Source organism: Arthrobacter sp. CAU 1506, from assembly GCF_005047635.1.
GTDB lineage: Bacteria > Actinomycetota > Actinomycetes > Actinomycetales > Micrococcaceae > Crystallibacter.
Genome location: NZ_SUKC01000002.1, coordinates 171789 through 229001 on the forward strand (window position 1 = coordinate 171789; position 57213 = coordinate 229001).

Sequence of the window (57213 nt, forward strand, 5' to 3'; positions counted from 1 at the left end):
TCGTCCACGTCGGCGGCATGCGGATCCGGTTGCTGCGCGAAGTCGACCTGAACGTGGACGCCCTCGTGGACACCTCCCGCATCAACACCGGCGTGGACCTTGAGGAGTCCGACCAGCTCGACGGCACACTTGCCGAGGCCTTGTCCGAACTGCGCCTGCTCAAGGACGAGTGGGAAGTCGAGGAGATGAAGAAGGCCGTGGCGGCCACGGTCAACGGCTTCCACGAAGTGGTCAAGGTGCTGCCGCGTGCGCTGACGCACGAGCGCGGCGAACGCGTGGTCGAAGGCGCCTTTTTCGCCCGGGCACGCGAAGAGGGCAATGACCTGGGCTATGACACCATCGCCGCCAGCGGCAACAACGCGACCATCCTGCACTGGATCCGCAACAACGGACAGGTGAAGGCCGGAGACCTGTTGCTGCTGGACGCCGGTGTGGAGGCCGACTCGCTCTATACCGCCGACGTGACCCGGACGCTGCCGGTCAACGGCACGTTCACGGACGTCCAGCGCAAGGTCTACCAGGCGGTCCTCGACGCCGCCGACGCCGGTTTCGCCGCCGCGCAGCCGGGCGTCAAGTTCCGTGACATCCACACGGCCGCCGTGACCGTACTCGCCGAGCGGCTGGATGAGTGGGGCCTGCTGCCGGTTCCGCTGGACGAGGCCCTCTCCCCCGAGGGTCAGCACCACCGGCGGTGGATGCCGCACGGCACCAGCCACCATCTGGGCCTTGATGTCCATGACTGCGCCCAGGCGAAGCGCGACTTGTACTTGGACGGTGTGCTCACTCCCGGCATGGTGTTCACGATCGAGCCGGGCCTGTACTTCAAGGACGAGGATCTGGCGGTACCGGCCGAATACCGCGGCATCGGCGTGCGGATCGAGGACGACATCCTGATGACCGCCGACGGTCCGGTCAGCCTGTCAGCGGCGCTGCCGCGCAAGCCGGAGGACGTAGAGTCCTGGATGGCCGGCATCTACGGCACGTCCGGCGAGTAAACGGGTCGGCCGGCAACGGCCGAACCCGGACAATACGACAAGTGGTCCGCCGTTCACGGCGGACCCCTTGTGGTTAAGGTGCTGGTGTGGCTGGCGGCCAGATGCTGTCGCGGCCGGCGCGCTAGGTGCTCCGGCCAGGTGCCGGGACGGCTAGCTGTTGGAACGGCCCTCGCCGGCGGACGGATCGTCGTTTCGTTCCGGATGTTCGGGGCTGCCGGCTCCGGGCTGGCGGCTGCTGCCCTCCGGCTGGGTCGGGCTCGCCGGCTGGGCCGGGCCCGGCTGCTGCGCGGGGGGCGCATCCGCCTGCGGTTCGGGCGTCACACGGATTCCGTACTGCGGGCGGCCGTCCGGCAAATCCGGGTAGCGTCCGCGCACCGGCTGTCCGGCGGCGGGCTGCCCTTCCGGCTGGGCCGGGCCGGGCTGCTGCGGTGCCGGGGCGTTGCCGCCCTGGCGGTACGGATCCTCTCCCCACTGCGCGGGCCGCTCCGGTGCCTGCGGCTGCTGGCCGAAGGGCGGCTGCTGGCCATAACCGGCCGGCGGCTGCTGGCCAAAGGGTGCCGGTGCCTGGTTGACCGGCTGCCCGGGGCGGGCGGTGCCGGCCATCGGCAACTGCGCGGCAAGCCTGCGGGCCTCCTGCGCCACCTCGTTAGCCACCACCACGTCATAGCTGGTGGCGATTACCTGGTTGGTGGACGTGAAGTCCCGCTTGCCGCGCTGCAGCGCGTAGGAAATGATGCCGAACAGCATCCAGAAGGCTGCGCCCATGGCCATCGACGAAATCAGCAGCACATACGTTTCGCCGCCGCCGAACAGCATCAGCAGCAGCCCCACGAACAGGCCGAACCAGGCGCCGGTGGCCGCTCCGGAGAGGGCCACCCGGGGGTAGCTGAGCCTGCCGGTGACGCGCTCGACGGTCTTGAGGTCGTTGCCGACGATGGTCACGTGCTGGACGGGAAACTCCTGGTCCGCCAGGTAGTCCACCACTTTCTGGGCATCCAGATATGACCGGTAGTTACCGATCAGCTCGCCCTGTGGAAGAGCACGGTTCAGGTCCCGGGAATCTGTGCGGCCAAGCATCGACATACCCTCATTGTCGCTGATATACGCGGCAGATGGTCCAGGTATCGCTTCAGGTGAACGGCGGGCGCCGGATTTTGGCCTGGTTGCCGGTGCCAAGCCCGCCAACCCGCCGCCCGGATCCCACACCGATAGATGGCCGGATCCCGGATTTCGCGGCCCAGCACGTAGCCTAAAGGGGTGAGCACAAAAACCAACCGCGTCTTCGTCGCCCGGCTGCTGGGCCTGGATGTCTTCGACCCGCTCGGGGACCGCCTGGGCCGGCTGCGCGACGCCGTTGTGCTGGACTACGGCCCGGCCAAGCCGCCGCTGGTCGTCGGTCTGGTGGTGGAGGTCCCCGGCAAGAAACGGGTGTTCGTCCCGATGACCCGTGTCACCTCGATCAACGCCGGGCAGATCATCTGCACCGGGCTGGTCAACCTGCGCCGGTTCGAGCAGCGCGGCGCCGAGACCCTGGTAGTGGCCGAGATGTTCGACCGGCGGGTCACGCTCGCCGACGGCAGCGGCGATGCCACCATCCTGGACATCGGCATGGAGCAGTCCCGCGACGGCGACTGGTATGTATCCCAGCTCTTTGTCCGGCGCGGGTACTCGAGTTCGCCGCTGCGCAGCCTGCGGCGCAACGAAACACTGATTGTGGACTGGCAGGAGGCCTTCCAAGGCGCCCGCCACGAACCGCAGGCCGCCGCCACCTTCGTGGCCAGCCATGAGGACCTCAAGCCCGCCGACTTCGCCGAGGCACTGCATGAAATGACGCACAAGCGCCGGCTGGAAGTCGCCAGCGAGCTTCAGGACGACCGCTTGGCGGACGTGCTGCAGGAACTGCCGGATGACGACCAGGTGCAGATCCTGACCTCGCTGGACGCGGAGCGCGCCGCCGTCGTGCTCGAAGAAATGGACCCGGACGATGCCGCGGACCTGCTGGCAGAGCTGCCCGAGGAGCAGAAGGAAGAGCTGCTCCAGCTGATGGAACCGGAGGAAGCCAAGGACGTCCGGCGGCTGCTGGAGTACGAGGAAAACACGGCTGGTTCCATGATGACGCCGGTGCCGGTCATCCTGCCGCCGGAGGCCACGGTGGCCGAGGCGCTGGCCCACGTGCGCCGCGAAGAGCTCACGCCGGCGCTGGCGTCGGCGATATTTGTCTGCCGGCCGCCGCTGGAAACACCCACCGGAAAGTATCTGGGCGTGGTCCACATCCAGCAGTTGCTGCGCTTCCCGCCGCCGGAGGCGCTGGGAAACATTGTGGACTCGGATCTGGAACCCGTGCTGGACCAGACCGACGTCAGCGACGTGGCGCGGACCCTGGCCACCTACAACCTGAACGCGTTGGCAGTGGTCAACCGGGCCGGCCGGCTGGTGGGTGCCGTGACCGTTGACGATGTGCTGGACCATCTGCTGCCCGACGACTGGCGGGCACAGGACGACTCCCCCGTGATTGGAGGCGGACGCGTTGGCTGAGAAGACAGACCGCAAACTCAAAGTCGCCGGGCTGGACACCCCGCGCGAAACACGCAGCCGCCTGCTGGCCCGGATACGGCCCAACCCGGACGCCTTCGGCCATGCCACGGAGAACTTTGCCCGCTTCATGGGCACCCCGCAGTTCCTGATGTGGATGTCCGTATTCTGCGTGGTCTGGCTGGCCTGGAACACCTTCGGTCCGGAGACGCTGCGGTTCGACAGCGCGGCGCTGGGCTTCACCGCACTGACCTTGATGCTCTCGCTGCAGGCCTCCTATGCCGCTCCCCTGCTGCTGCTGGCACAGAACCGCCAGGACGACCGCGACAAAGTCTCGCTGCAGCAGGACCGCCAGCGCGCCGAACGCAATCTGGCCGACACCGAGTACCTGACCCGGGAGCTGGCCGCGTTGCGCATCGCCATCCGCGAAGTGGCCACCCGGGACTTTGTCCGCAGCGAACTGCGTTCCGTGCTGGAGGAACTCCTGGACGACGAGTCCGGGGAGGAACGCCGCCGCGGCCGGCGCAGGCCCTCCGACGCGACCGCCGCACTGCCCAAGCTGCCGCAGGCCCAGAACGGCGGCCAGGAGTACTGATTCATGGTTGATCTACACAAGTCCGAACTGCCGGATCCGGCAGCAGTGACGCGCGCACTGGCCACGGTGATTGATCCGGAGCTCCGCCGGCCGATCGTGGAACTGGGCATGCTCAAGGACGTCCGGATTGACGACGCCGGACGGGTCACCGTGGGCGTACTGCTCACCATTGCGGGCTGCCCGCTGCGCGGGACCATCACCGCCGACGTCGAAGCGGCGCTGGCACCGGTTCCCGGAGTATCCGGTGTACAGGTGGAGCTGGACGTGATGACGCCGCAACAGCGCAGCGAGCTGAAGGAACAACTGCGTGGCTCCGACCGGAGCAACCCGTTCGCCGACCCCTCCTCGCTCACCCGCATCTACGCCGTGGCCAGCGGGAAGGGCGGAGTGGGCAAGTCCAGCGTGACCGTCAACCTCGCCTGCGCGATGGCGGCGCAAGGACTGCGGGTGGGCATCATCGACGCCGATGTCTACGGGTTCTCGGTCCCCGGGCTGCTGGGCATCACGCAGGCCCCGACCCAGGTGGACGAAATGATCCTGCCGCCGGTGGCATACGGGGTCAAGGTCATTTCCATCGGCATGTTCGTTGCGGACAACAAGCCGGTGGCCTGGCGCGGCCCGATGCTGCACCGGGCGCTGGAGCAGTTCCTGACCGACGTCTACTTCGGCGACCTGGACGCGCTGTTCCTGGACCTGCCGCCGGGCACCGGGGATGTGGCCATCTCGGTGGCGCAGCTGCTGCCGTCGTCGCAAATCCTGGTGGTGACCACCCCGCAGACCGCCGCCGCCGAAGTGGCTGAGCGGGCGGGCGCCATCGCCGCGCAGACCGGGCAGCAAGTGGCGGGAGTGATCGAAAACATGTCCTGGCTTGCCCTGCCGGACGGATCGAAGATGGAGGTCTTCGGCTCCGGCGGCGGCACGACCGTGGCCGAGCGGCTCTCCACGGTGCTGGAAACGCCGGTTCCGCTGCTGGGAAGCATCCCGCTGGAACCATCGCTGCGGGCCGGCGGCGATGCAGGCCGCCCGATCGTCCTCAACTCAGGTAGCGAACCCGGAGCTGGAGTAGCCGCCGAGGAACTCCGCAGGATCGCCACGGAATTGGCAGCGCGTCCGCGCGGCCTGTCCGGACGCCCGCTCGGCGTCACACCCCGCTGACAGCCTTCCGTCCGACGCGCTGCGCCGACCGGCGGACCGGTTACGCGCTGGCACGCTCGACGGCGAATGCCGGGCTGTCCGGATCATGTCGCCTCGGAGTCGAACGGGGCGGGTTCGCCGTCCGCCAGCTGGACCGCTGGCTTGGCGGCCGGACGCCCCGGCGCCCGTGAGCCGGTGGACACTGCCGTGCCGGCCGCCGCTGCTGCCGCCGCGGCCACGGCAGGTGCCGCCGGCGCGGGACGCGGCGCATCGTCGTCGTCGTCCAATAGGGCTTCCTTGATGATCCGGCGAGGATCGTATTGCCGCGGATCCAGCTTCCGCCAGTCCATGTCCACAATGTCGTCGCCGACTTCTTCACGGAGCTGTTCCTTGGCGCCGGCGGCCATCGTTTTCAGCTGCTTGACGAACTTGGCCAATTGGGCGGCATATTCGGGCAACCGCTCAGGACCGAGGATCACCACGGCAAGGATTGCCAGGATGATCAGTTCTGAGCCGTTGATTCCAAACACGATTGAAGATTACCCGTTCGTTGTGCCGGTGGGCCACTTTGCCGCTGCATTCCGGCGTTCTGCGTGGTCCTGTGACGTTCCGTCTGTCCCGGCGCGAATCAACCGGATGCCGGCGGGCTGACCATCATCCCCAGACCGCGGATAATGCGGCTCAGCGGGTCATCCGAGGGCGCCGGAGCAGGCAGCTCCAGACGGGAGTTCTCCGTCAGGACCACCTGGCTGACGGTTTCCGGCATCTGCGCCAGCGGCAGGTCGGACCGCAACGTATAGGTCACGTCCTCGGAATCGAGGACTACCGTCCACACCTCGCCGCTCCGCATCCAGACGGCACGGCCCAGTCCGGTGACTTCCTGGAATCCATCCATGGTCACGGGATGACCCGTGGTGGCATTCAGCGGCGGCGCGGCTTCGCCAGTGTCCGTTGCCTCCCGGCCGGCGTCCGCACGCCGCTGTTCGGTGATGACAACCCGGTGGCTGCCGTCGCTCAGGTGGAGCCTGACGGCGGGCTGGCCAGCCACCAGCAACTGTTCTGCGCTCTGCAGGTGGTAGCCCAGTCCCAGCAACAGCGGGCAGGTCCAGCCATTGCGGCGCAGGGCTTCCAACCCCGAACTGTCCACGGCGACCGGCCGCACGACGGCCGCATTCGCGGATACCGGCGCCCAGGCTGTCCCGGCCGCCGGGGACGCGGTCTGCGCCTCGCCGCCCAGGACGTACGCGGCGGACAGCACCAGGACGGCGCAACCAGCCATCACGCCGCCGATAACAGCCACGACGCGCGCGGACGGTTTGCCCGCGGGAGCCGGGGTGGCGGCCGGGGCTGCGGCTGCGGCCGGCAAGAAACCGGCATGCTGGCCCGCGGCGTGGGATCGACCGGCGCGTGCGGAATCGGACCAACCCGGCTGCCCGGCATGGGACCGGCCAACCGGCGCGCCGAAGCGGTCGATCCGCGGCGCGTCTCCGGCGGGCCTGGTTCCGGTGGTTCCCCTGCCGGTGGGCCTGGCCTTCGATGTTGGGGATTCCGGCCGGCTACAGCGCAGGATGCGGGCGGTCAGGTCCTCGCCGGGGGGCGGCACGTCCAGCGAACGGAGGCGCTCCTGGATTTGGCGGTACTCGTCGACGCTGCGGCGGCAGCGCTTGCAGCGTTTTAAGTGGCGTTCGAGCGCAGGACGGCGATCATCGGAAAGTTCGCCATCCAGATACTCCGCCAGCTCTTTGTCCGGGTGGAGCATTGCAGCGATCAGTGCGCTCCGATGATCCGGGGCAATTTCAGGCGGGGGCGCTTGCCGCCGGGATCCCGGTGTGCGAGCTTTTCACGGAGCATTGTCCTGCCGCGGTGGATGCGCGAGCGAACAGTCCCCAGTTTGACGTCGAGTGCCGCAGAGACTTCCTCGTAGGACAATCCCTCGAGATCGCAGAGCACGACGGCGGCGCGGAAGTCCGGCGGCAACTCCTCCAACGCGGTTTGGACATCGATGTCCAGGTTGTTGAATTCGAAGCTGCGCTCGGGGCCGGGATCCTTGCCGGGCAGCCGGGCTTCGGCTTCGTCGCTGAGTCCGTCGAAGCGGATCCGGCTCTTGCGCCGGGCCTGGTCCAGGAAGAGGTTGGTGGTGATCCGGTGCAGCCAGCCGTCCAGCGTGCCGGGCTTGAAGTTCTCCAGCGACCGGAAGACCCGAACAAAAACTTCCTGGGTGAGGTCCTCGGCGTCGTACCGGTTTCCGGTGAGCCGGAACGCCAAGCGGTAGACCTTGGCGGAGTGGTTACGGACCACTTCTTCCCAGGTCGGGGCAACCCACTGATCGTTTCCGGCGGCTACGTCCGGAGCCGCGTCCGGCGCGGCGCCCTGAAGCTTCGTCATAGTAGTGCCCCTTCCACGGCCCGCCACACATGCCGCCCACCGTCTCTGGTGGCCGGGAATGCGGCGCGCATGCTGCCGGTCTGGCTAACGGCGTCCCGGGTAACCATCTTGGCCCAGAAAACTGGGAGAATTCTGTAAAGAAGCTGCGCGAACCCCGCCAAGCCGAGCGGCGTTGCGCTTCTTTTGCCGTCCGTGGCTTTGGCTTGCGCCGGATGCGCGGAATTCCGGCTATTTCTGGCAGTAGGCTTGGCACTGCGGCCCCTTGGCCGTTCCCCTCACGAACTTGAAGAGAAAGCGATGATCCATGAGCGCCGACAAGCAGACGAGTTGGTCCTACACGGAGGGGCTTCCCGCCGAGGATGACGTCTTGCTGCGGGCCCGTGAACGTTCGTATGAGCTCGGTGTGGCAGCCGTCGGACCCGGCGTCGGCGCGGCCTTGACCGTCCTCGCCGCCGGCACCAAAGCGCAGACCGTGGTGGAAATCGGTTCCGGCGCCGGTGTCTCCGGGGTCTGCTTGCTGCGCGGACTTCCTCCGGCCGCGGTGCTGACCACCATCGACGCAGACGTCGACCACCTGCGGGCCGCCCGCCAGGCCTTCGCCGATGCCGGGATCCCCGGCAACCGCACCCGGACCATCTCCGGCCGTGCTGCCGACGTGCTGCCGCGGCTGACCGACCATGCCTACGACCTGGTCTTCGTCGACGCGGACAAGCCCTCCTACCCGCTGTACGTGGAGCAGGCCGTCCGGCTGCTCAAACGTGGCGGCATGCTGATTGTCAATGACGCGCTGGACCGTGACCGGGTCTCGGATCCGGCTATCCGGGAAGAGTCCACCACCACGCTGCGCAAGGTCGGCAAAACGATCCGGGAGAACGACCAGCTGATGTCCACCATCCTGCCGACCGGCGACGGGCTGCTGCTGGCCGTCAAACGCTGACGGGCGGGGGCCCGGGGCTGCCCGGCTGCGGTTCCGGCCGGGGCGCCGGTCTGGCCCCGGTAGCGGCCGACCTGACCCCGGTCGGCGCCGGCCTAGCCCCGGTAGGCGCCGGGCTCCGCCCCGGTAGGAGCCGGCCTAGCCCCGGTAGGAGCGCAAGAAGGACAGCAGCAGCCGGGCACCATACCCGGTGGCGCCCTTCGTGACTTCGCCCTGATCGGAGTCGGCACGGGCCGGACCGGCGATGTCCAGATGGATCCATGGCGTCCCGCCCACGAACTCGCGCAGGAACAGCGCCGCCGTGATCGATCCGCCGCCGACCTTCGACTTCTGCGACGCAATGTGGGAGATGTCGGCGATGCCGGACTCCAGCGCGAAGCCGTATTCGTCCGCCACCTCGTCCAGCGGCATGTGCCAGACCCGCTCCCCGCTGGCCTCGCCGGCGGCTTCGAACGAACGCAGCAGCTGCGGCTGGGTGCCGTAGAGCGCTGCATGCTGTTTGCCCAGCCCCATGGAGGCGGCGCCGGTGAGGGTGGCTACATCCACCAGGACGTCGGGCTGCAACCGCGCCGCGGCGTAGGCGAGCCCGTCGGCCAGCACCATGCGGCCTTCGGCGTCCGTGTTGCCGATCTCCACGGTGGTGCCATCGTAGACAGTGACCACGTCGCCCGGCCGGTAGGAGCCGGCGCCGATCGAGTTCTCGGCCAAGGCGAGCAGTCCGGTGACCCGGTGCTCCACGCCCAGTTCCGCAGCGGCGGCCAGCACTGCCATGACGACGCCGGCACCCGCCATGTCGGTCTTCATGGGAACCATGGGTTCACGGGGCTTGAGCGACAGCCCGCCGGTGTCGAAAGTGATGCCCTTGCCGACGATCACGATGTGTCGGGTGTCCGCTCCGGCGTCTGCCGGCATATAGTCCATCTGGACCAGCCGCGGCGGGGTCGGCGACGCCGCCCCCACGGCCAGCAGTCCGCCGAAGCCTTCGGCCGCCAACTGGTGCTCGTCCCAGACCTGGACGCTCAAACCGCTGCCTCCAGCGAGCCGCCGGGCCTGGCCTGCCATCCACTCCGGATTCTTGACGTTGGACGGCATGTTCGCCAGGTTCCGGGCCAGCCAGGTGGCCTGGGCACCGGTGGCGGCAATGGCGGCCGCCCCCTCCGCCATCCCGCTGACTTCCAACACCGCCGCCATCGGCTTCGGCGCGGCTGACGCCCCGGCACGCGGCGGACGGTAGCCGCCCAGCAAGAAGCCCTCGACAAACGCCAACTGCAGTTCTTCGGGCAGACTGTCCACCGCAGTGGTGCGCACCCTTTCGGTGCCCATCGTCGCCCGCGCCAGGGCTGCTCCGGCCTTGCGCAACTCCGCCGGGCTGCCGCCGCCCACGCCAATCAGGACCAGACGCGCGGGCAGTTCCTGGGAGTGCGGTGGTGCCGGCACTGTCAGTACGTCGCCCGCCTTGCCGGAGATCCCATGGACCTCCGCCAGGGCTACAACGTCGACGCCGAAGTCCGCTGCCGCCTCGCCGGCCCCGTGGCGCGGCTGTGGCGTGGCCCGGTCAGCACTGCCATCGCCGGCGGCAATCGGCACGGCCACCACCGTGACCCCGTCCGCGCCGCGGACCGGCGACTCCCCGCGACCCAGCCCGGGGCGGGCCTGGACCAGGGCCATCGGCGGCTTCGAAAGGGTTGACTCCAGATAATGGGCGGTGTGTTCCGCTGCGGTGGCGGGAACGCGGCTCACAGCAAACGGTTCCTAGCTTGCCACGTCGCTGGTCACGCCCAGCAGGCAGTCTTTGAGGTTGCCTGCTTCTTCGGCGTTGAGCTCCAGCACCAGACGTCCGCCGCCGTCGATGGGAACCCGCAGGATGAGGCTGCGCCCCTCCTTGGTCACTTCCATCGGACCATCACCGGTACGCGGTTTCATCGCAGCCATCTGGGAATTCCCTTCCGCCATGGGGCAGGCCGATCCGTGATCGCCCTGCCCGCCAACCTCACATCAACGGCCTTCATTTGGATGGCCGTCATGTCCAACCACTACCCATTATCGCGTACATCACAACCGGGTGCTAATTCCGCCCCGGCGTGGTGCGGCGAACCAGCCCTTGCGGCTACGGCGGATAATCCCCGCCGCCGGGTAGCTGAGTCCAGGACCAGAGCCAGGTGACCCACACAATCTGCCCTGCCAGAAACATCAACGCCAAGCAGACACGGTAGGCACGGCTGCGCGATACGAAGGCCGCCGCCAACGCCAGCGGGAAGAGCGGGAGCATCAACCGGAACGTGCTGGTCTGCGGGTGCAGGAAGGCGAGCAGGTAGCCCAGATAGCAGACGCACCACAGCCTCAGCTCGGCCCCGATGCTCCGCGCCGGCGCACTGCACAGGAACCAGGCGGCCACGGCGACCAGCAGCAGGGGCGCCATCATGCCGCCCACCGGCCCGAACAAGTGCACGCCCATGTCGAACCACGGCCTGAACAGGACCAGATCTTCGCCCCGCCAGGCGGTCTCCGTGTCGGTATAGGCGGTCGGCTCCCCGGTGACCGACCAGGCCAATACCGGCCAGGCCACCGCGGCTGCGCAGCTGACCAGTGCCAGCGCTGCAGCCCGGAGGAACTCCGGGGTGTCCAGCGGGTCGGTGCGGCGCTGCTTGATCCGCCACAGCAGGTGCAAGCCGGCGAGCGCCGCGAACGGCACGCCGACCGGCCGGGACAGGCACATGAGCACCACTACAGGAATGGCCAGCAGGTACTTCCGCTGCACCAGCAGCAACAGCGCCGCAGCTAGCAGCGCCAGGTTCAGCGACTCTGCGTAGGGCACCTGGAGGATCGGCGAGACCGGAAAGACCGCCACAAATGCCACGGCCCACAGTGCGGTGCCGTGCGGCGCGTACCTCCGGAAGAGCTTGAAGATCACCAAAATGGCCGCGAAGCCGGCAATCGTCGCCACCAGCGGAGCCAGCACCTGCCAGCCCAGCCCGGTGGCTGCCGCCAGGCCGCGGACAATGCCGGGGAAGAGTGCGTAGAACGCCCATTGGTTCTCGACGGCCCGCCCGTCCAGACCGCGCGGGATCTCCGTCGGATAGCCCTCCAGATAGACCTGCCGGTACCAGGCACTGTCCCAAATACCGATGAAGGAGAGGTAGTCCGGATGCGCATCGGTCCACGGATTCGAGCCCTGGTGTCTTGCCGCGGCGAGGAAGACCAACAGGGAGTACACCCGCGACAACGCATACAGCAGGGTGACTTGGACCCACCACGGCCACCCGCCGATCCGTTGACGCCAGAAGTAGAACTCGGCGTACACAGCCTCCCGCAGCACCCGCGTCCGCGGGAGTCGGTCCGGCACCCGGGTCATCCTTCCCGCGCCGGGTGGGCGCCGCCGTCGTGCCGTGAACCGCCGTCGTGCTGTGACTGGCTCATCTGCCGGATCAGGCGCTCCTTGGCGCCCAGTTCAGCCCGCAGCACCTCCAGGACTTCGTCCACTTGATCCATCCGGTAGCCGCGCAAGGCGGTGGAAAACCGCAGGCTGTCCAGGTCCTCGGCGCGCGGATGCTCCGGCAGCAGCACGGCCGGCAGCCGCGCCTCATGCTCGCTCAGCCCCTGCAGCGCGGCCACGTGCCCGACTTCCCACCCTCCGCCGGCGTCTTCGGCGCCGCCGGACTTCTTCCTGCCCCAGCGTCCGGACGCCGCAACAGCAGCGGCGCCTGCGACGGCGATGGCCAGGAAAACCAGAAATGCGCTCACAGGATCATCGTGCCAGAGTGATGGTCCGGCCGGCCTAGAACCCGGTGCGGGAAGACAGCCCGGAAACGATCTGCTGGACTGCTTCCTCGGCTGTGTCCACCACACTGATCAGGTCCAGATCGACGTCCGCGATCATTGCTTCGGCCAGCAAGGTATTGCGGATCCAGTCGATCAGCGGCGACCAGAAAGCGGTACCGACCAGCACAATCGGGAAAGACGTCACCTTCTTGGTCTGGACGAGCACCATGGCCTCGAAGAGTTCGTCCATGGTGCCCAGGCCGCCGGGCAGCACGATGAACCCCTGGGCATATTTGACGAACATGGTCTTCCGGGCGAAGAAGTAGCGGAAGTTGATGCCCAGATCCACCCAGTTGTTCAGCCCCTGCTCGAACGGCAACTCGATGCCGAGCCCCACGGATACCCCACCGGCCTCGCTGGCTCCCTTGTTGGCCGCCTCCATCGAACCGGGACCGCCGCCGGTGATGACCGCGAAGTTCTGCCGGACCAGCAAGCGTCCAATCTCTTCCGCGATGGCGTAGTGCTTGCTGCCCGACTTGGTGCGGGCGGAGCCGAAGACGCTGATCGCGGGGCCAAGATCGGCCAAGGTGCCGAAGCCTTCCACGAATTCACTCTGGATCCGCAGCACCCGCCAAGGATCCGTGTGCGTGAACTCCGCACGGTCCTTGGTGTCCAACAGATACTGGTCCGCCTGCGGGATGTCCGCTTGGCCGCGCCGCAGTTCCACGGGTCCCTTGAAACGGGTCTTCGGAGCGCCGGGGAGTTGGGACGGCAGCGGAATATCTTGCTGGTTTGTCATTACCCAAGGCTACAGATTCGGCGGCCTTCCGGGGTGGGTTTTTGCGGCGATTCGGCCGAGGATTCGGCGTTCTGGGCCCGCCGTGCGCAGGTTGCTCTTGAATCACGATTCCGACCGTCCGGTCGCTAATGCGTTGCGTGAAGGAATTCTTTCGCTAGATTCGTTCCATGACCAGTGACGAATCGCATAGTGAAATGCCGCCTGCTGCTCCGGCGGCGGCAACCGGAGCCAGGTCTGCCACCCCGACGGGTCAGCCGCTGGTCTCCTTGAAGAACGTGAACAAGCACTTCGGCGCCCTCCACGTCCTTCAGGACATCAACCTGGAGGTCACCAAGGGCGAAGTAGTGGTAGTGATCGGTCCGTCCGGTTCCGGCAAGTCCACACTCTGCCGGGCAATCAACCGCTTGGAAACCATCGACGACGGCGAGATCCTCATCGACGGCAACAAGCTGCCGGCGGAAGGCAAGGCGCTGGCCAAGCTGCGCGCCGACGTCGGCATGGTCTTCCAGTCCTTCAACCTCTTTGCCCACAAATCGATTCTGGAGAACGTCACTCTGGGCCCGATCAAGGTCAAAGGGATGAAGCAGGCCGAGGCCAAGGAACTGGCCATGAGCTTGCTGCAGCGGGTGGGCGTGGCCAACCAGTCGCAGAAGCTGCCGGCGCAGCTCTCCGGCGGCCAGCAGCAGCGCGTGGCGATCGCCCGGGCGCTGGCAATGAAGCCGAAAGTCATGCTCTTTGACGAGCCGACCTCGGCGCTTGACCCGGAAATGATCAACGAAGTGCTGGACACTATGGTGCAGTTGGCCAAGGAAGGCATGACCATGATCGTCGTGACACACGAGATGGGCTTCGCGCGGAAGGCAGCCGACCGGGTGATCTTCATGGCCGACGGCAAGATCGTGGAGCAGGCCACGCCGGAAGAATTCTTTACCAACCCGAAGAGCGACCGGGCCAAGGACTTCCTGGGCAAGATCCTCGAGCACTAAAACCCCTTACTCACCTGGCCCTTCCTGATGAAGGGCCGACAACGCAAGGAGAAAACATGCGCAAGACCCGTTATGGAATGGCCGCTCTGGCAGCCGGCGCAGCCCTCGTGCTGTCCGCTTGCGGCGGCGGCAGCGGCAGTAATGGCGGCGGCGGGGAGGCCTCCGGCGGCGGTGACACTGTCCGTATCGGCATCAAGTTCGACCAGCCCGGCCTGGGCTTCAAGAACGGCAACGAGTACACCGGCTTCGACGTGGATGTGGCCAAGTACGTGGCCAAGGAGCTGGGCTACGCCGAGGACAAGATCGAGTTCGTCGAGTCCCCCTCTGCCAACCGGGAGAACATGCTTGCCAACAAGCAGGTGGACATGATCTTCGCGACCTACTCCATCACCGATGAGCGGAAGAAGACCGTCGACTTTGCCGGACCGTACTTCGTGGCCGGCCAGGACCTGCTGGTTCGCGCAGACGACAACTCCATCACCGGCCCGGACTCGCTCAACGGCAAGAACCTTTGCTCCGTGACCGGCTCCACCTCCGCCCAGCGGATCAAGGATGAGCACGCCGCGAACGTGAACCTGGTCGAGCGACCCAGCTACGCAGAGTGCGTCACCGCCATGCAGGGCGGCCAGATTGACGCCGTGACCACTGACGACATCATCCTGGCCGGTCTGGCCGCACAGCCGAACAACGCCGGCAAGTACAAGGTCGTCGGCAACCCGTTCTCCGAGGAGAACTACGGCGTCGGCCTGCCGAAGGGCACCGACAAGTGCGCCGACATCAATGCGGCGATCAACAAGATGATCGACGACGGCGCCTGGGAAGAAGCCCTGAAGAAGAACACCGAAGGTGTGGATTACACCTACAACAAGGAACTGAACCCGCCGAAGCCGGGCGACGCCTGCGCATAGCAAGAGCTGCTGTGGGGCGGGCCAGCCCCGCCCCACAGACTTGCCTCTTCCCACCGAAAGGGGATGGACAGTTTGTCCGAGTATTTCCAGAGCTACTTGACGGCGCTGGAGAGCTATGACGTTATCGGAGCCTTCTGGGTCAATATCCAGCTCGCTTTCTGGGCCGCACTGGGGTCCGCGGTGCTTGGCACTGTCCTGGCACTGATGCGGATCTCTCCCGTCCCCAGCTTCCGCTGGGCAGGCGCGACGTACGTCAACATCTTCCGCAACACGCCACTGACCATCATCATGACCTTTTGCATCCTGGTCATGGTGTTCCAGTTGCAGATCAACCTTTCCAGCGACTTCAACTTCAACTTCTTCCTCTGGGCCATCGTCGGCTTGTCCGTCTACCACGCCGCCTTCGTCTGTGAAGCGATCCGCAGTGGTGTCAACACCGTCCCGCTGGGGCAGGCCGAAGCAGCACGCGCCATCGGCCTCAGTTTCCTGCCGGCGGCACGGATGATCATCCTGCCGCAGGCCTTCCGCGGCGCGATTGCTCCGCTCGGCAACACGCTCATCGCCCTGATCAAGAACACCACGGTGGCAGCGGCAGCGTCGGTCATCGAAGCAGCCGGTCTGATGAAGACCATGATCGAATTCCGGCCGGACGTCATCCTCGCCATTTTCGCCACCTTCGCCGCCGGTTTCGTGATCCTCGTGATCCCCGTCGGCCTGCTGACCACTTGGCTCTCCACGAAATTGGCGGTGACACGATGACCACCAGGCAAAGCGTCCTCTTCGACGCGCCCGGGCCCAAGGCACGTTCGCGAATTACGATCACCAACATCGTCGGGATCTTGATTTTCATTGCCGCGGCGTTCTTCCTGCTGAAGACCCTCAATGAAAAAGGCCAGTTGGCGCCCGAACTATGGTCCCCCTTCCTGACCGCCGAGGTCTGGGAGTTCACCATCCTGCCGGGCCTGATCAACACCTTCAAAGCTGCCGCCGTCGCCATCGTCACCTCGGTGGTCTTCGGGTTGCTCTTTGGCGTGGGCCGGCTGTCCTCGAACGCCACGCTTCGCTCGCTCTGCGGCGTAATCGTTGAATTCCTGCGGGCCGTCCCCGTGCTGCTGATGATGATTTTCTTCTGGCTGCTGTTTGGCCAGTTGCAGGTCGGCAACCCCGCAGACATTCCGTTCTACGCCGTCGTGGTGGCGTTGACGTTGTACAACGGTTCGGTCATCGCCGAACTGGTGCGGTCCGGCGTGTTCGGCCTGCCCAAGGGACAGCGTGAAGCAGGCATGGCCATCGGCATGACCCGTGGCCAGTCGCTGCGGAACATCGAATTGCCGCAGGCGCTGGTAGCCATGCTGCCTGCCTTGGTCAGCCAGTTCGTGGTGATCTTGAAGGACTCCGCCCTCGGCTACATCATCAGCTACGCGGAACTGCTGCGGTCCCTGCAGATCTACGGCTCTGCCGGTCCGATCCTGCAGGCGCTGACCGTCGCGGCCGTGCTGTTCATCATCATCAACTTCACCTTGTCCTGGGTCGCCAACTGGCTCTCCAGGTTCCTGAGCAGCCGGACCTCAGGCAAGGCCGAGCCGCTGACCACCCAGCCGATGGCCGTCAAGGTCTGACGCAGCCTGGCTTCAGTGCTGAGAGAGCGCTGAAAGGAAGGGGAGGATGCCTATGTATCCTCCCCTTCCTCGTTAAATCCGCAGCCGGATCGACCATCCACGGGCGGACCGACGGCCCCAGCCCGGCCCGGACGGTCAGTCCGCCAACCACCGCCGGAGCGCGGCCAGGCATTCACGAATCGCCTCCGCCGGCACGTGTTCGTTGTCGGTATGGGCCAGCAGCGCATCGCCGGGGCCGAAGTTGACCGCCGGAATGCCCAACTCGCTGAAGCGTGCCACGTCGGTCCAGCCGTACTTGGGCTTCGGCTCAGCGCCCACGGCGGCAACAAAGTCGGCGGCGGCTGGGTGGTTCAGGCCGGGGCGGGCCCCCGCCGCGGCGTCGGTGCGCACCACGGTATAGCCGTCCAGCAGGTTGCGTACGTACAGCTCGGCGTCCTCGGGCGTCTTGTCCGGGGCGAACCGGTAGTTGATTTCCACCGTTGTGCTGTCCGGAATGACATTTCCGGCGGTGCCGCCATTGATCTTCACGGCGTTCAGGCTCTCGCGGTACTCCAGCCCGTCCACGGTCACGGTGGCCGGCTCATGGTCACGGAGCCGGCCCAGGATGTCCGCGGCGGCGTGGATGGCGTTGACCCCCATCCACGCCCGTGCCGAATGTGCCGCTTGTCCGACGGTGCTGGCCTCGAACCGGGCGGTGCCGTTGCAGCCGCCCTCCACCGTGCCGTCGGTTGGTTCCAGCAGGATCGCGAAGTCGCCCTGCAGCAACTGCGGGTGGTTGCGCACCAATCGGCCCAGGCCGCTCAGCGATGCTTCCACTTCCTCGTGGTCGTAGAACACGTAGGTGACGTCCCGGCCCGGTGCGGTGAGCTCGGCGGCCAAAGCCAGTTGCACGGCTACCCCGCCCTTCATGTCGGTAGCACCGCGTCCGTAGAGCACCGAGCCGTCCCACTCCGACGGGACGGTGCCGCGCGAGCCTGCCACGCTCGGCAGCGGTACCGTGTCTAGGTGCCCGGCGAGGATCACCCGCTCCGCCCGGCCCAACTGGGTGCGGGCCACCATGGCGTCGCCGTCCCGGACCACCTCCAGGTGCGGCAGGGTGCGCAAGGCGTGCTCGACGGCGTCGGCCAGTGCCGTTTCATTCCCGGAAACACTATTAATATCGATCAGCGCGGCAGTCAGTTCGGCGACATCGGCGGTCAGGTCCAAGGCGATGGTTGAAGTCACTTCCCCAGCTTAGTCAGCCCGACCCGCGGCACCCTCAACGTGCGGATGCCTCGGGTGCGCTCGGTAGACTTGAACCCATGACTGAGAGCACCACCACGCCCGCAACCGCTCCCCGCACCGCTCACGGCACCGGCCTGGCCACCGTCACCGACGCCGGCACCGTCCTGGACGTCTGGTACCCCGCCCCGGCCTTGGGCACCCCTCCGGCTGGCCAGGACGCCGAAAACGACCTTGCGGCCGATGCCGCCGACAGCGCCGACGCCGATCGCGGCACCCGTCTTGAGGTGCTCAGCCGCAGCATCGATCTGGACGCTCCCCCGGCGGACACTGCGGATGCCTACCTGCGCCTGCATTTGCTCTCCCACCGCCTCGTCGAACCGAATTCGCTGAACATGGACGGCGTCTTCGGCCAGTTGGCCAATGTGGTGTGGACCAACTTCGGTCCGTGCGCCGTGGAAGGCTTCGAATCCGTACGCCGCCGTCTGCGCCGCCGGGGGCAGGTGACGGTGTACGGCGTGGACAAGTTCCCGCGCATGGTCGACTACGTGATTCCGTCCGGCGTGCGGATTGCCGACGCCGACCGTGTCCGGCTGGGCGCGCATCTGGCCGCCGGCACCACCGTGATGCATGAAGGCTTCGTCAACTTCAACGCCGGCACGCTGGGAACGTCCATGGTGGAGGGCCGCATTTCTGCCGGCGTCGTCGTGGCGGACGGTTCCGACGTCGGCGGCGGCGCTTCGATCATGGGCACGCTGTCCGGCGGCGGCAAGGAACGGATCAGCATCGGTGAGCGTGTCTTGCTGGGCGCCAATTCCGGCGTCGGGATCAGCATCGGCGACGATTGCGTCGTCGAAGCCGGCCTTTACGTCACCGCCGGGACGCGGGTCAGCCTCCTTGACGTGGCCAGCGGCGACCACCGCCAGGTCAAGGCCATCGAACTGTCCGGCCTGTCCAGTCTGCTGTTCCGCCGCAACTCCACCAGCGGAGCAGTGGAAGTCCTGCCGCGCAAGGGTCAGAGCGTCGAGCTCAACGCGGTCCTGCACGCCAACTAACAGCACCGCCACGCCACCGCCATGACCAGGGCAGCGCGCACCCGCCGGAGACGAAGCCTTCTCAGCCTGCTCGTGCTGCTTGCCCTGGTCGGCGCTGCCGTCTACTTCGCCGCCACCGAGATTGACCGCAGCCAGACCCTGGTCAGGGAGCGGTGCGTCGCCGTCGTCGGGCCGGACAGCTTTGAGCTGGCACCTGACCAGGCCGCGAACGCCGCGCTGATCTCCGGGATCTCGATCGAGCGCGGGCTGCCGGCGCGCGCGGCGTCGATCGCCCTGGCGACGGCCATCCAGGAGTCCAAGCTGCGCAATATTGACTATGGCGACCATGCCGGCCCCGACTCGCGCGGCTTGTTCCAGCAGCGGCCGTCGCAGGGCTGGGGCACCGAAGAACAGGTCCAGGACCCGGTGTATGCGGCGAACAAGTTTTACGAAGTGCTCGAAAAGGTTCCGGATTATGAGTCGATGCCGGTAACCGACGCAGCCCAGACCGTCCAGCGCAGCGCCTATCCCATGGCCTACGCCGACCATGAGGCCGAAGCCAAGGCCTTCGCCTCGGCATTGACCGGCCACTCCCCTGCCGCCCTGAACTGCGTCCTCAAGGACGCGGAGACGTCCGGCGACCCGACCGCGGTGCTGGAACAGTTGGCCGCAGTCCATCCCGGTTTGGACGCGGCGGTCGCCGGACGCGAGCTCCGGGTGGCCGCGGCCGATGAGCGGGGGTGGGCTGTTGCACAGTGGGCCGTCGCGTCGGCGAAGCAGCTGAACCTCGAATCGGTGGCCTACGCGGGCCTGAGCTGGCAGCGCGACGACGGTGCCTGGGTCGCTGCCAATACCGACGCCGGCTATGTGGTGGTCACGGTGGCGCAAGGCTCCGCGGCGGCCTGAACCACCCGGGCGGCGCTACACCACAAGCTCAACGATCGGCTGCACGTAGCTGCGGAACGTGGTCTCGTCGTCCATCAGCGTCTGGGACATCAGGATCCGGTCCGGCTCCACGAACCACGCGCGGGGCTCGCCCAGCGGAAGCTCGATCAACTTCAACTCGAACGACCGCGCCGCGCGTCCCAGCTCCATCTCCCGGTCCTGCACCAGTTCACGGACCAGTCCCGCCTTGCCCTTGGCTTCCCGTTCCTGAGCCATCTTTGAGTACTCGGCCATCCTGGCTCGCGACCAACTCATCGCCGCACCGAAGTGGGCTTGCAGCAGCCGCTGCAAGGCCGGACTGCCGGTAAAGGCGGAGAACGACGGCGGTGTCAGTTTCGCGGCGTTTCCCGGACGGTCGCGAACCAAGTCCGCCCACCACTGCTCCCATTCGCCGCGCAAGGCGGAGGGGCCGCCGACGTTGGCGGTCAGTTGGCGCGGATCAGCCGTACGGACGGCGGGCACCACGGGTGAGACCGCAGGTGATCCGGCTCCGGTGAGACCGGCGACGTCGCGAAGATACAGGGCCAGCAGCATATGCCCTGAGGTGTCGGCGGTGATCCGCCACCCCGGTCCACCTGTATGGTGCATCCGGTCCGTGTCCTTTCGCTCGCGTCGGCGGGAGCAGCGCAGCGTTGATGCGCCCGCTGCGGCTTGCGCACGGGATGCCGCTGCTGCCGGTAGCTCAACTCTAGACCTTGCTGTCCAGCCCCTCCAGCAGGCGGGCCGCGGACACGGCCGGGGAGGCTGGGCCGAACTACTAAGCTGGTAGGCATGAGAATTCTGGTCACCGGAGGAACCGGCTTCATTGGCTCGCACACCACCCTTGCCCTCTTGGAGGCGGGCCACGATGTAGTGGTGCTCGACAATCTGGCCAATTCCAGCCAGGAATCGCTGCGCCGGGTCCAGCAGCTTTCCGGCCGGGAAGCACGGTTCCACCACGTCGACCTCCTGGATGAGCCTGCCCTGCACCGGGTGTTGGAGACCGAAGCCGTGGACGCGGTGATCCACTTTGCCGGTTTGAAGGCCGTGGGCGAGTCGGTGGAAAAACCGCTGCACTACTACCACAACAACGTGGGCGGAACACTGAACCTGCTCCGGGCCATGGACGCCCACAACGTTCGCACCATTGTCTTCAGCTCCTCGGCCACCGTGTACGGTTCCACCGAGGAAGTCCCGTTGACCGAGAAGCTGCCGCTGGACGCCATCAACCCCTACGGCCGGACCAAGGAGCAGATCGAGGACATCCTGTCCGATCTGGGCGCCTCCGACCCCCGCTGGCATGTGGCACTGCTGCGCTACTTCAATCCGGTGGGTGCGCATGAGTCCGGACAAATCGGCGAGGATCCGACCGGCGTACCGAACAACCTGCTGCCGTTCGTGGCCCAAGTGGCCGTGGGCCGCCGGGACAAGGTCCGGGTGTTCGGCAGCGACTACCCGACGCCGGACGGCACCGGCGTGCGCGACTACATCCACGTGATGGACCTGGCGGCCGGGCATTTGGCCGCGCTGGACTTCATCGCGCAACGGTCCGGGGTACGCCGCTGGAATCTGGGCACCGGCAAGGGCTCGTCCGTGCTGGAGGTCCTCGCCGCATTCGGCAAGGCCGCCGGGTTCGACATCCCCTACGAGCTGACCGACCGCCGTCCCGGCGACGCGGCCGTCAGCTACGCGGATCCCTCCTCGGCGCTGGCCGAACTCGGCTGGTCGGCAGTGAAGAACCTGGAGCAGATGTGCGAGGACCACTGGCGCTGGCAGAAGAACAACCCCAACGGCTACGCCAGCTGATCGGGTAGGTGGCAGTCGACTGGGGATTGGGGATTATCGTAAGCGCGCATCGCCGAGCGAGGAACGAGCGAGGTGTCTAAGCGCGTCGATGATCCCCAATCCTCGACAACGCCGAACGGCCCCTGGATTGCTCCGGGGGCCGTTCGGTGTTAAGGCATGGTCTCCACGCGCTCGCTGGCGCTCGCTTGGTCGACCACCGGGAGCGCTCGCTGGCGCTCGCTGGGTCGACCTCCGCGGGTGTTTAGCGGGCGGGGTACTGGCGCTCCTGGGCGCCCGTGTACAGCTGGCGCGGGCGGCCGATCTTCGTCTGCGGATCCTTGATCATCTCGCGCCACTGGGCAATCCAGCCCGGCAGCCGGCCGATGGCGAACAGCACGGTGAACATCTTCTCCGGGAAGCCCATCGCCTTGTAGATCAGCCCGGTGTAGAAGTCCACGTTCGGGTACAGCTTGCGCTCAATGAAGTAGTCATCCGCCAGCGCCTTCTCTTCCAGGCGCATGGCGATGTCCAGCAGCTCGTCGTTGCCGCCGAGCTTGCCCAGGATCTCGTGCGCGGTGGCCTTCACCAGGCGGGCGCGCGGATCGTAGTTCTTGTAGACGCGGTGCCCGAAGCCCATCAGGCGAACGCCGGCTTCCTTGTTCTTGACCTTCTCCATGAACTGCTCCGGCTCCTGGCCGCTGGCCTGGATTTGGCGGAGCATGTTCAGCACGGCCTCGTTCGCGCCGCCGTGCAGCGGTCCGAACAGGGCGTTGATGCCGGCGGAGACGGACGCGAACATGTTGGCGTTGGAGCTGCCCACCAAGCGCACGGTGGAGGTGGAGCAGTTCTGCTCATGGTCTGCGTGCAGGATCAGCAGCAGGTCCAGCGCCTTGACCACGGTCGGGTCCAGCTCGTAGGGCTCGGCCGGCAGGCCGAAGCTCAGCCGCAGGTAGTTCTCCACCAGGTTCATGGAGTTGTCCGGGTACAGCAGCGCCTGGCCGATGGACTTCTTGTGCGCGTAGGCGGCGATCACCGGCAGCTTGGCCATCAGCCGGATGGTGGACAGTTCCACCTGCTCGTCATCAAACGGATCCAGCGAGTCCTGGTAGAAGGTGGACAGCGCGCTGACCGCGGAGGACAGCACCGGCATCGGGTGCGCATCGCGCGGGAACCCGCCGAAGAAGCCCTTAAGCTCCTCGTGCAGCAGCGTGTGGCGGCGGATCTTGTGGTCGAACGTTTCCAGCTCGGTGGGAGTGGGCAGTTCGCCGTAGATCAGCAGGTAGGACACTTCCAGGAAGGATGAGTGTTCGGCAAGCTGTTCGATCGGGTAGCCGCGGTAGCGGAGCACACCGGCGTCGCCGTCAATGTAGGTGATGGCGGAAGTGGTCGCCGCGGTGTTCATGAACCCGGGGTCGAACGTGACGGCGCCGGTCTGCTTCAGCAGCTTGGATACGTCATAACCGTCGTTGCCTTCGGCAGCCTTGAGCCGTGGGAGTTCGAGTTCGCCGCCATCGAAGTGCAGCGTGGCACCGGTGTGCTCAGTCATTGAGTCCCCTTCAGGAGGTTTAGAAGCTTACGGCACGCCGGGCGCTTTTAGCACTGAGCATGCTCATACTCGGGTAAAACGCTACCCGCACAGTCACCGATATATCTAATCCGGGACCCATATTTTTGTTCGCATCCACAGTCGGCGGCCGTCCGTACATGGTCAGGAAAGCCGTTCGACGGCGGCGTCGATCCGTTCGTCGCTGCCGGTCAGCGCCACCCGGACGTAGCCTTTTCCGGCTTCGCCGTAAAACACCCCCGGCCCAATCACCATGCCCAGCTCGGCAAAGCGGCCCACGGTTGTCCAGGTATCTTCTCCCGCGGTTCCCCACAGGTACAGTCCGGCTTCTGAATGCTGGATCTCCAAACCGAACTTCTGCAGCGCCGGCAGCAGCCGCTCACGCCGGGCCCGGTACAGGTCCTTTTGCTCCTGCACGTGCGCATCGTCCTGCAGCGCCGCCCGCATGGCGGCCTGGACCGGGAAGGGCACGATCATGCCTGCGTGTTTGCGGCTGTTGATCAGGTTGGGCATCAGCTCCGGATCTCCGGCCAGGAAGGCCGCCCGGTAGCCGGCGAGGTTGGACTGCTTGCTGAGCGAATACGTGCACAGCAGGCCCTGGTGCGAGCCCTGCGCCACTGCCGGATCCAGCACGCTGGGAACGATCTGTCCGCCACGCGCCGTGTCCCATCCGCCCCAGCCCAATTCCGCGTAGCACTCGTCGGAAGCGACGACGGCGCCCAGCATCCGGGCGTCCTCCACCAGGGCGCGCAGCTCGTCCTCGCCGCGGACAATGCCAGTGGGGTTTCCCGGCGAGTTGACCCACACCAGCTTTACCCGGTTCCTGGTCTGCGCATCCAGTTCGGCCAGGCTGTCGGCAGCCACCGGGGTGGCTCCGGCCAGGATGGCACCGATGTCGTAGGTGGGATAGGCGACGACGGGCCGCACCACCACGTCGCCCGCGCCGAGTCCCAGCAGCGTGGGCAGCCAGGCAACAAGTTCCTTGGAACCGACGGTGGGCATGATCGCCGCCGGGTCCATCCCGGGCACATTGCGACGGCGGGCAAACCAGTCCGCGATCGCTTCGCGCAGTTCGGCGGTGCCGTGCGTGGTCGGATAGCCCGGGGCGTCGGCGGCGGCGGCCAAAGCCTCGCGGATGACGGCCGGGGTGGGGTCAACCGGCGTGCCGATGGACAAATTCACCGCACCGCCGGGGTGTTCTGCTGCCTTCCGCGCATAGGGTGCCATCGCATCCCACGGGTACTCCGGCAACTGCAGGCCGAAAGAACTCATCGAGTTCAGTCTTGGTTCTGCGGCGGCAGCGCGGCAATCAGCGGGTGGTCCTTGTGGGTGTTGCCCAGCTTGGCAGCACCGCCCGGCGAGCCCAGATCGTCGAAGAACTCCACGTTGGCCTTGTAGTAGTCGGCCCACTCCTCGGGAGTGTCATCCTCATAGTAGATTGCTTCCACCGGGCAGACCGGTTCGCACGCACCGCAGTCCACACATTCATCGGGATGGATGTACAGGGACCGTTCACCTTCATAGATACAGTCCACCGGGCATTCTTCAATACATGCCTTGTCTTTTACATCCACGCACGGCTGTGCGATTACGTACGTCACGTTCCGTCAGCACCTTTCTGAACAGTTAGCCCTAGCGTATCGCTTGGGACCATTATCTCCCCAGCCGGAGGCCGCACCCCTAGGATGGTCACGTGATACCCGCTACTCCTTCAGCTCCTGCCGCGTTTCTGGCCTCGGCTGCTCCCGGGACGCGGGTGGTGGTCCGCTACCGGGTTGAGGGTGGATTCACGGACGCGCTGGGTGACCTGCTGGCGGTGGATGCGGACACCTGCACGGTCAGGACGGCGCGGCGCGGCGACGTGGTTGTTCCGTTGCCCGCGGTGACAGCCGCCAAACAGGTTCCGCCCGCGCCGCCTCGTCGCGGACCGCGGGCAGGACGTCAGCCCTCGTAGCTGTCCGGCAGGGCCGCGGGCAGGACGTCAGCCCTCGTAGCTGTCCGGCAGCCGGCGCAAAGTCCAGAGCGGGGAGAACAGCACCGGCACCGCCGCGAGCAAGGTCCCGGCGACGCCGATCCACAGCGTCGGCACCAATCCGATGGCGTGGCCCAGCACGCCGGCGAGCAGCCCGGAGAGCGGCAACACACCGTACACCAGGAACCGGATCGAAGCGTTCATTCGTCCCAACAGCCGCGGCGGGCACACCCGCTGGCGCATGGTCACCTGCATGACGTTGTAGACCAGCGAGCAGAAGGAAAGGCCCGCCTCGCCCACCACCAAGAGGATCAGCGCCCATGCTTCATCCGGCATGAGCACCGACAACGGCATGGCCATCAGGAACACCGCCGAGGCAAGGCTGGCCAGCGGGATCAGGGCTCCCTCACCGGTCAACTTGGCCAGTCGCGGCGCCGCCACCGCGCCCAGCAGTCCCCCGGCGGCAGCCACAGAATAGACCAGCCCCAGCGCTCCCGCGCCCAGGCCCAGCTCGCGCAGCACCAGGAGGGGAAACAGCGTAGCCGCCAAGCCCGCAAAGAAGTTCGTGAGGCCGGTGCAGGCGGCGATCCGGCTGATCAGCGGATGCCGCACCACGAAGCCGAGTCCTTCCTTGATCTCCACCGCCAGCGGCCTCCGGTCGTGCCGCGGCGCACGCGCTTCGCGGTCTCGGGTGCGGGCCAGGAACAGCGCCGAGAAAAGGTACCCGACGGTGTCCGCCAGGAACAGCAGCGGGGCCGCGATCACCTGCAGCAGGGCGCCGCCGGCAGCCGGCCCGCCCATCCTCGCCAGCTGGGCCGTGCTCTCCAGCTTTGAGTTGGCATCCGGGACCTGGTCGTTGCGGACCAGCACCGGCACGTAACTCTGGTACGCCACGTCGAAGAACACCGTCGCGATGCCCAGTACGCCGGCCACCGCGTACAAGTGCCACATGTGCAGCAGGTCCATCCACCACAGCAACGGGACGGACAGCATGGCGGCGGCCCGCACCAGGTCCGCGGTGATCATGACCTGTCGCTTCAGCCAGCGGTCCACCCATGCCCCGGCCGGGAGCCCGATCAGCAGAAAGGCCGCGGTGGCGCTGGCGTTGAGCACGCCCACCTGGAACTCGCTGGCACCAAGGATGACCACCGCAAGCACCGGCATGGCCAGATGGCCAATCTGGACCCCGAACTGGCTGATGCTTTGGGCGGACCAGAAGGCGGCGAAGTTCCGGTCCCGCCATAACGACGGCGGTGCTTGGCGCAGCGCGGAAGCTTCGGCTTCCGGCGGGGCGGCGGCAGCAGGCGGGGCGGGCGGCTCGGTCACCGTCACAGTCTCAGTCAGCGATTGGGGAAAGTCAATCAATATGCCGGTGGTGTCGTATGCTGGATTCATGCCTACGGATCAGGACCTGCAAGCCACCGGGCGGGCGCTCAGCTCGCCGGTCAGGCTGCGTATTCTTCGGCTCTGCCTGCACCGGTCCCGGACCAACAAGGAGATCGCAGAGCTGCTCGGACTGAATCCGGCCACTTCACTGCATCATGTGCGCACGCTGCTCAACACCGGCTTCCTGGAGGCCGAGGAGCCCCGCAAGGGCAACCGCGGCGCCAAGGAAGTCCCCTACCGCGCCACGCGGATGTCCTGGGGCGCCAAGATGCCGGACGCTGCGCCGGTGCTGGTGGAGACCTTCTTGCAGGAAATCGAGGGGCTGGCCCCGGACGAGATCGAAACGACGCGGATGGGCATCAAACTCAACGACGCGCACCGCAAGGAGATGCTGGCGAAGATCCGTGCCATCTTCGAGGAATACGCGATGCTGCCCGCGGACGAGGACGGGACCGCTACCTCAATTTTCCTGGCCCACCACGTGGACCGAACAGCCAACTGAGCGCCGCCCGCCCGGGCTGGAATCGGGTTGGCTTGGAGATGGAATCAGCCCGGCGTGCGGATGGAATCCAGCGCGCCAAGGGTGAACCCGGCCGCTGAGGATGGAATCAGGCTTTGGTCCGCCGCGGTTTCAGCGCCCAGATGCAGACCAGCATCGCCGCCAACGTGGCCGGGACCAGCCCGATCATCCAGATCCGGCCGGCCATGGCAATCGGCAACTCCACCGGGGCTGACGTCCCCGTGACAATCAGAGGCTCGGTTCCCGGCGCCAAGGCCATCAGCCCGACGAGGACATACGCGAGAACCCCCGTGAGCCCGGCGATCATCACATTGCGCGCCTTGAGCCCGGCCCAGACCATCACCGCCAGGGCAAACAGCAAAGCCGCTGCGGCCCCCCACGGATAGCTGGCGTCCTGGGCGTAGAGAATTTGCGAGTGCAGGGCGGTCCCCACGACCGCTATCGCGACCGCGCCGAAGACAGCGGCGCCCCAGCCATGGAAGGGGGTACGCCGCCGTCGTGCTTCACGCCGTTCCGGCGCCGGGCCAGGTTGGTTAACAGCGGAAGGTTGATTAACAGCGGAAGGCAACCCGCCGTGGTCTCCGGCGGGTTGCCTCTGCTCTGTCATACGGTCCAGTTTATGCCCTGGCGTTAGGCCCTGGCGCGCGCACGGGCGACCTTCAGCCGTTCGTTGGCATCGAGGACCACCTTGCGGATGCGGATCGCCTCCGGGGTGACCTCGACGCACTCGTCCTCGCGGGCGAATTCGAGCGACTCTTCCAGCGTGAGGTTCCGCGGCGGGGTGAGGTTCTCGAAGCTGTCGGAGGAAGCGGCACGCATGTTGGTGAGCTTCTTTTCCTTGGTGATGTTCACGTCCATGTCATCGGCACGCGAGTTCTCGCCGACGATCATGCCTTCGTAGACCTCTGACGTGGGCTGGACGAAGAAGGAGCCGCGCTCCTGCAGGTTGATCATCGCGAAAGGAGTGACCACGCCTGACCGGTCGGCCACCATCGAGCCGTTCGTGCGGTACTCGATCGGCCCGGCCCACGGTTCGTAGCCCTCGGAAATGGATGCGGCAATGCCGGCGCCCCTGGTGTCGGTCATGAACCGGGTGCGGAACCCGATCAGGCCGCGGGCCGGCACGATGAATTCCATCCGGACCCAACCGGTGCCGTGGTTGGCCATGTTGGTCATCCGGCCCTTGCGGGCGGCCAGCAACTGGGTCACCGCGCCGAGGTAGTCCTCGGGTACGTCGATGGTCATGTGCTCCATCGGCTCGTGGACCTTTCCGTCGATGGTCTTGGTGACCACCTGGGGCTTGCCCACGGTCAGCTCGAAGCCTTCGCGGCGCATCTGCTCCACCAGGATGGCCAGTGCCAGCTCACCGCGGCCCTGGACCTCCCAGGCGTCCGGGCGCTCGGTCGGCAACACCTTCAGCGAAACGTTGCCGATCAGTTCCTTGTCCAGCCGATCCTTGACCTGGCGGGCCGTGACCTTGGCGCCCTTGACCCGGCCGGCCAGCGGCGAGGTGTTAATACCGATGGTCATCGAGATAGCCGGATCGTCCACGGTGATGAGCGGCAGCGGCTGCGGGTCCTCGGCGTCGGTCAGGGTTTCACCGATGGTGATGTCTTCGATGCCGGCGACGGCGACAATCTCGCCCGGGCCGGCCGATTCCGCCGGAACCCGCGACAGGCCCTTGGTGGCCAGCAGTTCGGAGATCCGCACATTCTTCAGCTGGCCGTCCTGGCGGGCCCAGGCCACGGTCTGGCCCTTCTGCAGGGTGCCGTTGTAGATGCGCAGCAGGGCCAGGCGGCCCAGGAACGGGGAAGCGTCAAGGTTGGTCACGTGGGCCTGCAGCACGCCGTCCGGGTTGTAGGACGGGGCAGGGACGTGCTCCATGATGGTGGCGAACAGCGGCTCCAGGTCCTCGTCCTCCGGCAGGGCGCCGTCGGCAGGCTGGGTCAGCGACGCGCGGCCGGCCTTGCCGGAAGCGTAGACCACGGGGACGTTGAGGACGGCGTCCAGATCCAAGTCCGGAACTTCGTCGGCCAAGTCGGAGGCCAAGCCCAGCAGCAGGTCCATCGCCTCGGCAACGACGGCGTCGATGCGAGCGTCCGGGCGGTCGGTCTTGTTGACCACCAGCACCACCGGAAGCTTGGCTGCCAGGGCCTTACGCAGCACGAAGCGGGTCTGCGGCAGCGGACCCTCCGAAGCGTCCACCAGCAGGACCACGCCGTCCACCATGGACAGTCCGCGCTCCACCTCGCCACCGAAATCGGCGTGGCCCGGAGTGTCGATCACGTTGATGGTGATGGTCTCGCCCTGGGCGGACGGGCCGGAGTAGAACACAGTGGTGTTCTTGGCCAGGATGGTGATGCCCTTTTCGCGTTCCAACTCCCCGGAGTCCATCACGCGCTCTTCGGTCTCGCCGTGGGTGGAGAAGGCACCGGTGTGCCTCAACATGGCGTCCACGAGCGTGGTCTTACCATGGTCGACGTGGGCTACGATGGCGACGTTGCGAAGGTCGCTGCGAACGGCGCTCTGCGTCGATGTGGTGGTTTCAGACATGCGGGATTACTCTTCCGTGGATTACATGGAACCTGGGCCTAATATCGGACAGCCAGCGCCGTGCCCGGATGCGGGTAGGCACTCCATTGTAATCCGCCGTGCCACTGATGGCCTAACGGAGACCGGAGCCGGTGCTCACGGTTTACCGGACTTCGGCGCCGTAGCCGCGCAGGAACAACGCCAAACTCAGCGCGAGGTGTTCGATTTCGGCCGGGTCAACGCTTTCGTTCGGAGCATGAATGAGCGCGAGCGGCTCCTCCACACCCATCAGGATGATCTCCGCCTCCGGATACGTGTCCGCGAGCACATTGCACAAAGGGATGGACCCACCCTGGCCGAGCATGGTCATTGCCGTGCCGTACGCTTCCTGCATCGCAGCGCCCATCGCCCGGAACCCCGGCCCGTCGGTGGAAGCCTCGAACGGCGAGCCGACCGCTTCGGTCCACACGTCGACGGTCACGCCCCAAGGGACGGCACCGCGCAACTGCGCGACCAACGCGTCGTGGGCCTCGTTGGCATCGGTGCCCGGCGGTATTCGTAGATTAAGCCGGGCGGCGGCGCGCGGCACGATCGCAGCTGACGAGCCCGTCACCGGAGGGCAGTCAATGCCCAGCACGGTCACGGCAGGCCGGGACCACAGCATGTCCGAAACCGTTCCGTCCCCGAGCAACTCCACTCCCTCGAGCACGCCGGCGTCGGTGCGGAACTGCTCGGCCGGATACGGCTCGCCGTGCCAGGACCGGGTCGCGTCGAGTCCCTCGATCGTCGTGTTCCCTTTCTCGTCGCGGAGGCCGGCGAGCGTTTCGATCAGGGCCGCCAAGGCGTCCGGGGCCGGTCCACCGAACATCCCGGAGTGGACTTCGGACGCGAGAGCCTGCACGGTGACAACCACGTTCGCCATGCCCCGCAGGCTGACGGTCGCGGCGGGCCGACCGACCGCTGCGTTGCCGGTGTCGCAGACCAGGATCGTGTCCGCCCGCAGCACATCCGGGTTGGCTTCCACGAAAGACTCCAGCCCGCCCGTGCCCTGCTCCTCCGAACCCTCGGCGACGAGTTTCAGGTTCACGGGAATGTCGTCGCCGAGCGCCCGCAGCGCCAGCAGGTGCATGACGATGTTGCCTTTGCAGTCCGCTGCCCCACGTCCATACCACCGACCGTCGACCTCGGTGAGCTCGAACGGCGGCGTACGCCACGCGGACTCGTCCAGTGGCGGCTGTACATCGTAGTGCGCATACAGCAAGACCGTGGGGGCATCCGGATCGGCAGCGATGCGCTGCCCGACCACTGCCTGGCTCCCGTCCGGGGTCAGTTCAAGACGCGCGTCGGCGAAACCGAGTTCGGTGAACTTGTCGCGTACCCACTCGGCAGCCCGGGTGCATTCCTCAGGCGGAAACTGGCGCGGGTCGGCCACCGATTTCATGGCCACAAGTTCCGCGAGCTCCGCTTGTACGGTGGCCATCATTTCGCTGATCCGAGCATGCAAGTCCACGGTCATCCGTTCGCCGAGCCTGTCGTGGCGAGGTTTTCGACGACCTGCTGGAATTCTTCCAGCTCATCGGGGCAATACACCTTGATGATCGCCAGCTGACCCCGGAAGACGGCGTTGTCCACCAAGACCGGGCGGATGCCCGGCCCACTCGCACCGTTCGTGAGCAGTCCGTAAAGCGTTGCGCGGCTGAGTGCCCGATTGGGGTCAGCGCACACTGCGCCTCCATCGTCGCCCAGCACACGGGCCACGACTTCCGGCGCCGGCGTAGCGGTCGCACCGGCTTCGTGGAGCACCTGAACAAGTTCGGTGGCTTTCTCCTCAGCCCGCTGGCTCTCGCGTGCGCTGCTGAACGCGATCACCGCCCACACGGCAAGGATCACCAGGACTACCGCCACCACCACGTAGAGCACCGATCGCTGGCGGGGGCTCTGCTGCTCGGCTCCCGTACTCATGTCGCCGCTCCCTCCGACTCACTGGCGGCATCCGGCAGCTTCCACGACGGCTTTCGGAGCCGGTAGAACAGCCACGGTATGAGCAGCCCGAGGCCGAGCGCCCCGCCGCCGACGATCACCAAGTAGATCAACGGATTGCCACCACCAAACTGCGACGGCGGAATGAAACCGACGAGGAGGGCGGCCAGCGAGGCCGCGAACCCGACGCCGCAGAGACTGACAAGCATGGGTGCCCTGTACCCCCGTGGGTGGTCCGGGTGGCTGCGGCGCAACCGCACGGCCGCCACGAACATCAGCAGGTACATGATCAGGTACACCTGGGTGGTGATCACCGAGAAGATCCAGTATGCGCTCGACACGCTGGGGATGAGCGCATAGCCGAGGGCGATCACCGTGGTGACGATGCCCTGCGTCACCAACAGGTTCTGCTGCACGCCGTTCTTGTTCAGCTTCTGCAGGAACGGGGGAAGGTACCCTTCCTGGCGCGAGATGAGCAACAGGCCCTTCGATGGCCCGGCCAGCCAGGTCAGCATGCCGCCAAGCGAGGCGGATACCAGCGCGATGCCGATGATCGGGGTGAGCCATTGCCAGTTGAACACCGCGAGGACCGCGTCGAACGCCTGCATGACGCCCGCCGTGAGCGAGAGCTGATCGGCCGGCACGATCCAGCTGATGGCCAGTGCGGGCAGGATGAAGATCAGCAGCACCAAGCCCATCGCAAGGAAGATCGCTTTCGGGAACTCCTTGTCCGGCCGGCGCAACGACGACACATGGACCGCATTCATCTCCATGCCGCTGTAGGACAGGAAGTTGTTGACAATGAGCACCAAGCTCGCGAGGCCGGCCCACTCCGGGAAGAAGTTGGCTGCGGTCATGGGGGCGGCGGACGGATTTCCTTGGCCGAGGAAGACGGCGCCGAGCAGCACCAACAGGGTGCCGGGAATAAGCGTTCCGATGATCAGGCCGGCACCGGCAAGGCCCGCGACGCCCTTGGTGCCTCGGGACGAGATGAGCACGCCCGACCAGTAGCAGACCACGATCACCAGCGCAGTCCACGGCCCGCTGCTCGCGAGCTCGGGGTTGATCACGTAGGCGAGCGTGGATGCCACAAACCCGAGCAGGGTCGGATAGTAGAAGATGGTCATCGCGAACTGGCACCAAACGGCAAGGAAGCCCATGGGCTTCGAGATGCCGGTGGCGACCCAGTTGTAGACGCCGCCCTTCCACCCCGATGCCAGCTCCGCCGAGACCAGCGAGGTCGGCAGCAGGAAGACAATCGCCGGTACAAGGTACAGGAAGACCGCTGCCAGTCCGTAGACCGCCATGGTCGGCGAAGGCCGCAGACTGGCTACCGAAGCCGTGGTCATGAGCGCCAGCGCGACCCACGAGATGTAGGCGGCGGCGGGAGGCTTGGCCGCGGGCAGCCCCGAAGCGCTGGCGCGACCGTCTGAAGAATCGGCGGCACTCATCAGGGCCTCCTTGGCCCGGGCATGGCTGCCCGCAGCCATGCGGACCCGTGAGGATCCGAACTCAACCGCATGTCCACGGTGTCCACCTCCAGGTAATCGCCTCGACGTTGCCCCTCAGGCACCCAATGTTCTGACCGGTGGCGTCGAGTTACCGATCTGATGCTGAGGATCGTCGCAGAACCTGGGCTCGTCGGGCATCGTCCGGGCAGGATGATCTCTGCAGCGGCTCAGACCAGCGGAGGGGTGCCTGTGGCTTCCTCCGCCCCGCCCGGATGCCCTCCCCCGACCAGGGGAATGGTTTCTAGCGGCTCTTCGCCGGAACCGGTGCAGGCGAGGAGCCGCCTAGGGACTGTGCAGCGACGCACCAGCTACTCATCAGCTGCCAGCCAGCCCGGGCTTCTCACCCGCTGTGGATGATGCCGCCACCAGGCGCACGTGGTCGACTCAGTGGAGGCAGTCCGCTCGGGAGCAAAGGCGCACGCTACAGCGGTGAAGGGAGTGGCCATGCGCGCGGAGGAAACAGCTGCGGCGCAGCCATGAACGGCAAGGAGCAGGCGGCGGCCGATCAACCGAAGAAGCAGATGACGATACTCCAGGCGTCCTTTATCGGTGTGGGCGCCATGGTCGGTGCGGGGATTTTCGCGCTGCTCAGCGCCGCCGGTGCGGTGGCGGGCTCGGCTGTATGGCTCTCGTTCCTCATTGCCGGCGCGATCTGTGCGCTGCAGGGGTACTCCTTCGCCAAGCTCGGTTCCCGCTACCCCACCGCAGGAGGGATGCTCACCTATTTGGCGAAGGGGTTTGGCGAGGGCCACATCACCGGCATCGTGTCGTGGCTGTTCTATATGACCGGCGCAATCGTCGCGGCGATGGTCGCCACATCATTCGGAGGATACGCGAGCGCCGTCGTGGCGGATGATGACCGCGGCTGGGCCATCGTCTTCGCGGTCGGACTCGTCGTCGTCATGACGTTGCTCAACGTCGTGGGCTCCACCGCGGTGGCGAGAGTGCAATCGCTCATCGTCAAGGTCGTGTTGGCGATTCTCAGCCTGTTTGCGATCGTGACGATCATGAACTGGGACCCCACCTTGCTGAACCCCGCCGGTTACCCCAGTCTCCGCGAGATCGTTTCGAGCGTCGCCTTGACCTTCTTCGCGTTCCTCGGCTTCGGCGTCATCACCTTCACGGCCAAGGATCTCCCCCGGCCCGGCCGACAGCTCCCGCGGGCCATCTATCTCGCCGTGGCGATTGCCACCACCATTTATGTGGCGGTGTCGCTCGGCGTTTTCGGGACACTCACCCCGGACCAGGTCGTCGAGTACGGCACAACCGCGCTGGCGGAAGCGGCCAAGCCGACGCTGGGCCAGGCGGGTTATGTACTGATGGTGATTACGGCGTTGTTCTCCACGGCCGGCGCAGTGAATGCGAGCCTCTACCCGGCGGCCGGGATGACTCGCCACCTCGCCGCGGCCGGGCAGTTTCCCCCTGCATTCGGACGCCAGATCGGACGGCGCGCGCCGGTGGGCCTGGTGGGGCCCTGATCACGATCTTCATGATTGTCGCGCTCGATTTGAACAGCATCGCCTCGCTTGGCGGTGCTGTTGCACTCCTGATCTTCTCGTCGATCACGGCCGCCCACTTCAGGTCCTACCGGGAGACGCACGCGAACTTGGTTGTGCTCGTCGTCGCGCTGGTCGCGACCGCGGGCACACTCGTCGTGTTCGCGATGACCACGCTGGTGGACGAGCCGATGACTGCCATCGCCTTTGTGGTTATTCTGGCTGCAGCGCTGCTGCTGGATCTCGTCTGGAAGGGCGTCCGGGACCGCGGGAGTCCACGCTCTGCCTCGCGCGACCAGCCGGATTCCCGTTAGGCCAGTTCGCCGAGCTTGGCCTTCCAGAACGCACGCCAGTGATCGAGCTGCTCGACCGACTCCAGCCGCTCATGCTGTAGGCCGACAGACGCTTTGCCTGCCGCCTTCTCGTAGATGTGGACGTTGACCCGGGAGCCGTCGGCCAGGCCGCAGCGCCAGTAGCGCCATTTTGCTGTGTCGCTCAGCTCGGGTCCGCGGGTTACCGCGATGCCGGAGAACTCCTCCGCGGTACCGACCGCGGCCACCCACTTGTCCCGCGCCTGGTCCATGCTGCCCTGTACCGTCTTGCTCACCGATGTCTGGAACTCGCCGTCGCAGTCCTGGCCCGGCTGGCGCCGGCCGATCTGCTGCTCGAAGGCCACTGTTGCTGACTGCGCCCACCAGCCTTCGGCCAGGCCGGACTCATTCAGCGCACGGGCAATCTCCTTGTGGCTGAGCGTTGCGGCGTCGATGCCGGTCAGGAAATCTTCGACCTTGGACCAGCTGATGCCGGTGCCTTTTTCGATCGCCTCGATGTTGATGCTGCGAACCACTGACACTCCTGACGTGACGAAAACCCGGCCGGTGCGGTCAACTGACCGAACCGGCCGGGTTGGCTGGCCCCTGCCCGTCACTGCAACGTGGGCGGGGGCGCAGCACTATGGATGGCGGAATTCCAGGTTGGACTCAGTCTCCGGCGGCCAGCAGCAGGGCCCGCAGCTCGCGGCGTTCGCGCTGCTTCTCCGGATCGGGCAACGGCACTGCCGCCAGCAGCCGCTGGGTATACAGCTCCTGCGGGTTGCGCAGGATCTCGTCCCGGGTGCCCTGCTCAACGATCCGGCCATGCCGCATCACGCAGATGCGGTCGGCCAACACGTCAATGACAGCCAGGTCGTGTGTCACGAACAGGCAGGCGAAGCCTAGTTCCTGCTGAAGATTCTGGAACAGCTCCAGCACCGTGGCCTGGACCGACACGTCCAGTGCGGACGTGGGCTCGTCGGCCACCATCAACTTGGGCTCCAGCGAGAGGGCCCGGGCGATGCCCACGCGCTGCTTCTGGCCGCCGGAAAGTTCGTGCGGATAGCGGTTGCGGTAGGCGCGCGGCAGCTCCACCTGGTCCAGCAGCGCCTCGATTCTCCGCTGCAGGGCGGCACCCTTGGCAACGCCGGCCAAGTACATGGGTTCGCCGATGCTCTCGCCAATCGGCAGCCGGGGGTTCAGCGAGGACGACGGGTCTTGGAACACCATCCCCACCTGGCGGCGCAACGCGTGCAGCTGCTTGGGCCGCGCTCCGGCGATTTCCTGCCCGACCACGCGCAACGAGCCCTCGGCGACGGGCAGCAGCCCGACGGCGGCGCGTCCGATAGTGGTTTTGCCCGAGCCGGACTCCCCCACCAGGCCAACCACCTGGCCGGGGTAGATCGACAGGTTGGCGCCTTCCACCGCGCGGAAGGCCGGGACGCGTCCCTGCTTGGGGTATTCGATGGCCACATTGGCCAGCTCCAGCACGGCTTCGCCCCTGTTCACGTCGTGGAGCGACTGCGCCAAGGCTTCGGCGTTCTCACGTTCGCGCCGTTCCAGCTCGGTCTCATTGATGCTGAGCGAGGCGCCGGTCGCAGAGGCCAAAGCGGCTGTGATGTCCACTTCGGCGTCGTCGGCTGAGCCCCCGCCAAGATGCGGCACGGCGGCCAGCAACGCCTGCGTGTATTCATGCTGCGGATTGTTGAAAATTTCCATCGCGGTTCCGGTTTCCACGATCCGGCCGCGCCGCATCACGGCGATCTTGTCCGCCAAGTCGGCCACCACGCCCATGTCGTGCGTGATCAGCACAATGGCGCTGTCCAGCTTGTTGCGCAGGTTGCGCATCAAGTCCAGGATCTCGGCCTGCACGGTGACGTCCAGCGCGGTGGTGGGCTCATCGGCGATCAGCAGCTTGGGGTCACAGGACAGCGACTGGGCGATCATGGCGCGCTGTCGCTGGCCTCCGGAGAGTTGGTGCGGGTAGGACCGGAAGGCTTTTTCCGGGTCGGGCAGCTCGACCAGCTCCAGCATCCGCAGCGCCCGCTGCTTGGCTTCGTCCGGCGAGATGGCGTTGTGCAGCCGCAGCGTTTCCACAATCTGGAACCCGATGGTGTACACGGGGTTCATTGCGGTCATGGGCTCCTGGAAGATCACTGCGACGTCGTTGCCGCGGACTTGCCGGAGCTTGGCGCTGCTCAGGCCCAGGATCTCCCTGCCGTTGAGCTTGACGCTCCCGGTGGCGCGGCTGTTTGACGGCAGCAGGCCCAGCAGCGCCATGGAGCTGGCACTCTTGCCGGAACCGGATTCGCCCACGATGGCCAGGACCTCGCCGGCCTTGACGTCGTAGGTGAGGTTGATCGCGGCAGGGACCCATTCCTTCTCCACGCCGAAGTCCACGCTGAGGTTGGTGACTTCCAGGACGGGCGCGGAAGCGCGAGTCGTCTCCACGCTTCCTACCGGCAGCGTCGGATCAATGATTTCGGTCATAGCTGGTGTTTCCCTTCCAACCTGTCGCAGTTGGTTGATGCTAGTGGAGAACTGGTGGCCAGTCCTGAAACTATGGGGGCATGACAACGTCTGCTGCTGCCAGCTCCACGGTCTTCCGCCCACGCTCCGCGATTTGGTTCACCGGAGTCGTCTGGGCAATGGTGGCAGTCAGCCTGGTGTCCTCCGTGCTGACCCACGGGCCGGACAGCCTGCTCGGTTCCTGGCCGCTGCTGACCATCGCATACGTGACCTGGTGGCTGGCCTGGTACCCCGTGGTCGTCATCGGCGAGCACGGGGTGGTACTGCGCAACCCGGTCCGGACGATTACCGTGCCGTGGAGCGCCTTGGTGACCGTGGACACCAAGTACGCACTGACCCTGATTACCCCGCGCGGGAAGTACAGCTCGTGGGCCGCGCCCGCTCCCGGGATGTTCGGAGTCCACCGCGCCCGCACAGATCATGTCCAAGGGCTTCCGGAGACGACCTACGGCCCGGCCCAGTCGATCCGCCCGGGCGATCTCACGAACTCCGATTCCGGAGCGGCGGCTTACCAAATCCGGAAACGCTGGGCGGAACTTCTGGCCGCGGACAGCATCAGCATCGGCGAGGCGGACAGCGTCCCGGTCAGCCGGACACCAAATTGGGCCGTGCTTGCTGCCGGAATCGCGCTGATTGTCCTCAGCGCCATAACGCTGGCCCGCTGATCCGGACGACGAGTCGCCCCAGAGGCGTGGGATACGCATCTCAGACGCCCGATGTCTGGGTGGGTCCGGTCGCGGGGTGGGCGGAAACCGCAGCCGCCTTGGCCTTCTTGGCATTGAACTTCTTTTGCCGCGGGTCGAAGGCGTCGCGCAGTCCGTCGCCGATGAAGTTGATGCACAGGCAGATCGCCACGATGAACAGACCCGGCCACCAGAACAGCCACGGACGGGTTTGGAACGCTTCCTGGTTCTGGCTGATCAGCGATCCCAGCGACACGTCCGGCGCCTTCACGCCCATCCCGATGTAGGACAGGCTGGTCTCCAGCAGGATCGCCGCCGACATGCTCAGCGTCACCGAGACGATAATGACGCCCACGGCGTTCGGCAGGATGTGCTTGAAGATGATCCGGGCGTTGGACGCGCCGGCAATCCGGGCAGCATCGACGAATTCCCGCTCCCGCAGGGAGAGGAATTCGGCGCGCACCAGGCGGGCCAGCCCCGTCCACACGACGGCGCCAACGAACAGGCCCAGGAAGTATGGCTGGACGTCGGCGCCTACCGCGCGACCTGCCACCTGGCCCATCACGGCCGCGATGATTATCAGCGGAATGACGATCACGACGTCGGTCAACCGCATCAGCACTGTTTCAATCCATCCGCGGAAATAGCCGGACAGCGCTCCGACGACGACGCCGATGGCCCCGCCTACCAGGCCGATCAGGAACATGACCGCCACCGAAATCTGGACTCCGCGCATGGTTTGGGCAAACGTGTCGCGGCCCAACCTGTCCTGGCCGAACGGGTGCTCGCCCAGACCCAACGGGAAGAGTTGCAGTGTGGGTCGGCCGCCATTGACCAAGTCATTGACGCCATTATGCGTGTACTTCCACCAGCCCGGCAGACCGAACATCCCGCTCGACGAATAGGCGATCAGCAGGATCAGGATGAAAACCACCAGGCTGATCAAGGCGGCGGTATTGCCGAGGAAGCGCCGACGGACGATTTGGCCCTGGCTTAAGCCGGCCTTGTTCTCGTCGGTTGCGGCAACGGGTTTCGTTGACGTGGTGCTCATGCCTTTACCCTTACTCGCGGATCAAGCGCGGAATAGACCAGGTCCGCGACTAGGTTGAAGACCAAGGCCAGGATGCCGGTGATCAGGAAGACGCCCATCACCGGGTTGGGGTCAACCCGGTCCAAGGACTGGACAAAGAGCTGGCCCATGCCGGCGAACGCGAACACCCGCTCGGTAATCACGGCACCGCCGATCAAACCGCCGATGTCGAAAGCGACAATCGTGGCAATGGGGATCAGGGCATTACGGAAAGCGTGGCGCATGACCACTGTCCTTTCGTTCAATCCCTTGGCCCTCGCCGTGCGGATGTAGTCCATGTTCATGATTTCCAGCATGGACGAGCGTGCGTAGCGGCTGTAGGACGCCAGCGAGATCAGCAGCAGTGCGATGGTCGGCAGCAGCAGGTGGGTGAAGGTATCCAGCCCGTGGACCCAGAAGTCCCCCTGCAGGTTCGGCGTCTCGGACCCGATGGTGGCGATGGGCCGGCCGTTGATTCTGCCGTTGTTGAAGTACGCCGGCCAGGCCTGCATGAACCGGTCCAGCAGGATCAATCCGCCGACCAGGAACGAGGTCATCGCCGCGGCGTTCATGCTCTGGCGGCGGTCATAGCCGCCCATCAGCCAGCCGACGGCCAGGCCAACCAGGATGGTGGCGAGCGCCAGCAAGAAGATCATCAGCCCGGTGGCCTGCGCCAGGAGCGGCTGGATCGGAAAATATACGAGAATTCCGATGCCGACGCTGATCAGCGCCGCGTAGAGCGCCCTGCGGTTCTTCAGGCCCGCGGCCAGCAGCGTGATGCCGAAAGCGATCCCCACGCCGCAGATCACGATGACGACCAAGCCGAGACCCGGGGTCTTGAACCATTGGGTCACGGACAGCCCCCACATGACCGCCGCGGCCAGCAGGAAGCCGATGCCCGCCATGCCCAGTTTCCTCGGGTAGGTTCCCTTGGCACAGACAAACCACACCGCGGCGCTGACTAGGCCGATGATCAGAATCGATGAAACCGGAATGTGCGGATCCCGGAGGAAATTGTTGAATCCGATGGCGCCGAATTCCTTCAAGAGCACGGCGACCCAGAACACCGGAAGCGAAAAGAAGAGGAAGGCCATGAAGGTGACGCCGTAGTCCAGTCCGCTGTACTGCCGCAGTGCCGTCACGATTCCAAGTGAGACGCCGATGACGATGGCGAGCACCGCCGAAGCAGTCACCAGCAGAATCGTCATGCCCATGGCCCGGCCCAGGGCCTCGGTGACCGGTTGGCCGTTCAGCGCATAGCCCAAATCGCACTGTCCGGCGAAGGGAATGACGCACTTGGCTGCGCCGGCCAGCCAGCCGAAGTACCGGATCGGTGCCGGCGTGCCGAGGTCGAGCAGCGCGATCCGCTGCTGAATGAGCTGCTCTTTGTTCGGCGAATTGCTTTCGCGCAGGTCGTGGAGGGGGTCACCTGACAAGGCTGTCAATTGGTAAACTAGGAAGGAGGCACCCAGGAGAATAAGCACGGCAGTAAAAAGCCGCCGCACAATGTAGGTCACCATAGCGTTTTTCAACCTCGCTGATGTGGTTCTGGAAATCTTGTGGATCCCTCGGTGTCACAAATGAGCGTAGTGCAGTCCGCACGCTGGCGACTATTGGGAAAACCCAACTACTTGTGGCAGGAAATGGATCATAAAAGCTGCAAGACGTCGGGACCGAGGTGTTCAGGGTCCCGACGCCTTGCATGCTTTGCCTAGGATCAGGCGTGGAGTTTACTTAACCTTCCACTCCCAGAAGTTCCAGAAGACACCCGTCTGGTTCGGCTGGTACTTCACGCCCTCGATGCGGTCGCTGTTGTACGCATCAAGGCCGACCGACTGGAACAGCGGGAGTCCGTAGAAGGAGTCCCAGACATGCTTGTCGATCTGCGTGACGAGCTTGTCCTGTTCAGCCGAGTCAGTGGTGACGATCAGCTGGTCCATCAGCTTGTCGGCGTCCGGCTCCGAGAAGCCGTTGAAGTTGGAACCGGCGTCGGTCTTGAAGATCTGCGGAACGCCGGAGACACCCACGCCAGGTGAGGTCCAGCCGAAGATCGTCGCGTCGTAGGTTCCGTTGCCCAGTGCGGCACCCCAGTCGGAGGCGCCCAAGCCGCCGTCGACAATCTTGAAACCGGCCTTCTCGGCGGATTCCTGGATCAGCGCGTAGGCGTCTGCACGGTTCGGGTTGTCCTTGTTGTACATGATCCGGACTTCCGGAGTAGCGCCGGCGAGAAGCTCCTTGGCGCCATCGACGTCCGCTTCCTTGTAGTTCCCGGAGCCGTTGCTGGCCGCGGATGCCTCGTAGGCTTCCTGGGCCGGGACGAAGAACTGCGAATCCAGCGGTGCAGCGTCCTCCTTGAGCGGCTTCACGATCCGGTCAACGATCGCCTGGCGCGGAATGACCTTCATGAAGGCCTCGCGGACGTTGGCATCCTTGAACACACCGGTGTAGTTCAGGTCGATGTGGTCGTAGGCAAGCTGATCCTCGACGTCAACGGTGACGCCGGGGATGCCCTGCAGCAGTTCGACGGTGTCAGCCGACGGCTGCGGGGCGATGATGTCCACCTCGCCGTTCTTCAGGGCGCTGACCTGGTCCGGTGCGGCACCGATGAAGCGGATGGTCACTTCATCAACGGCCGGCTGCGGCCCGAAGGTGTAGGACTCGTTGCGCACCAGCGTGATCGACTGGTCCGGAGTGATCGAATCTACGACGAAGGGCCCGCTGGAGAGGTACAGGGACTCATCGGTCGGCAGCGACTTCGTGTCGAAGCCCGTGTTCCAGAAGTCCGCGACGGCCTTCAGGTCCTTGTTCTCCTTGGCCGGTTCATCGGCGTTGCCGCGCTTCAGGCCCTGGATGAGGTCGACGAGTGCCTGCTCGTCGGCCAGGCCGGCCTTTTCGGCCAGCACGTGGGCCGGCAGGCCGATGCCGCCATCGTTGAGGCCGCCGAAGGCGATCTCCCAGTCAGCGAACGGCTCGGCGTACGTCAGCGTGATCGAACGGCCATCGTCGCCAACCTCGGGCATCTCAGTCAGGCCCAGCCCGCTGGTATCACCGGCGAAGTCGAAGTAGCTCGTTCCGCTGGTGACGTTGCCTTCCTCGTCCGTCTTGGCATCGTTGGCGTAGCCCGATTCGACGAGCCAGTTCAGCAGCAGGTCTCCGGCGTCAACCGGGTTGCCGTCGGACCACTTCGCGCCTTCATTCACGGTGTACTTCACCACGAGCGGGTCATCCGAGACCTTCTCGTACGTTCCGAACTCTTCGTTCCGGACCACATTGAGCTGGTTGTCAACGTAGTAGAAACCGCCATGCGTCATGTAGGCGATTTTGCCGTTGATGTCGACGTTGCCCGTGGCGGAATCCGAGTTGAATGAGCTAAAAGCGTTGGTCTCAGCGACGCTGATCGATCCGCCGGCTCCGGCCGCGGTGGACTCGCCCGAGCCTTCGGGGGAAGAATCTCCGCCGCCCGAAGTCGCGCAGGCGCTCAGGGCCAGGGCTGCAACAGCCGCGACACCGATAGCTTTGGAAGTACGTCCGAAACGCATTCCGCCTCCTTGTTTCTGTCTTTGAAAGGCCCCCGGCAGTGCTGCCGAGGACGGACATACACCCCGTCGCCTGAAGTTCAACGAGCTTCCCGCCGAACGTGGCATGTCTCACACGCATAAGAGCGTAAACCGGAACCTCGCGACTTGGGTATAAAAACTTCGCTTCAGATCCGGTTGTTACCGAGATGCAACCTTAATGCCACGGCCCGTCTCCGTTGGAAACAAGGCCGTCACGGCAACGCTACAACGGAAATACCCCGGAAACACGGGGCACGCCGCGAACCACCCTGGGGACTGGAGCCGGAAATACGGTTGCCTGAGACAAACTTTAGTTATCGGCTGCTAACTGAACTTCACCTGAAACTGACCCCGTTGGATCGCTCCGCGCGGCTTATTTGACCGTACCGACGACGGCGCGGTGGCCCGAGTCGAGCCGCCGGGTCCATCCCAGCGCGTCCAGGTGTTCCAGCAGCGGGACAGCTACCCGCCTGGTAGTGGCCAACGTCTGGCGGGCCTCACTGGTGGTGAAGGGCTGCGGCAGGCAGGCCAATTCGCGCATCGCCATCGCCGGTGCTTGCGGAAGCAGGACCACCCCACCGGCCAGACGCAGCAGGCGCCCGCTTCGCTCGGCGGCGGCCAGCTCGCGGTCCCCCAGCCCGAGACTCTTCAGGTCATAAGCCTCCGGCGCGGCGAAAGGTTCGGCTCTCAGCCCGCGCTCCACCTCGCTCACAGCCGCCTCTGCGGGGCCCAGGTCGTTGCGCGTTCCCGGAAGGCGGATGAATCCGCCGTCGTACTCCAGCCCCGCCTCTCGCACCACCGCGTCCAGCAAAGCGTCGCCTTCGGGCCCCAGCAGCTCCCGGGCAGCACCCCGGGACAGGCCCGCCGACAGCGGGTCCTTCGTGGCGAGCTCCTGGACCGAGTCCCGCAGCCGCCGCTGCCAGGTATCGAAGACCGGCCGGTGCACCCACCAGTCGCCGAATGCCAGAGCCTGGTCGGGGACCTTGCCGAGGGAAGCGACCCCCATGCGCCGCAACTGGCCCACGCGGACCGCGCCACGGCGGGCAACTTCGGTCAGCGCGTCGCCCTCGGGGCACATGGCTGCAAGGCTTTGCGCCCGCTTGGTGCTGTCCCCGCGGCGTTTCAGGGCCGGCGGGTCGACGTCAAGGACTTGTACCCCCGCCAACACCGACCGGCTGCCCGTTGTCCGAAGCACCAGCCGGTCCCCGAGCTCAAGCGGCAGTTGCCGGTCGAGCGAGAGCCGCGCGTGGTCGCCGTCGAAGGAACGCAGCCGACATGAAACGGCGGCGGTGCCAATATGGGCGATCAGCTCACGCGGAACGTCGCCGAACGGCGTGCCCATGGTCCGGCGGACGTCGATCGTGTCCACCACCGGCCAACTGCCCTCGGACAGCAGCACGTCTCCGCGGTGCACTGCATCAGCGGGCACACCCGAGCGCAGGTTGACGGCCACCCGGTTGGTTGGACCGAGCGAGGTCACCGCATGGTTTTGACTGTGCAGGGCCCGGACCGACACCGTCCTGACGTCGCCATGGCCGTACATCCGCAGCCGGTCCTCCTGCGTCAGGGTGCCCGCCGTCAGGGTCCCGGTGACCACCGTGCCCGCACCACTGATGCTGAAGGAACGGTCGATCCACAAGCGCACCCGGGCCGCGGGATTGGGAGGCGGCACCGCATCCATTGTCCTGTCCAGTACGCGGCGCAGGTCATCGAGCCCGGTTCCGGCAAGCGCGGACACCGTGACTGCCGGGGCATCATGCAGGCCGGTGCCCGCCAGCTCGGCCCGTACCTGCGCCAGAACCTCCTCGGCCCGTTCCGGTGCGCGGTCGCTGCGGGTCAGCACCACCACCCCGTGCTTGATGCCAAGCGCGGCGATGGCGTCGCGGTGGTCGCTGGATTGTGCCTGCCAGCCCTCGTCGGCGGCGACGACGAAACACACCACCGGGACGGGCCCGAGCCCGGCCAGCATATTTCCGAGAAAACGTTCGTGGCCGGGCACATCCACGAAGGCGACATCCCTGCCCGACGGCAGCCGCGTCCAGGCGAACCCCAGGTCGATGGTCAGTCCCCGGCGCCTCTCTTCAGCCCAGCGGTCGGGCTCCATTCCGGTCAGTGCGCGGACAAGGGTACTTTTCCCGTGGTCCACGTGCCCGGCGGTGGCCACCACGAACATCTCAGGAGCCTTCGCCGCTCGGCCGGTCATTGAGCTGCGCAAGTGCCGAGCGCACCGCGGCAGCCAGCCGTTCGTCGTCGGCCTCGGGCACGCAGCGCAGGTCAACAAGGCAGGCACCGCCGTGGACCCGCGGCAGTACAACCGGGTCGCCGGTGCGCAGCCGCCGGGCGGCCGGTTCGGGCAGCTGGACTGCCCACCCCGGCAGCGGAACCCCGGGCGCTCCCCCGCCGCCGACCCGTCCGTCGTGCTCGACCATCCGGCCCCCGGTGGCAGCCGCCAAGCGTTCGGTGCGCTCGCGCAGCCGAACCGGGTCGGAGTGAAGGGCGGCCGCCACAGGTGTCTGCCCGCCGACGACGGTCGCTTCCAACGCGGCCAGTGTCAGTTTGTCCGCCCGCACCGCCCGCGCCAGCGGATGGCGGGCCAGGCGGGCCATCGCGTCGGCGCGGCCCAAGACCAGTCCTGCTTGCGGGCCGCCCAGGAGTTTGTCCCCGCTGGCGATGACGACGTCGGCGCCGGCGGCCAGCGCACCGGTAATGTCCGGTTCCCCTGGCAGCGTCGGGTCCGGCGCCAGCAGGCCGCTGCCGAGATCCACAACCAGCGGCACCTGATGTTCGTCGGCCAGGGAGCGCAGTTCGCCGATCCCGACGCCGGAGGTAAAGCCGCTGACCCGGAAATTGCTGGGGTGGACCTTGAGCAGGCAACCGGTCTCCGTGCCGATGGCCGCAGCATAATCGGCCAGGTGCGTCCGGTTGGTGGTCCCTACTTCGCGCAAGCGGGCACCGGTGGATTCGATCAGCTCCGGCAGCCTGAAACCGGCGCCGATCTCCACGAGCTCACCGCGGCTGATCACGACTTCGCCGGTGCCGGCGAGCGCGGTGGTGGCCAGCACCAGGGCCGCGGCGCCGTTGTTCACCACGAGGGCTTCTTCGGCGGCCGGACAGGCGGCCAGCAGGGCTCGTCGCGCACCCGCTCCGCGCCGGGACCGCGCGCCGGTGGGCAAGTCCATTTCCACGTCAACATAGCCCGCCGCGTCGAGCAACGCCTCACGGGCGGAACCGGAGAGCGGGGCGCGTCCCAGGTTCGTATGGACGATCACGCCCGTGGCATTGAGGACGGGCCGCAGCGAGGAGGCTGTGCGGGACGCTAGCGCGGCCAGGACGCTCGCCTCGACGTCGCCCGGGGCTAGATCGCCGCGGCGGGCCTGTTCCTGCACGTCCCGGACGGTGGAACGGATCACGTCGTCGCCGAGCCGGCCGCGTGCGTGGCGAAGCCCTGGATGCGCCAGCAGCTGGTCGGTGCGCGGAATATGCCGGCGCGGGTCGTCCTGGCCCACTGCCCCTCCTTCGGCGCGTCATGGGAGCTGCTTGGTGGCGGAAGCGGACGGGAATCGAACCCGCCAGACCGAGGTACTCGGTCTCACCGGTTTTGAAGACCGGGGGGCCCACCAGGACCCGGACGCCTCCACGAGCATGCTAACACCGCCTTTCGTTCCTATGCTGGACCCATGAACGCGATCACCGGCGTACTGGAAGAACCCGCGGAAGCCGTCCGGCTCACCACCTACGCGCACGGCGGAGGCTGCGCCTGCAAGATTCCGCCGGGCGAGCTCGAGGACGTTGTCCGCGGCTTGACCGGCCAGACCGACCCCGGCGTCCTGGTCGGGCTCGACGACGGCGACGATGCGTCAGCCGTCCAAGTAGGTGAGGATCTCGCGGTGCTCTCGACCGCGGACTTCTTCACTCCGGTAGTGGACGATGCGTATGACTGGGGCCGGATTGCGGCAGCGAACGCTCTCTCCGACATTTATGCCATGGGCGGGCGGCCGATCAGCGCGATCAACCTGGTCGGTTGGCCCCGCGGCGTGCTGCCGATGGAGCTGCTGACCGAAGTGCTGCGCGGTGGGCTGGATGTGGCTGCCCAGGCCGCATGCCCGGTGACCGGCGGCCACTCGGTGGACGACCCGGAACCGAAGTACGGGATGGCAGTGACCGGAATCGCCGCGCCAGGACGATTGATGCGCAATGACGCAGCCCGGGCCGGACTGCCGATCACGCTGACCAAGCCGATTGGCCTGGGCCTGCTCAACAACCGGCATAAGCAGACCGGGGAGGTCTTCGACGAGGCGATCGCCGTGATGACTCAGCTGAACCGGGAGGCAGCCGACGCGGCCCTGCGCAGTGGCGTCCGCGCGGCAACCGACGTTACCGGTTTCGGTTTGCTGGGCCACCTCTACAAGATGTGCCGCGCGTCCGGGGTGGGAGCGGTGATCGACCGCGCTGCGGTTCCCCTCGTCGGCGGTGCACGGGAGGCGCTCCGGGATGGCTACATCTCCGGCGGCACCCGGCGCAACCTTGAATGGGTGCGACCGCATGTGCGGACGGGAGCAGGCATTACCGAGGACGATCTGCTGGTGCTGGCAGATGCGCAGACCTCGGGCGGGCTGCTCGTGGTTGGAGAGCTGCCGGGGCACCCCGTCGTGGGAGAGATCGTGGCGGGCTCCGGGATCGAGGTGCGCTGACGCTCCCGGCTGATTCGGGTCCCGGTCCAGCCCAGCCGGCGGTCCTGGTCCGGCCTAGCCGGGGGTCGTGATCGAATCGTCGACGATGCCGGCCTTCCGCCGGGCCGCGAGCCGTCGCTTCTGCGGCTCGATCGTGTACCGGGGGTCTTCGGTCGAGCGGATGCCGGCCCGCAGAACTCCGAACCGGGTCAGTGCCGAGGCCGTCAGCAGGGCCACGCCGCAGGCCGCCGCCACCGGCCGGTGCCTGCCGCCGGCCATGACTCCGATGCCGCCGGCGGCAGCCAGCCACTGGCTCCACGCGAGCATGCGTCCGGGCGCACCCTCGCGGAGAGGTTCGGCCGCGACCGGGTCCATCCGTTGTTCCATGGCCCGGGTGGCGATCAGATCGCCGGCAACGCCCAGGACCGCCAGTACCCGGGCCGGGCCTGCTTGCTGGACCGGTGTGGTGATCATCGCCAGACCGGCTGCGGCAAGGCTGGCAGAACTGACGAAGACGAAGGGCAGGTCTTCGCGCGCTGCGTTCCACGTCGGGTTGGCAGTATCCGACAACAACACCGCGGTGTAGGCGGAGAGCGGGGTGGCGAACAATGCTGCCTCGACGCCCGCAGGCCCCTCGATCGTGCGCAGCACTTTGCGCAGCGGCCCCAGCGGGAGCCGTGATCCGGTCATGCGGTCGATCTCGGAAGCTGCGGAGATGCCGACGCCGGCGCTGAACGCCGTCAGGATCCAGGAGCCTAAACTCATCGGTGATGTGGGTTTGATGGTCCGCAGCATATTGAGGAAACGCTCCGGCCGGCCCAGATCGGCAACCAGCGCCGCAGCACCAATTCCTACCGATGCAAGGGCTGCAAGCCTGCTGTTCCGGCACAGCTCCGGCCTGCCCGTGAGCTGTCCGCCGAGTCCAAGCAACGCGGAGCCGCCCGCCACGCCACCCAAAAAGAGGTAGGCACTGATCGGGTCGCCCCACGGCGGTGGTTTGACCACCGGCCGGCCGTAGTAGGAAGTGAACTCCGCCTCCGGCACCATCGGCGTTTCGCCCGGGCCCTGCCCCGCCCCGGCGCGCCTCCGTTTGCCTCCGCGCTTGGAGCGGCGAGGCGGTTCGGGCGGCCGGTAGTTGTCGAAGTCGGAGACGGTCAAGGGCGGCCTCCCGCCAGAAAGGCCGCAGCGGCCGCGGCCAGCATGCCGGCAGCGGCGAGGCCGGCCCGTTTGAACATTCGTGGAAGGTCGGCGGTGGGCACGCGCGGATCCGGCGGCAGACCGTACACCTCCGGTTCATCCAGCAGCAGGAAGACCGAACCGGTGCCCCCCACGCCGTCCGCGTCGTTGGCCCCGTAGAGGCGCGCCTCGGTCAGCCCCTGCGCGTGCAGTTCGGCAACGCGCTCTTTCGCGGTGCTCACCATCTGCTCGCGCTCACCGTACTTGATCGACGTCGTCGGGCAGGCCTGGGCACAGGCGGGAGTCTGGCCATCAACCATCCGGTCATAGCACAGCGTGCATTTCTGCGCGACGCCTACGTTGCGGGTCGGTGCCTGCTCCCCCGGCGTGAAATCGCGCTGTCCCTTCACTCCGGCCGTGCCATCGCTGCGCCGCTCGATCACTCCGAACGGGCAGCCTGCGACGCAGGTTCCGCAGCCATTACAGACATCGTCCTGCACCACAACCGTGCCGTGTTCGGTCCGGAACAGGGCACCGGTCGGGCAGACGTCGAGGCACCCGGCATTGGTGCAGTGCTTGCATACATCCGAAGACATCAGCCACCGGAAATCGGGCGTGTTCGGCGGCGTCGTGTCCACGTCGGGTGAAGTGCCCGCAGCGGCGGCGGGGGCGCCCGGCGGTCCGATGCCGGGCATGCCGAGGCTGACCAGCGCCCGACCGGATTCGCGTGCCTTGTCGATATGCTCACGGTCCTGCTCAATGAAGGCAACATGCCGCCAGGTGTCGGCTCCCAACGAGCCGGTGTTGTCGTAAGAGGACTCCAGCAGCTCGAACTCCGAGTCGTGGGGATTGCGGTTCCATTCCTTGCAGGCCACTTCGCAGGCTTTGCACCCGATGCAGATCGACGTATCGGTGAAAAAGCCCTTTCGAGGGTGTCCCGTGTGCGGGATGTGTCCGGGGGCTTCGGTCAGCTTGTTCATTTAGCCTTCCCTCGTCGCGTCGTCGCCCGACCCTCGGTTGGGGCCGGTGACCTTGTCGCTGCCGGTCTCGGGCGTCACCCCGGCGCGGGCCCGATAGTCGGCCACCAAGGACAGGAGTTCGGGCCCCTGCGGCCGACGACCCGGGATGATGTCGCACGATCCGACTTTGGATTCCTGGATCTGCACGTTCGGGTCAAGTGTCACTCCGAGCAGATCGTTGGCCGCATCGCCGCTGACGACGGCGTCACCGCCGACTCCCCAATGGTAGGGCAGCCCGATCTGGTGCATCGTTCGCCCTCCGACCACCAACGGCCTCACCCGGTCGGTGACGAGTACCTTGGCCTCGATGGCGGCCCGTGGCGAGATGATGGTTGCCCAGCCGTAGGGTTCCAATCCGCGTTCGGCCGCCAGTTCCGGGGATACTTCGCAGAACATCTCCGGCTGCAGCTCGGAGAGGTACGGCAGCCATCGGCTCATGCCGCCGGCTGTGTGGTGTTCGGTCAACCGGTATGTCGTGAAGACGTACGGGTAGATGTCCACCCCGGGTGTGCCCGCACTGGGTGCGCTGAGGTTGTCTTCGCGCGGATAGATCAGCCGGGCCGGGTTCTGCTGCTGCCGGTAGAGCGGGTTGGCCACCGGGGACTCCTGCGGCTCATAGTGGGTCGGCAGCGGACCGTCCACCATGCCTTTCGGCGCGAACAGCCATCCTTTGCCGTCGGCTTGCATGATGAAGGGGTCGTCCCCGGCCAGCGCGGCCGCGCCGCCGAGGGATATATCGGGGCGGCTTCCCGGAGCGCGATCTACCGGGAAGTCGGGGACGTCCTCCCCCGTCCACCGGTTTTGCTCCTGGTCCCACCAGATGTACTTCTTGCGTTCGCTCCACGGCTTTCCCTCGGGGTCCGCGGAGGCGCGGTTGTAGAGAATGCGGCGATTGGCAGGCCAGGCCCAGCCCCATTCGGCGGCGACTGGCCCTTGTTCCTGGCCGGGCTTTCGGTCCGCGGCGTGGTTAATGCCGTCCGCGTACACGCCGGTATAGATCCAGCATCCGCCATCCGTCGAGCCGTCGGGCCGCATCTCGGTGTACGACGAGAGAGGCTGGCCGGCCTTGGGGCCACTGAGGTGGCGGCCGTTGATTTCAGCCAGCACTGCCTCGCCGTCAGGCTCGCCATTTTCATCGGTGGGATAGTCCCAGGTCAAATCCAGCAGCGGCCGGTCCCGTTCATCGGTCGAGTCCGCAAGCTTGGCCCGGATGCGCTTGCCCAGCTCATAGAAGAACTGCAGTTCGCTCTGGCAGTCGCCCGGCGGCCGGACAGCCTGGTGCCGCCATTGCAGCAGTCGCTGGGTCTGTGTGAAGGAGCCTGCCTTTTCCACATGGGTCGCCGCCGGCAAGAAGAAGACCTCGGTACCGATGTCCTCGGTGCGCAGCTCGCCCGAAGCGATCTCCGGACCGTCCTTCCACCATGTGGCCGACTCAATGAGGTTGAGATCGCGTACCACCAGCCACTTCAGATGGGACATACCAAGGCGCTGCATCCGGCCATTGGCGGAACCGATGGCCGGGTTCTGGCCAAAGATGAAGTAGCCGTCTACCTCATCGGCAAGCATGTTCATGACCGTTTGGTAGGTACCGTGCGGACCGTCAATCCGGGGCAGGTACCCGTAGGCCCAGTCCGAGTCTTCGTTGGCGGCGTCGCCCCACCAGGCTTTGAGCAAGCTGATGGTGTAGGCGTCCGCGTCTGCCCAGAAGCCCTTCTGCTCCTTGGACGCGATGCCGTCGCAGTATTCGCTCAGCGTCTCAATGCCGGCCTTCGGCATGGGGAGGTATCCGGGCAACAGGTTGAACAGCGTGGGGATGTCGGTGGAGCCCTGGATGCTGGCATGGCCGCGCAGCGCCATGATGCCGCCGCCAGGCCGCCCCACGTTGCCCAGCAAAAGCTGCAGGATCGCCGCGGTCCGGATGAACTGCGCACCCACGGTGTGCTGGGTCCAGCCGACGGCATATGCAAAGCAGGTGGTCCGGTCGCGGCCGGAGTTCTCTGTGACGGCCCGCGCCAGGTAGTCAAAATCCGCCAGCGAGATGCCGCAGGCATCCCGGACCATTTCCGGGGTGTAGCGCGAGTAGTGGCGCTTCAGGATCTGGAACACTGTCCGCGGGTGCTCGAGGGTCGGGTCCTGCACAAACTCAGGGCGCCCCATCGGCGGACCGCCGCTGCCATACTGATCCCCGGCGGCCCGGGCGGCGGTATCGGCGCCGTGTTCGTGTCCGTGTTCTGCCGACTCTTCTGTCTCTGACTTCCGCTCATAAGCCCAGGACGCCAGATTGTAGTGGCCCGTTTCTGGCTCAAATCCGGAGAACAACCCGTCCAGATCTTCGGTGTCACGGAACTCTTCGTTCACCAGCGTTGCCGCGTTCGTATAGGCAAGGACATATTCCCTGAACCACAGATCGTTGCTGATCACATGGTTGATCAGGGCACCCAGAAGCACGATGTCCGAACCGGCGCGGATCGGGACGTGCTTGTCGGCCACCGCGCTGGTGCGGGTGAATCGCGGATCCACATGGATGACCTTCGCGCCACGTGCCTTGGCCTCCGTCACCCACTGGTAACCGACGGGATGGCACTCGGCCATGTTTGAACCCTGAATCACAATGCAGTCAGCATTGGCCATGTCCTGAAGCGATTGCGTCGCTCCGCCGCGTCCAAAGGAGGTACCCAAACTGGGAACCGTGGCGGAGTGTCAAATGCGTGCTTGGTTTTCCAGTTGGATGGCGCCCGCTGCGGTGAAGAGTTTTTTGATCAGATAGTTCTCTTCATTGTCCAGCGTGGCCCCGCCCAACCCCGCGATGCCCATGGTCCGCCGGAGCGGACGACCGTGCTCATCGTTTTGCTGCCAATTGTTCCGGCGCGCTTCGAGGAACCTCTCGGCCACCATCTCGACGGCGGTGTCCAGGTCCAGATGCTGCCAGTCCTTGGCATGGGGTGCCCGATACAGCACCTGCGTCTCCCGGCTCGGCGCATTGACCAGCTGCTCGCTCGCTGACCCCTTGGGGCAGAGCCGACCCCGGGAAATCGGCGAATCCGGGTCGCCTTCGATCTGGACGACCTTCTCATCCTTGACGAAAACTCGCTGGCCGCATCCCACTGCGCAATAGGGGCACACGCTTTGCACCACCCGGTCCGCGGTGGACGTTCGCGGAGCAATATCGCGGGTTCGGGGCGAGGTGACGGCCCCGCCCCGCCCGAGAGAATCACTCGTCCGGAACTGCCGTACAACCGGCCACTCCAGATAGCTGAACCGCGACATGCGCCCACCCTAACCCAAACAATGCACGGGCAACAGGGGCGCTACGGCGCCTTAGCGGGCAGCCCTCAAAGTCCCGTCCGCCGAACCGCAGGCTTATCCGTTCCAGGAAACCTCGGAACGCTGGGATGGCACCGCACACCTACATCCACAGGACACCGTCTTCCCGGAATTCCCGGATGCGGTGGGCCGTCATCCTGCCCAGCAGCTCAGTTGGAACCGGTCCCGAATACGGCAGCTTGATGGAACCCTTGCCAGTCTGGAAACCGGCAAGTTCAGCGGTAAACGCCTGCAAGGTGCTGGGCGTGAAAACAAAATTTGCGTGTTGTTGGTAGCCGGCGAAGATGAACATGATGGTTCCGTCCAGGGAGTAGGCCGGACTTCCCCACTTCAACCCTTCATCGGCCTGCGGAACCTGGGTACGGCTCAGCTGGCGGAGTTCGGCCAACCGCCGACTGGCCTCTTCAGGGAACGATTCGAGGTATTCGTCAACGGTTTGCGGCTTGTTCACGCTCTCAACGTACCTCTTTCCAGACAGCCAGCATCGATTCGACGGCCTCCAGATGCATCGTTGCCGCGTCCACTCCCCCGTCCGATACGGGCAGCCCGGCCCACCACCGACGGGCCTGAATTTCGATGCGGGAACCGGCAAGATATTCACAGCAGGCGTCGTGCGGTCCATACTCGAACACGTACAGGGCATCCGCACGGCGGAGCCGCCCCTGGCACAGGGCTCCGGCGGCAGATGCAGGCGCGAACATCGGAGTCCGGCATGTCCATTTGGAGCGGTTCCCAATCCATCCTCAGGCGCAAACCGATTACCGAGATGGTGGAGGAAAGCGGGGAAAGCCATCTTTCCAAAAGCCTGGGCCTGTGGCAGCTGACCGCGATCGGCGTCGGCGGGATCATCGGCATCGGCATCTTCACGCTCGCCGGGCTGGTGGCCAACGGCGGCGGCGAGGCTCCGCCGGTCGGTCCGGCAGTTCTCATTTCCTTCCTCATCGCCGGCCTTGCCAGCGCCGCGGCAGCACTGTCGTACGCAGAATTCGCCGGCATGATCCCGTTTGCCGGCTCCGCCTATACCTATGGCTATGTGGCGCTCGGGGAACTCATCGGCTGGTTCATCGGCTGGGACCTGCTGCTGGAATACACGGCCATCGTCGCCGTCGTTGCCATTGGCATTTCGGGCTATTTCAGCGCCTTCATGGAGGGCATCGGCGTCCAGATACCGGCTTGGATGGAGGGCACGGGCGACACGGTCGAGGGCGGCGTGATCAATGTGCCGGCCATTGTGGTGTGCTTGCTGATCGCTTGGATCCTCAGCCGCGGTACCCGCACCTTCGGCCGGTTCGAGCTGATAGCGGTGGGGCTGAAGATCGCGCTGATCCTCTTCATCATTGGGCTGGGCTTCTTCTTTGTGAACCCGGGAAATTACACCCCGTTCATGCCCTCGGGGTTTGGTCCGGTGCTGGCCGGGGCAGCCACCGTCTTCTTCGCGGTCTTCGGCTATGACGCCATGAGCACGGCGGCGGAGGAATCCGTGGACGGCAAGAAGTACATGCCCAAGGCGATCCTGCTCTCACTGGGCATCGCGATGACGTTATACGTGCTGGCCACCCTGGTGTTGACCGGCATGCAGAACTACACAGACATCAATCCGACCGCAGGGTTTGCGTCCGCCTTTGAGTCGGTCGGGCTGCCGGCTGTGGCCACGATCATTTCCGCCTTTGCCGTGGTATCGATCCTGACCGTGATGCTCACCTTCCTGCTCGGCGTGACCCGCGTCTGGTTCTCGATGAGCCGCGACGGACTGCTGCCGGCCTGGTTCTCCGCCACGGACCGGCGCGGCACTCCGCAGCGGGTGACCTGGATCGCCGGCATCGCGGCAGCGCTGCTGGCCGGAGTGTTCCCCATCCGGGCCGTGGCGGACCTGACGAACATCGGCATCCTGGCCGCCTTCGTGGTAGTCAGTATCGCCGTCATCGTGCTGCGGCGTACCCGGCCGGATGTGCCGCGCAGCTTCCGGCTCCCGCTGATGCCCGTGGTCCCTGCCTTCGGCGTCCTCGCCTCCTTGTTCCTGATGTTCCAGTTGCACTGGGAAACCTGGCTGCGCTTTGCGGTCTGGCTGATCATCGGTCTGGTCATCTACATCTTCTACAGCCGCAAGCACTCGCTCATGAACCCGGACAGTCCCCGCCACAGAGCCGTGCAGTGAGCTGGCGGCCCGGACCTGTATGGCCGGCAGCATGTCGGACGGGTCAGCTGAAGAAGCGAATAGGAATACGGATTGAGAAAGGGGTGGCCCGTCATGGGCGCTGAGGAGGCTCCACGGCTCACCGTCGTGCAGCCCGGGGAAGGACGCCAAGGCAGCCTTGGAAGCATCGGGGTTGTTTTCAAACTGTTCGGCGAACACACCAACGAGCAGATCTCGATCGTGGAGCACCCGTTCCCGGTCGGGGCTTTGGTTCCGCCGCACTTGCATACCCGCGAGGATGAGTATTCGATCGTCCTCGAAGGCGAGATCGGATTCCGCTCCGGTGAGCGGGAGGCCGTACTGGGCGCAGGTGGCTACATCACCAAGCCGCGCGGAGAACTGCACACCATGTGGAACGCAGGCAAGGTTCCGGCGAGGATGATCGAAGTGATCAGCCCGGCCGGGTTCGAGCACTTCTTCTGGGCAGTGGCCGATGAGCTTGAAGCCGGGGAACCAACTGATCCGGACGCCATCGGCAAACTGGCAGCCGAGTACGGCCTCCAGTTCGGCGAGGCGCCCTGGTTGCCCGGCATCATAGCCCGGTACGGCCTGACTCCTCCGATGTGATGCGAAGGTCCGCGGACACACCGGATTTCGTTAGATCCCCAGATCAGCCAGGGCAGCGCGGAACGCAGAGACCGACAGTTGCCGCTCATCGATCCGGCAGCGAATAGCGGGCCTCGATGTTGCCGATTTTCCAGTACGCGACCGCGGCCAGCCAGGTTGCCGCGAACAGCGCGCAGATCAGGAAACCAAAGTTCTCCAAGTTCACGGACGCGATCCAGGCCACGGGACCGCTATCTACCTGCATTCTCTCGGCCACCAGTCCCAGTAGTCCTACGCCGGCGACAAGGAAAGCCACCAGGACGGACGTACCGGTGACCATGAGGTTGTAGTACACCTTCCGGACCGGGCGCGCGTAGGCCCACTGGTAGGCCCGGTGCATGAAGATGCCATCGAGTGTGTCGAACAACGTCATGCCGGCGGTGAACAGGACCGGCAGAACGAGGACCACATACCAAGGTGCGGTGAGGGCGGCACTGCCGCCGATGACAAACAGGCCAATCGTCGTTGCCGTATCGAACCCCAGCCCGAACAACACACCGACGGGGTACATCTTCCATGGCCGATCGATCTGTCGAGCAAGCGGGGCCAACACCCGGTTAAGGAGCCCGCGGTTTTGCAGCAGGTCCTCGACTTCGGCTTCGTTGTATTCGCCGCTCCTCAGCTGGCGGAAGACACGGGCGATCCCGATGAAGGAATACAGGTTCAATGTACCGATCAGCAGCAGGAACAGGCCGGAGACGATGACACCCCAAACTCCGGTTACGGAAGCCAGCAGCGAATCGCCGTCGGAAATCTGGTCGGCCAGGCTATGCAGCCCGGCGGCCAGCAGCGTGACAGCAACGATCACGACGGTCGAATGCCCCAAGGCGAACCAGAAGCCCACGGACACCGGCCGGCTGCCCTCCCCCACCAGCTTGCGCGTTGTGTTGTCCACGGCTGCAATATGGTCGGCGTCAAACGCGTGGCGCGCCCCCAAAATGAAAGCAGTAAACGCCAGTCCGAGCCCGAAGGGCGCCCGGTCGGCCACTTCGTAGTGCCCGGGTAAGACGACGGCGAAGAACATGCCCCACCCGGTGACCATCAGGAACGCAATCACCGAGGCCATGCCCAAGACACTGCGCCGGCTGCCAGCCGCTTGTCTTTGGAGGTGGCGTTTCACGATGTCCTGCCACTCTGGCCGCATAGCGGCCTCGTCTAGGGAACGTCAATGGAGCATTTCCGCCCAGAATGCAGAGCACGCTTTGCCGTGTCAAGAGGCCGCGTTGCCTCCTCGACGGTGCGCTTTCACCCCGCTGCGGCTTCACCGCCCACCCGGTCCCCAAGGCGGCAACTGCATCGAACCATCAACCGGCGCGCGGGGCCTGGGGAATCCTTCTTGACGCATTCGGAGCCTCCAGTATCGTGATGGCAATCGACAAGCACTGACGACTTGGAGTACCGATGGCCGTTCGCGTTGACCTCAACATCTCGCTGGATGGGTTCGCCACCACGACGGATCAAACCCCGGAGAATCCCTTTGGCGACGACTGGCCCCGCCTGGTCG

The 57213-nt window shown here is 66.0% G+C and carries 53 protein-coding genes and 1 tRNA gene (2 of these 54 running past the window's edge); 21 read left to right on the forward strand and 33 right to left on the reverse strand.

Translation table 11 applies throughout. The features are described 5' to 3' along the window. Positions 1 to 995: the 3' portion of an aminopeptidase P family protein gene (locus tag E4J89_RS03455; protein WP_240691715.1), read on the forward strand. 463 nt of this gene lie to the left of the window's left edge; 995 of the gene's 1458 nt are visible here — the last part of the coding sequence; its start codon lies beyond the left edge, outside the window; it ends in the stop codon at positions 993 to 995. 150 nt (positions 996 to 1145) lie between these two features. Here the strand turns inward: E4J89_RS03455 and E4J89_RS03460 are convergent, their stop codons facing one another. Beyond that, positions 1146 to 2078 (reverse strand): general stress protein, encoded by a 933-nt coding sequence (locus E4J89_RS03460; protein WP_205754390.1) that lies wholly within the window; start codon positions 2076 to 2078, stop codon positions 1146 to 1148. Between the two features lie 174 nt (positions 2079 to 2252). Here E4J89_RS03460 and E4J89_RS03465 point away from each other — a divergent pair, with 174 nt between their 5' ends. Genes E4J89_RS03465 through E4J89_RS03475 form a run of 3 tightly spaced genes read left to right on the forward strand, consistent with a single transcriptional unit; the run spans position 2253 to position 5277 of the window. Continuing rightward, positions 2253 to 3530, forward strand: coding sequence for a CBS domain-containing protein (locus E4J89_RS03465; protein ID WP_136784713.1), 1278 nt, complete (start codon positions 2253 to 2255; stop codon positions 3528 to 3530). Next, positions 3523 to 4122, forward strand: a complete 600-nt coding sequence (locus tag E4J89_RS03470; RefSeq protein ID WP_136784714.1) for a DUF1003 domain-containing protein — start codon at positions 3523 to 3525, stop codon at positions 4120 to 4122. The genes E4J89_RS03465 and E4J89_RS03470 overlap by 8 nt, the downstream gene beginning before the upstream one ends. 3 nt (positions 4123 to 4125) lie before the next feature. Next, positions 4126 to 5277 carry an Mrp/NBP35 family ATP-binding protein gene (locus E4J89_RS03475; RefSeq protein ID WP_136784715.1) on the forward strand — a complete coding sequence of 384 codons (1152 nt, stop codon included), beginning with the start codon at positions 4126 to 4128 and terminating at the stop codon, positions 5275 to 5277. 83 nt (positions 5278 to 5360) lie between these two features. Here E4J89_RS03475 and E4J89_RS03480 read toward each other — a convergent pair whose 3' ends face one another. The 3 genes from E4J89_RS03480 to sigE form a co-directional block, all read right to left on the reverse strand. Beyond that, the gene (locus E4J89_RS03480) at positions 5361 to 5786 is read right to left on the reverse strand and encodes a Sec-independent protein translocase TatB (protein ID WP_136784716.1); all 426 of its coding nucleotides are present in this window, start codon (positions 5784 to 5786) and stop codon (positions 5361 to 5363) included. A gap of 98 nt (positions 5787 to 5884) precedes the next feature. After that, positions 5885 to 7015: a zf-HC2 domain-containing protein gene (locus E4J89_RS03485; RefSeq protein WP_136784717.1), complete on the reverse strand. Its 1131-nt coding sequence runs from the start codon at positions 7013 to 7015 to the stop codon at positions 5885 to 5887. 8 nt (positions 7016 to 7023) lie between these two features. After that, positions 7024 to 7641 (reverse strand): RNA polymerase sigma factor SigE, encoded by a 618-nt coding sequence (sigE, locus tag E4J89_RS03490; RefSeq protein WP_136784718.1) that lies wholly within the window; start codon positions 7639 to 7641, stop codon positions 7024 to 7026. Positions 7642 to 7945: 304 nt separating this feature from the next. Here sigE and E4J89_RS03495 point away from each other — a divergent pair, with 304 nt between their 5' ends. Continuing rightward, the gene (locus E4J89_RS03495) at positions 7946 to 8578 is read left to right on the forward strand and encodes an O-methyltransferase (protein WP_136784719.1); all 633 of its coding nucleotides are present in this window, start codon (positions 7946 to 7948) and stop codon (positions 8576 to 8578) included. Positions 8579 to 8713: 135 nt separating this feature from the next. Here E4J89_RS03495 and E4J89_RS03500 read toward each other — a convergent pair whose 3' ends face one another. The 5 genes from E4J89_RS03500 to E4J89_RS03520 all read right to left on the reverse strand — a co-directional run bounded on the left by E4J89_RS03500 (position 8714) and on the right by E4J89_RS03520 (position 13133). After that, positions 8714 to 10315, reverse strand: a complete 1602-nt coding sequence (locus E4J89_RS03500) for a leucyl aminopeptidase family protein (RefSeq protein ID WP_240691682.1) — start codon at positions 10313 to 10315, stop codon at positions 8714 to 8716. A gap of 12 nt (positions 10316 to 10327) precedes the next feature. Continuing rightward, a complete protein-coding gene (locus E4J89_RS03505) occupies positions 10328 to 10507 on the reverse strand; it encodes a DUF3117 domain-containing protein (protein ID WP_127511285.1) in 180 nt (59 codons plus the stop codon). A 175-nt stretch (positions 10508 to 10682) separates the two neighbouring features. Next, positions 10683 to 11918: a hypothetical protein gene (locus tag E4J89_RS03510; RefSeq protein WP_240691683.1), complete on the reverse strand. Its 1236-nt coding sequence runs from the start codon at positions 11916 to 11918 to the stop codon at positions 10683 to 10685. A gap of 5 nt (positions 11919 to 11923) precedes the next feature. Then, positions 11924 to 12316, reverse strand: a complete 393-nt coding sequence (locus E4J89_RS03515; protein WP_136784721.1) for a DivIVA domain-containing protein — start codon at positions 12314 to 12316, stop codon at positions 11924 to 11926. A 34-nt stretch (positions 12317 to 12350) separates the two neighbouring features. Next, positions 12351 to 13133 (reverse strand): TIGR00730 family Rossman fold protein, encoded by a 783-nt coding sequence (locus tag E4J89_RS03520; protein WP_136784722.1) that lies wholly within the window; start codon positions 13131 to 13133, stop codon positions 12351 to 12353. A 257-nt stretch (positions 13134 to 13390) separates the two neighbouring features. On the opposite strand from E4J89_RS03520, the gene E4J89_RS03525 reads away from it, so the two are divergent. The 4 genes from E4J89_RS03525 (at position 13391) to E4J89_RS03540 (ending at position 16646) form a co-directional block, all read left to right on the forward strand. Then, positions 13391 to 14119: an amino acid ABC transporter ATP-binding protein gene (locus E4J89_RS03525; RefSeq protein WP_136785001.1), complete on the forward strand. Its 729-nt coding sequence runs from the start codon at positions 13391 to 13393 to the stop codon at positions 14117 to 14119. Positions 14120 to 14175: 56 nt separating this feature from the next. Beyond that, complete coding sequence (locus E4J89_RS03530) at positions 14176 to 15027, forward strand: glutamate ABC transporter substrate-binding protein (protein ID WP_136784723.1); 852 nt, start codon at positions 14176 to 14178, stop codon at positions 15025 to 15027. A gap of 63 nt (positions 15028 to 15090) precedes the next feature. Then, positions 15091 to 15786, forward strand: a complete 696-nt coding sequence (locus E4J89_RS03535; RefSeq protein ID WP_136784724.1) for an ABC transporter permease subunit — start codon at positions 15091 to 15093, stop codon at positions 15784 to 15786. After that, positions 15783 to 16646: an amino acid ABC transporter permease gene (locus E4J89_RS03540; RefSeq protein WP_136784725.1), complete on the forward strand. Its 864-nt coding sequence runs from the start codon at positions 15783 to 15785 to the stop codon at positions 16644 to 16646. The genes E4J89_RS03535 and E4J89_RS03540 overlap by 4 nt, the downstream gene beginning before the upstream one ends. A 135-nt stretch (positions 16647 to 16781) precedes the next feature. Here E4J89_RS03540 and dapE read toward each other — a convergent pair whose 3' ends face one another. Next, a complete protein-coding gene (gene dapE / locus E4J89_RS03545; protein ID WP_136784726.1) occupies positions 16782 to 17870 on the reverse strand; it encodes a succinyl-diaminopimelate desuccinylase in 1089 nt (362 codons plus the stop codon). Between the two features lie 77 nt (positions 17871 to 17947). On the opposite strand from dapE, the gene dapD reads away from it, so the two are divergent. After that, positions 17948 to 18922, forward strand: coding sequence for a 2,3,4,5-tetrahydropyridine-2,6-dicarboxylate N-succinyltransferase (dapD, locus tag E4J89_RS03550; protein WP_136784727.1), 975 nt, complete (start codon positions 17948 to 17950; stop codon positions 18920 to 18922). Positions 18923 to 18943: 21 nt separating this feature from the next. After that, positions 18944 to 19807, forward strand: a complete 864-nt coding sequence (locus tag E4J89_RS03555; RefSeq protein WP_136784728.1) for a hypothetical protein — start codon at positions 18944 to 18946, stop codon at positions 19805 to 19807. A 15-nt stretch (positions 19808 to 19822) separates the two neighbouring features. Here the strand turns inward: E4J89_RS03555 and E4J89_RS03560 are convergent, their stop codons facing one another. Beyond that, complete coding sequence (locus E4J89_RS03560) at positions 19823 to 20434, reverse strand: hypothetical protein (protein ID WP_136784729.1); 612 nt, start codon at positions 20432 to 20434, stop codon at positions 19823 to 19825. Positions 20435 to 20617: 183 nt separating this feature from the next. On the opposite strand from E4J89_RS03560, the gene galE reads away from it, so the two are divergent. Then, complete coding sequence (galE, locus tag E4J89_RS03565) at positions 20618 to 21631, forward strand: UDP-glucose 4-epimerase GalE (protein ID WP_136784730.1); 1014 nt, start codon at positions 20618 to 20620, stop codon at positions 21629 to 21631. A 241-nt stretch (positions 21632 to 21872) separates the two neighbouring features. Here the strand turns inward: galE and E4J89_RS03570 are convergent, their stop codons facing one another. From E4J89_RS03570 to fdxA, 3 genes are all read right to left on the reverse strand, one after another. Further along, a complete protein-coding gene (locus tag E4J89_RS03570; protein WP_136784731.1) occupies positions 21873 to 23156 on the reverse strand; it encodes a citrate synthase in 1284 nt (427 codons plus the stop codon). A 162-nt stretch (positions 23157 to 23318) separates the two neighbouring features. Further along, complete coding sequence (dapC, locus tag E4J89_RS03575) at positions 23319 to 24446, reverse strand: succinyldiaminopimelate transaminase (protein ID WP_136784732.1); 1128 nt, start codon at positions 24444 to 24446, stop codon at positions 23319 to 23321. Between the two features lie 5 nt (positions 24447 to 24451). Further along, a complete protein-coding gene (gene fdxA / locus E4J89_RS03580) occupies positions 24452 to 24775 on the reverse strand; it encodes a ferredoxin (protein ID WP_127511272.1) in 324 nt (107 codons plus the stop codon). Between the two features lie 92 nt (positions 24776 to 24867). On the opposite strand from fdxA, the gene E4J89_RS03585 reads away from it, so the two are divergent. Further along, a complete protein-coding gene (locus tag E4J89_RS03585; RefSeq protein ID WP_240691684.1) occupies positions 24868 to 25128 on the forward strand; it encodes a hypothetical protein in 261 nt (86 codons plus the stop codon). Positions 25129 to 25155: 27 nt separating this feature from the next. Here the strand turns inward: E4J89_RS03585 and E4J89_RS03590 are convergent, their stop codons facing one another. Beyond that, positions 25156 to 26472, reverse strand: coding sequence for an MFS transporter (locus tag E4J89_RS03590; protein ID WP_240691685.1), 1317 nt, complete (start codon positions 26470 to 26472; stop codon positions 25156 to 25158). Positions 26473 to 26539: 67 nt separating this feature from the next. Here E4J89_RS03590 and E4J89_RS03595 point away from each other — a divergent pair, with 67 nt between their 5' ends. Then, positions 26540 to 27034, forward strand: a complete 495-nt coding sequence (locus tag E4J89_RS03595) for a winged helix-turn-helix domain-containing protein (RefSeq protein ID WP_136784734.1) — start codon at positions 26540 to 26542, stop codon at positions 27032 to 27034. Positions 27035 to 27140: 106 nt separating this feature from the next. Here the strand turns inward: E4J89_RS03595 and E4J89_RS03600 are convergent, their stop codons facing one another. The 5 genes from E4J89_RS03600 to E4J89_RS03620 all read right to left on the reverse strand — a co-directional run bounded on the left by E4J89_RS03600 (position 27141) and on the right by E4J89_RS03620 (position 33015). Next, positions 27141 to 27485 (reverse strand): hypothetical protein, encoded by a 345-nt coding sequence (locus E4J89_RS03600; protein WP_136784735.1) that lies wholly within the window; start codon positions 27483 to 27485, stop codon positions 27141 to 27143. Positions 27486 to 27682: 197 nt separating this feature from the next. Next, positions 27683 to 29605: a translational GTPase TypA gene (typA, locus tag E4J89_RS03605; protein ID WP_136784736.1), complete on the reverse strand. Its 1923-nt coding sequence runs from the start codon at positions 29603 to 29605 to the stop codon at positions 27683 to 27685. A gap of 142 nt (positions 29606 to 29747) precedes the next feature. Beyond that, positions 29748 to 31094 (reverse strand): dipeptidase, encoded by a 1347-nt coding sequence (locus tag E4J89_RS03610; protein ID WP_136784737.1) that lies wholly within the window; start codon positions 31092 to 31094, stop codon positions 29748 to 29750. A gap of 2 nt (positions 31095 to 31096) precedes the next feature. After that, positions 31097 to 31546, reverse strand: coding sequence for a hypothetical protein (locus E4J89_RS03615; protein ID WP_136784738.1), 450 nt, complete (start codon positions 31544 to 31546; stop codon positions 31097 to 31099). Further along, on the reverse strand, positions 31543 to 33015 hold the full coding sequence (locus E4J89_RS03620) for an APC family permease (protein ID WP_136784739.1): 1473 nt from the start codon (positions 33013 to 33015) through the stop codon (positions 31543 to 31545). Before E4J89_RS03620 ends, E4J89_RS03615 begins: the two co-directional genes overlap by 4 nt. A 536-nt stretch (positions 33016 to 33551) precedes the next feature. Here E4J89_RS03620 and E4J89_RS03625 point away from each other — a divergent pair. Beyond that, positions 33552 to 34553 carry an APC family permease gene (locus E4J89_RS03625; protein ID WP_205754391.1) on the forward strand — a complete coding sequence of 334 codons (1002 nt, stop codon included), beginning with the start codon at positions 33552 to 33554 and terminating at the stop codon, positions 34551 to 34553. 11 nt (positions 34554 to 34564) lie between these two features. Next, positions 34565 to 34885, forward strand: coding sequence for a hypothetical protein (locus E4J89_RS19530; RefSeq protein ID WP_205754392.1), 321 nt, complete (start codon positions 34565 to 34567; stop codon positions 34883 to 34885). Here E4J89_RS19530 and E4J89_RS03630 read toward each other — a convergent pair. Together E4J89_RS03630 and E4J89_RS03635 are read right to left on the reverse strand one after the other, a co-directional pair. Continuing rightward, complete coding sequence (locus E4J89_RS03630) at positions 34882 to 35418, reverse strand: hypothetical protein (RefSeq protein ID WP_136784740.1); 537 nt, start codon at positions 35416 to 35418, stop codon at positions 34882 to 34884. The two genes, E4J89_RS19530 and E4J89_RS03630, sit on opposite strands and share 4 nt — an antisense overlap. Before the next feature lie 133 nt (positions 35419 to 35551). Continuing rightward, a complete protein-coding gene (locus E4J89_RS03635; RefSeq protein ID WP_136784741.1) occupies positions 35552 to 37372 on the reverse strand; it encodes an ABC transporter ATP-binding protein in 1821 nt (606 codons plus the stop codon). An 80-nt stretch (positions 37373 to 37452) separates the two neighbouring features. Here E4J89_RS03635 and E4J89_RS03640 point away from each other — a divergent pair, with 80 nt between their 5' ends. Next, positions 37453 to 38076, forward strand: a complete 624-nt coding sequence (locus tag E4J89_RS03640; RefSeq protein WP_136784742.1) for a PH domain-containing protein — start codon at positions 37453 to 37455, stop codon at positions 38074 to 38076. Positions 38077 to 38116: 40 nt separating this feature from the next. Here E4J89_RS03640 and E4J89_RS03645 read toward each other — a convergent pair whose 3' ends face one another. The 6 genes from E4J89_RS03645 to E4J89_RS03670 all read right to left on the reverse strand — a co-directional run bounded on the left by E4J89_RS03645 (position 38117) and on the right by E4J89_RS03670 (position 46356). Continuing rightward, positions 38117 to 39145, reverse strand: coding sequence for an ABC transporter permease (locus E4J89_RS03645; protein ID WP_136784743.1), 1029 nt, complete (start codon positions 39143 to 39145; stop codon positions 38117 to 38119). Then, positions 39142 to 40683, reverse strand: a complete 1542-nt coding sequence (locus E4J89_RS03650; RefSeq protein WP_136784744.1) for an ABC transporter permease — start codon at positions 40681 to 40683, stop codon at positions 39142 to 39144. The genes E4J89_RS03645 and E4J89_RS03650 overlap by 4 nt, the downstream gene beginning before the upstream one ends. 210 nt (positions 40684 to 40893) lie before the next feature. Then, positions 40894 to 42702: an ABC transporter family substrate-binding protein gene (locus E4J89_RS03655; protein WP_136784745.1), complete on the reverse strand. Its 1809-nt coding sequence runs from the start codon at positions 42700 to 42702 to the stop codon at positions 40894 to 40896. A gap of 391 nt (positions 42703 to 43093) precedes the next feature. Continuing rightward, the gene (gene selB / locus E4J89_RS03660) at positions 43094 to 44893 is read right to left on the reverse strand and encodes a selenocysteine-specific translation elongation factor (protein ID WP_136784746.1); all 1800 of its coding nucleotides are present in this window, start codon (positions 44891 to 44893) and stop codon (positions 43094 to 43096) included. A gap of 1 nt (position 44894) precedes the next feature. Further along, a complete protein-coding gene (gene selA / locus E4J89_RS03665) occupies positions 44895 to 46226 on the reverse strand; it encodes an L-seryl-tRNA(Sec) selenium transferase (RefSeq protein WP_136784747.1) in 1332 nt (443 codons plus the stop codon). A 35-nt stretch (positions 46227 to 46261) separates the two neighbouring features. Beyond that, positions 46262 to 46356, reverse strand: a tRNA-Sec gene (locus E4J89_RS03670). A gap of 41 nt (positions 46357 to 46397) precedes the next feature. Between E4J89_RS03670 and selD the strand changes: the two genes are divergently transcribed. After that, positions 46398 to 47411 carry a selenide, water dikinase SelD gene (gene selD, locus E4J89_RS03675; protein WP_136784748.1) on the forward strand — a complete coding sequence of 338 codons (1014 nt, stop codon included), beginning with the start codon at positions 46398 to 46400 and terminating at the stop codon, positions 47409 to 47411. 54 nt (positions 47412 to 47465) lie between these two features. Here selD and nrfD read toward each other — a convergent pair whose 3' ends face one another. The 4 genes from nrfD to E4J89_RS03695 all read right to left on the reverse strand — a co-directional run bounded on the left by nrfD (position 47466) and on the right by E4J89_RS03695 (position 53360). Then, on the reverse strand, positions 47466 to 48548 hold the full coding sequence (gene nrfD / locus E4J89_RS03680) for an NrfD/PsrC family molybdoenzyme membrane anchor subunit (RefSeq protein ID WP_136784749.1): 1083 nt from the start codon (positions 48546 to 48548) through the stop codon (positions 47466 to 47468). Then, complete coding sequence (locus E4J89_RS03685; RefSeq protein WP_136784750.1) at positions 48545 to 49546, reverse strand: 4Fe-4S dicluster domain-containing protein; 1002 nt, start codon at positions 49544 to 49546, stop codon at positions 48545 to 48547. Before E4J89_RS03685 ends, nrfD begins: the two co-directional genes overlap by 4 nt. Then, the gene (gene fdh / locus E4J89_RS03690) at positions 49547 to 52852 is read right to left on the reverse strand and encodes a formate dehydrogenase (protein ID WP_136784751.1); all 3306 of its coding nucleotides are present in this window, start codon (positions 52850 to 52852) and stop codon (positions 49547 to 49549) included. A gap of 139 nt (positions 52853 to 52991) precedes the next feature. Further along, a complete protein-coding gene (locus tag E4J89_RS03695; RefSeq protein WP_240691686.1) occupies positions 52992 to 53360 on the reverse strand; it encodes a DUF1801 domain-containing protein in 369 nt (122 codons plus the stop codon). A 261-nt stretch (positions 53361 to 53621) separates the two neighbouring features. Here E4J89_RS03695 and E4J89_RS03700 point away from each other — a divergent pair, with 261 nt between their 5' ends. Beyond that, entirely contained in the window at positions 53622 to 55064 is a 1443-nt protein-coding gene (locus tag E4J89_RS03700) for an amino acid permease (RefSeq protein WP_136784753.1), read from the forward strand. Between the two features lie 93 nt (positions 55065 to 55157). After that, entirely contained in the window at positions 55158 to 55670 is a 513-nt protein-coding gene (locus tag E4J89_RS03705; RefSeq protein WP_136784754.1) for a cupin domain-containing protein, read from the forward strand. An 85-nt stretch (positions 55671 to 55755) separates the two neighbouring features. Here E4J89_RS03705 and E4J89_RS03710 read toward each other — a convergent pair whose 3' ends face one another. Further along, positions 55756 to 56775, reverse strand: a complete 1020-nt coding sequence (locus E4J89_RS03710) for a HoxN/HupN/NixA family nickel/cobalt transporter (RefSeq protein WP_136784755.1) — start codon at positions 56773 to 56775, stop codon at positions 55756 to 55758. A 335-nt stretch (positions 56776 to 57110) separates the two neighbouring features. On the opposite strand from E4J89_RS03710, the gene E4J89_RS03715 reads away from it, so the two are divergent. Then, on the forward strand, positions 57111 to 57213 hold the beginning of the coding sequence (locus E4J89_RS03715) for a dihydrofolate reductase family protein (protein ID WP_136784756.1). Its footprint extends 542 nt past the window's final position; only the first 103 of its 645 coding nucleotides appear in the window; the start codon lies at positions 57111 to 57113; its stop codon lies off the right edge, out of view.

Excerpts from the sequence above, each read along its gene's own strand:
- E4J89_RS03460 (WP_205754390.1), bottom strand. The coding sequence starts at position 2,078 with ATGTCGATGCTTGGCCGCACAGATTCCCGGGACCTGAACCGTGCTCTT.
- E4J89_RS03475 (WP_136784715.1), top strand. The coding sequence starts at position 4,126 with ATGGTTGATCTACACAAGTCCGAACTGCCGGATCCGGCAGCAGTGACG.
- E4J89_RS03485 (WP_136784717.1), bottom strand. The coding sequence starts at position 7,015 with ATGCTCCACCCGGACAAAGAGCTGGCGGAGTATCTGGATGGCGAACTT.
- sigE (WP_136784718.1), bottom strand. The coding sequence starts at position 7,641 with ATGACGAAGCTTCAGGGCGCCGCGCCGGACGCGGCTCCGGACGTAGCC.
- E4J89_RS03495 (WP_136784719.1), top strand. The coding sequence starts at position 7,946 with ATGAGCGCCGACAAGCAGACGAGTTGGTCCTACACGGAGGGGCTTCCC.
- E4J89_RS03505 (WP_127511285.1), bottom strand. The coding sequence starts at position 10,507 with ATGGCTGCGATGAAACCGCGTACCGGTGATGGTCCGATGGAAGTGACC.
- E4J89_RS03520 (WP_136784722.1), bottom strand. The coding sequence starts at position 13,133 with ATGACAAACCAGCAAGATATTCCGCTGCCGTCCCAACTCCCCGGCGCT.
- E4J89_RS03530 (WP_136784723.1), top strand. The coding sequence starts at position 14,176 with ATGCGCAAGACCCGTTATGGAATGGCCGCTCTGGCAGCCGGCGCAGCC.
- E4J89_RS03535 (WP_136784724.1), top strand. The coding sequence starts at position 15,091 with ATGGACAGTTTGTCCGAGTATTTCCAGAGCTACTTGACGGCGCTGGAG.
- E4J89_RS03540 (WP_136784725.1), top strand. The coding sequence starts at position 15,783 with ATGACCACCAGGCAAAGCGTCCTCTTCGACGCGCCCGGGCCCAAGGCA.
- dapD (WP_136784727.1), top strand. The coding sequence starts at position 17,948 with ATGACTGAGAGCACCACCACGCCCGCAACCGCTCCCCGCACCGCTCAC.
- E4J89_RS03555 (WP_136784728.1), top strand. The coding sequence starts at position 18,944 with ATGACCAGGGCAGCGCGCACCCGCCGGAGACGAAGCCTTCTCAGCCTG.
- E4J89_RS03560 (WP_136784729.1), bottom strand. The coding sequence starts at position 20,434 with ATGCACCATACAGGTGGACCGGGGTGGCGGATCACCGCCGACACCTCA.
- galE (WP_136784730.1), top strand. The coding sequence starts at position 20,618 with ATGAGAATTCTGGTCACCGGAGGAACCGGCTTCATTGGCTCGCACACC.
- E4J89_RS03570 (WP_136784731.1), bottom strand. The coding sequence starts at position 23,156 with ATGACTGAGCACACCGGTGCCACGCTGCACTTCGATGGCGGCGAACTC.
- dapC (WP_136784732.1), bottom strand. The coding sequence starts at position 24,446 with ATGAGTTCTTTCGGCCTGCAGTTGCCGGAGTACCCGTGGGATGCGATG.
- E4J89_RS03595 (WP_136784734.1), top strand. The coding sequence starts at position 26,540 with ATGCCTACGGATCAGGACCTGCAAGCCACCGGGCGGGCGCTCAGCTCG.
- typA (WP_136784736.1), bottom strand. The coding sequence starts at position 29,605 with ATGTCTGAAACCACCACATCGACGCAGAGCGCCGTTCGCAGCGACCTT.
- E4J89_RS03615 (WP_136784738.1), bottom strand. The coding sequence starts at position 31,546 with ATGAGTACGGGAGCCGAGCAGCAGAGCCCCCGCCAGCGATCGGTGCTC.
- E4J89_RS03620 (WP_136784739.1), bottom strand. The coding sequence starts at position 33,015 with ATGAGTGCCGCCGATTCTTCAGACGGTCGCGCCAGCGCTTCGGGGCTG.
- E4J89_RS03625 (WP_205754391.1), top strand. The coding sequence starts at position 33,552 with ATGAACGGCAAGGAGCAGGCGGCGGCCGATCAACCGAAGAAGCAGATG.
- E4J89_RS19530 (WP_205754392.1), top strand. The coding sequence starts at position 34,565 with ATGATTGTCGCGCTCGATTTGAACAGCATCGCCTCGCTTGGCGGTGCT.
- E4J89_RS03635 (WP_136784741.1), bottom strand. The coding sequence starts at position 37,372 with ATGACCGAAATCATTGATCCGACGCTGCCGGTAGGAAGCGTGGAGACG.
- E4J89_RS03640 (WP_136784742.1), top strand. The coding sequence starts at position 37,453 with ATGACAACGTCTGCTGCTGCCAGCTCCACGGTCTTCCGCCCACGCTCC.
- E4J89_RS03645 (WP_136784743.1), bottom strand. The coding sequence starts at position 39,145 with ATGAGCACCACGTCAACGAAACCCGTTGCCGCAACCGACGAGAACAAG.
- E4J89_RS03650 (WP_136784744.1), bottom strand. The coding sequence starts at position 40,683 with ATGGTGACCTACATTGTGCGGCGGCTTTTTACTGCCGTGCTTATTCTC.
- E4J89_RS03655 (WP_136784745.1), bottom strand. The coding sequence starts at position 42,702 with ATGCGTTTCGGACGTACTTCCAAAGCTATCGGTGTCGCGGCTGTTGCA.
- selB (WP_136784746.1), bottom strand. The coding sequence starts at position 44,893 with ATGTTCGTGGTGGCCACCGCCGGGCACGTGGACCACGGGAAAAGTACC.
- selD (WP_136784748.1), top strand. The coding sequence starts at position 46,398 with ATGAACGCGATCACCGGCGTACTGGAAGAACCCGCGGAAGCCGTCCGG.
- E4J89_RS03685 (WP_136784750.1), bottom strand. The coding sequence starts at position 49,546 with ATGAACAAGCTGACCGAAGCCCCCGGACACATCCCGCACACGGGACAC.
- E4J89_RS03700 (WP_136784753.1), top strand. The coding sequence starts at position 53,622 with ATGTCCATTTGGAGCGGTTCCCAATCCATCCTCAGGCGCAAACCGATT.
- E4J89_RS03705 (WP_136784754.1), top strand. The coding sequence starts at position 55,158 with ATGGGCGCTGAGGAGGCTCCACGGCTCACCGTCGTGCAGCCCGGGGAA.
- E4J89_RS03710 (WP_136784755.1), bottom strand. The coding sequence starts at position 56,775 with ATGGCCTCGGTGATTGCGTTCCTGATGGTCACCGGGTGGGGCATGTTC.